Source organism: Chryseobacterium daeguense DSM 19388 (genome assembly GCF_000430825.1).
In the GTDB taxonomy this organism is placed as follows: domain Bacteria; phylum Bacteroidota; class Bacteroidia; order Flavobacteriales; family Weeksellaceae; genus Chryseobacterium; species Chryseobacterium daeguense.
In genome coordinates this window covers 1-50,564 of record NZ_AUMT01000020.1, presented here as the reverse complement: position 1 = coordinate 50,564, position 50,564 = coordinate 1, and the positions used below count along the sequence as shown (strand labels likewise).

Genomic DNA, 50,564 nt, shown 5'->3' with positions numbered 1-50,564 from the left:
GAGGGATACAGTATGCGTGCACAGAATTTACGTCAATAGTCGGGAAAAATATTACCCGAAGTATGAGTGGAAAGGGAAATTGCTATGATAATGCTGTAGCGGAGAGTTTTTTCAAAACTCTGAAAACCGAACTTGTCTATCAAAATAAATATGAAACTAGAGACCACGCCAAAAACTCTGTGTTTGAATATATAGAAACATTTTACAACACCCAGAGAAGGCATTCAGCTTTAGGAAATTTAACCATAAGAGAGTATCAAAATTTAATGTCTAATCAATCTAAAAATGTAGCATAAAGAGTATATAAATTTTGTCTCAAAAATAGTTGCAAGTTCAGCTCAATAAATTCGTATTGTCCATCCTTGATAATCATTGACTGAAAATCGTTAGGAGCTACAGAGAATCTTAGAAATTTTGACGGATCATCAATCCCTACTCCTACATAAGAACCCAGCTGATATCTATCTGCAAGGCTCTTTACAACAACAGGAAAGCTGTAAACTGAAAATTTTTCGATTTTGCCATCAATAGTTGGCAAAGAAATTTCTACCGGTCTAGCATTTGGCCCGGTTTCTTGTGCATTTTTAAGCTGAGACTTTATTTTTTCAAGATCAAGCTTATAGTAATTTCTTACGTTCGGTTTTCTTAATCCTGAGTCGGGAATTGTGGGGGTCCACTGCGCAGAGGCAAGGCCGCCAATTATTCCAAAAAATAAAGAGAAAATAATTTTCCGCATGTTTTTTTTGTTTTTAATTTGATAAAAATAACAATATTAAAAACACAAAACAATAATAATACGTCTAATTTATTAATAAATATTAAATACAATACCAGATTAAATACAAACTAAATAATTCAGTTTTTTATATTTTTCACTTAATTGAGACAAATATTTAATAATATTTCTACATGTAAATCTAAATTAGAAAATATTTAATATTAAATTAAATTTGTGCAAATTTTATTTAAAACTTATATGCGATATTCCATGCAAAACCAAGATTGAATTTAGAAGAGCTTTTTCCAAAGCCCGGAACAATCATCGGCTGGATATCATCCTGCTTTGTAGTGAAAATCATGTATCGTGGCTGAAGATTGACATCAATATAAAAATTGGATTCAAATAGCTGCACTCTCCCACCCAGCGTACCTTCCAGCCAATAAGATGATTGGGTGGAGGACGGAAAAGTCAAAGAAGAGCTGCTTCCTCCATAACCACGAACAGGAACTGCCATATATTCCTGAGTGTAAAATGATCCTGCGGCCTTACCTCCGGCATAAAAGCCATTGAATTCATTTTCAGGGTCTTTTGCAAGCATATAAAATGCACCCAGTTTCAGGAAGGGGCCGTTTGCTTTTGCATCATAGCTGTTTTTATTGTAAATATTAGATTCAAAACCGGCTTCTACAACAGCGTGAATATTATCCTTGATTTTAGATGAAATAAACCCCTGATACAGCTGCCTGTCCGAAAAAAATGAAACTCCAGTATTGAGAACATCAAAACCAACCATAAAGTTCGGTTCATATTTCCATTTTTCTTTTTTTGCTTCCTTTTCTTCCTGAGCAAAGCTCAAAAGGCTGATTAAACTAAAAAAGAAGGTAAAGATTAGTCTTGTCTTCATTCTCTATAAAGTTTTGCCCGGCTTCTATCTGCTTCACCGGATTAGTTGCTGACGGTTCTAACACCGAGTTTAAATTTTCATATGTTTTCTTCACCCCACATCCCGGCGAAACATAAGTAGCTGTAGTGGTATAGTTGATTCTAACCTTTGATTCCGGTCCTTTATCTGATAATCTGAAGTATACGTCCGTATAAGGAGAATCATCAACCCTCAAAGGAATTACCCTGGATTTTATTGCTGTCTGTTTCCCAAGCTCCACTTTTCCGGAGCCATAGTCCACCGCTACATAAAGTGAATCTACTGTCTTTTCTTTTCCTGTTTCAAAATTTTTAAAAGACACCTTCATTCTTGGGGTACCTTCGCCACTTTCACAGATGTCATCGTCTCCACCGCATGAAAACAGCAGTCCCAGAAAACATATGGTTATGATAAATTTAAAATATTTCATCTGTATATTTTAGATTTGATGGTCAAATTTAAATAATTTATTTTTTAATCAGCAATGCTATATTTTCCACATGATGAGTTTGCGGGAACATATCTACCGGTAAAATTTTCACTACATCATAATGCTCTTTCATTAAAGCAAGATCTCTCGCCTGTGTCGCAGAATTACAGCTTACATACACCACTTTTTCAGGTGAAAGCTTTAAAATCTGCTCCACCACTTTCTGGTGCATTCCGTCTCTTGGCGGATCGGTGATTAATACATCTGCTTTCGGATGATTTGCAAGAAATTCATCATTAAAAATATCCTTCATATCTCCGCAGTAGAATGTAGTATTCGTTAAGCCATTTAGTTCCGCATGTTCGATTGCTGCATCAATAGCTTCCTGAACAGATTCTATACCGATCACCTGCTTTGCATTTCGCGCTACATACTGGGCAATAGTTCCTGTTCCGGTGTACAGATCATACACCACTTCGTCACCTTTTAAATCGGCAAATTCAAGGGTTTTCCTGTACAATTCCAAAGCCTGCTTATAATTCGTCTGGAAGAAAGATTTAGGGCCTATTTTAAATTTCAAACCGTCCATTTCCTCCATTAAATATCCCTCTCCGAAATATACATTAATATTCAGATCATAAATAGAATCATTCTGCTTAGGATTAATGGCATAAACCAGCGTTTTAATCTGAGGGAAAGTTGCCAGCAGGAAATCAAAAAGCTTTTTTCTGTTTTCCTCTTCTTCCCTGTACAGCTGGAAAAGGACCATCCATTCGCCTTTTGAGTTTTGTCTCATCATTAAAGTTCTCAAGAAGCCTTCCTGATTTTTTACATCAAAAAATTCCAGGCCGTTTTCTACTGCATATTGCTTTACGGCCAGCCTGATTGCATTAGAAGGATCTTCCTGAAGGAAACATTCTTTAAGGTCTAGAATTTTGCTCCACATTCCCGGAATATGGAAACCTAAAGCGTCTCTATTCCCAAAGTTTTCTTCTGAGCTGATCTCATACTGAGTAAGCCAGCGTGCATTGGAAAAAGAAAATTCCATTTTATTTCTATAAAAATAATGTTCCTCGGAACCCAAAATAGGAACGGTTTCAAAGTTTTCGATACCACCGATTCTTTTAATATTATTATAAACTTCTTCCTGCTTGAAGGCCAATTGCTTTTCATAGCTCATATTCTGCCATTTGCAGCCTCCGCAAACACCGAAGTGAATACATTTCGGCTCTACTCTGTACGGTGATCTTTCGATAACTTCTATCGCTTCACCTTCATAGTACTTTGATTTTGCCTTTTTTACTCTTACGTTTACAACATCTCCCGGAATGGCACCCGAAACCATTACCGTCTTACCTTCTTCGGTTCTCCCTATTGCAACACCTTTAGCCCCTGCATTTAAGAGTTTTATATTTTCAAGAATTATATTTTTCTTATTTCTTTTCATTAAAAGATTTCTATTATTAATTTTAAAACTTGTCAAAGATTTTAAACTTTAACAAACTGCTGCATATTCAGTCTGCAAAAATACAATAAAAAAAACCTTATCCGAAGACAAGGTTTCTATCTAGAGTCAATTTAAATTATTTTGTCTGAGCCGGCTGAGGATTTGCGGGTTGTGGCGCTTGCTGAGCCGCTGCTGCAGGATCCATACCCATACCAGGCTGTAATTGAACATTCGGGTTTACTTTTGGAGCAGAAAGACCTGTCTGCTTATCCAAAACAGTAACCAATTCAGGGTCTCCAAGATTAAAGAACGGTTTACTTGCAATCTTACCATCTTTATCTATTACAATAAAGCAAGGCAATTTGAATCCATAAACTCCATATTTTTTAGCAATATCGGAATTTAATCCTCCGTCTCCGTAAACATTTACTCCTGTAATTCCTTTTAATAATGAATTGCTTGTTTTTACAAACTGATCTTTTGTGTCGTCTACATTTACATAAACGAAGTTCATTTTAGACTTGTAAAAATTCACAACCTCTTTTAGTACAGGAACTGTAGCCTCCCCGATGTACGGGTTCCAAGAAGCGTAGAAAGTTAACAAATAAGGCTTTCCTTTGTTTTCAGAAAGATTGTAAGATTTCCCATCCTGCTTCACCAATGATGCTCCAGGAGCAGGCTCACCCACTTTGAAACCGTTGATAGCGAACTGGATTTTCTTTAAATCTTCTTTAATGGTAGCATCTTTAATGTCTTCATCAATGATTTTCTTGATTTTCTCAACCGTTTTCTGAGGTGATCCCGGATGAATGTCAGACTGAGCCATTACAAAAGCCAATAGATAATCTTTAGCCGTCTGTGAAAGGTCTTTCTGGTTCTTTTTAAGATATTCCGTAAATAATTCTGAGGTAGTGATATCCGTTTTTCCTTTACTGTTTGCTTCCGCATATTTCTGGAAATCCGGGCTCATTTTACCCAAAAGATATTGTCTGTAGAATGGGTTTTCCTTCACCATCACATCTTTGTTTTCCTGAAGTTTGTTTTCAAAATCAGTGAAAGCCTTTGTTACTTTGAAAGATGGGTTCCCCATTTGCTTATGCGTGATGTCATACTGGTTCATGATGGTAAGCAAAGTGCTCGCCAGGTCATTTTTCTTCCAAGTGATGATTTCATTATCAGGATTGAATTTTTTTACATTTTCTTCAATATTTTTATTGATATCTGCCTGTACTTTTTCAATTCCTTTTAAGAATGTTTTCTCGTCTTTCATGATCAGCTCATTCATGTTAACCGTCTGAGCGTATGTTGAAAGATATTTTTGAGTTGCTGTGAAGAAATCGTTATTCTTTTTAGCATCACCCGTGATTACGTATTCTGAAGGGAAAGTCATTCCGTTTCCTGAAATCTCAAGTTTCTGACCTCCTTTTAAATAAATTAAATTTTGTTTTCCACCATAGGAAATCACATACATTCCGCTTTTAGGAGCTTCAAAACTTCCCGCGAAAGTTCCGTCTTTATTTACTCCGACATTAATTAATGGTAAAGTGGCCACACCTGAAGCCTCAATGAATTCGATTCTCTCTAATGGAGATCCACCTGTGATTTTTCCTTTTACTTCTACTTTTTTAGAGCAAGACATCGCAAAAACCGCGATGATAAACAATAAAAGATATTTTTTCATTTTGAATTTTATAATTACGCAAAAATAAGTTTTTAGATATACTAATTGCAATTAAATACTAGTTTTATGAAAGATTTAACTAAAAAAAATCGTCATCCATTCAGGAGACGATTTTTTGTGGTATATTAAATCAATTCTATCCTTTGTCAACGAAAGCTGCCATGTATTCTCTGTTCATTCTGGCGATGTTTTCAAGGGAAATTCCTTTAGGACATTCCACCTCGCAAGCACCTGTATTTGAACAGTTTCCGAATCCTTCCTCGTCCATAGCTTTCACCATGTTCAGAACTCTTCTTTTCGCTTCTACTCTACCCTGAGGAAGTAATGCGAACTGAGAAACTTTAGCACCTACGAACAGCATCGCAGATCCGTTTTTACATGAAGCCACACAAGCCCCACAAGCGATACAAGCAGCGGCATCCATTGCCTTGTCTGCATCATCTTTAGGAACCGGAATTGCATTGGCATCCAAAGTATTCCCTGAAGTGTTCACTGAAATGAAACCACCTGCAGCCATTACCCTGTCGAATGCGCTCCTGTCTACAATTAAATCTTTAATTACCGGGAAAGCAGCACTTCTCCAAGGTTCAATAACGATAGTTTCACCGTCTTTGAACATTCTCATGTGAAGCTGGCAGGTAGTGATCCCTGTATCCGGGCCGTGCGCTCTACCGTTGATGTAAAGAGAACACATCCCGCAGATCCCCTCACGACAGTCGTGATCGAAAGCTACCGGCTCTTTTCCTTCGTTAATAAGATTTTCGTTCAGGATGTCCAGCATCTCCAGAAATGAAGAATCTGTAGAAACATCCGATATTTTATAAGTCTCAAACTGACCTTTAGATTTATTATTTTTTTGTCTCCAAATTTTCAGCGTAAGATGTAAGCCTTTTTTTGCACTCATAATGTTATATTTATAGATTGGAGATTATTTGTAACTTCTTGTTTTTACTTCGATGTTATCGTAGATCAGCTCTTCTTTATGCAATACTTCCGCATTGATGTCGCTTCCCTGATATTCCCAAGCTCCGACGTATTTGTAATTAACATCATCTCTTTCCGCCTCTCCGTCCGGAGTAGAATGGTCTTCACGGAAATGTCCTCCACAAGATTCGTTTCTGTGTAATGCATCGATCGCCATCAGCTGCCCCAGCTCAAGGAAGTCTGCCACTCTGAATGCTTTTTCAAGCTCAGTATTCATCCCGTCATTATCTCCGGGAACTTTTACGTTTTTCCAGAAATCATTTCTTACTTCTTCGATTTCCTCAATTGCTTCTCTTAAGCCTTCAGGTGTTCTTCCCATACCTACTTTATTCCACATAATGTGTCCTAACTGCTTGTGGAAATGGTCTACTGAATGCGTTCCGTTATTATTTAAGAAGAAATCAATCTTTTCTTTAATTCCTTTCTCAGCCTCATCAAATGCACCTGTGTTGGTAGGAATTGCTCCCGTTCTGATATCTGCAGAAAGGTAATCAGCAATTGTATAAGGAAGCACGAAATATCCGTCTGCAAGACCCTGCATTAACGCAGAAGCACCCAGTCTGTTTGCTCCGTGGTCTGAGAAATTAGCCTCACCAATTACGAAACATCCAGGAATTGTAGACTGAAGATTATAATCTACCCAAACACCACCCATGGTGTAGTGAACTGCAGGATAAATCTTCATTGGAGTTTTGTAAGGATCATCAGCTGTAATTTTTTCATACATCTGGAAAAGGTTTCCATACTTTTCTTCCACCCATTTTTTTCCTAAATCATAGATCTGCTGATCTGTAGGGTTGTGAATATGCTTTTCAATAGCGGCTTCTTTACCTTTTTTCATGATTTCTGTAGAGAAATCCAGGTAAACACCTTCTTTTGTATCATTATTTTCGATTCCGAAACCGGCGTCACATCTTTCCTTAGCTGCTCTTGAAGCAACGTCTCTAGGTACAAGGTTACCGAACGCAGGATATCTTCTTTCAAGATAATAGTCCCTGTCTTCTTCTTTAATATTTTCAGGTCTTAATTTACCTTCTCTGATTGCGACTGAATCTTCAATTTTCTTAGGAACCCAGATTCTTCCTGAGTTTCTTAATGATTCAGACATCAGAGTAAGCTTAGACTGCTGAGTTCCGTGAACAGGAATACAAGTAGGGTGAATCTGTACGTAGCAAGGATTTGCGAAATACGCTCCTTTTTTGTGAATCTTCCAAGCCGCAGAAACGTTTGAACCCATTGCGTTGGTAGAAAGGAAATATACGTTTCCGTAACCTCCCGAAGCAATTACCACAGCGTGAGCAGAATGTCTTTCAACCTCGCCTGTTACAAGATTTCTTGCAATAATACCTCTTGCTTTTCCGTCTACAATGACAAGATCCATCATTTCATGACGGTTATACATTTTTATCCTGCCCTTACCGATCTGACGGCTCATTGCAGAATATGCACCTAATAATAACTGCTGACCTGTCTGTCCTTTAGCATAGAAAGTTCTTTTTACCTGAACCCCGCCAAATGAACGGTTATCCAGCTGACCTCCGTACTCACGTCCGAAAGGAACACCCTGAGCCACACACTGGTCAATAATATTTGCAGAAACTTCCGCTAATCTGTAAACGTTTGCCTCTCTTGCCCTATAATCACCACCTTTGATGGTATCATAGAATAATCTGTACGTAGAGTCACCGTCTCCCTGATAATTTTTAGCTGCGTTGATACCTCCCTGAGCCGCAATAGAGTGTGCTCTTCTTGGAGAATCCTGATAGCAGAATGCCTTTACATTATATCCCTGCTCTGCTAAAGTAGCCGCGGCAGAACCACCTGCCAAACCCGTACCAACAACAATAATATCAATTTTATCTCTGTTGTTTGGTGCAACAAGGTTCATATGGTCTTTATGATTTTTCCATTTATCCTTTAAAGGACCTGCTGGAATTTTTGAATCTAATTTACTCATAAGTATATTGATATTATGATTGAGTTACGAAGTGAAAAATTGCGATAAAAATAAACCCTGCAGGAATAAGGATAGAATACCATTTCCCGAAAGCCATAATTACCGGAGTATATTTTGGATGCCTGGCACCAATTGACTGAAAAGACGACTGGAAGCCGTGTCCTAAGTGAAGTCCTAACAAAATAAATGAAATAACATAAAGAACCACTCTCCAGATATCTGCAAATTTTGCATGAAGATCTCCCCAGAAACGTGTTTCTTCAATAGGCAGACCGTCTACATATTTGTAATTCATCTCATGAAGCCAGAAATCATACAAGTGCAGGAAGATAAAAGCAAGAATCACCGCCCCGGAAATAATCATATTTCTGGACATCCATGTAGAATTGTTCGAAGGATTGTTTGATTCGTATTTTATCGGACGTGCCTTTTGGTTTTTAATTTCCAGAACAAAGCCCATTACAAAGTGAAAAATAACAGCAAACATCAGAATCGGCTGCATTACAAATTGAATAAGAGGGTTGTACCCCATAAACTGCGAAGCATTGTTGTAAGCATCTTCACCGAAAACCGACAAAAGGTTTACAGAAAGGTGCATCACCAGAAATATCAGCAAAAAAATAGCCGACAATGCCATAGCATATTTTCTACCTATCGTAGAACTCGTTAAACCTGCCATATAAGTTTAAATTTGATTTTCCACAAAATTAAGAAATGTTAACAACATCAAAAAGTGAGAAATCTCACAATTAGCTAGTTTGTAATATTTCTAAATAAGAGTCTTAAACATTTTAAATAAAGGAAAAACGCAAAAATTTAACAATTAATTTATCGTATAAATTCTCCCGTTACAAATAACCTTGTGTGCAGAGACAGGTAAAACCCTGATTTCAATGTGGGAAATTCTCCTGGAAGAAGAATAAGGATTGATAATAAACCGTGTAATTTTATCTTTATCTGAATTTTCTTTAATCCAAAAACAAGCTTTATTACCTTTTTTCAATGATAATACTTTATCTTTATTAAAATCATGAACTAAAATTTCAGTTTTTTGCTCTTCAAATAAATCAAATCCTGTTCTTAAAATTAAAAAGCATAAAACAGCCATTACAGACCTTGCTATATTTCTAAAGCTTAATTTTAAAATGGTAAATCTTAACGTGTAAACAATCACAAAAACAGAAAAAACCTCAACCAGATTCATCGGAATCTTTTCAAAATATAATACTTCAACTTCAGCGAAATAATGAATAATTTTAAGTAATATCTTAATGACAACATCGTAGACAGAATTAGTCAGATCAATGTTAATATTAAATGCCAGCAAGCCTGTCATAACAAAAGAAAAAATGATAATAGCCTCTGATAGGGGAACAATAAAGAAATTAGCAAGAATTGAAATAAAAGAAAACTGATGAAAATAGTAGAATACCAGCGGCAGTGTAGCCAATTGTGCGGCAACAGAAATTGAGATGGTATTGAATATAATTTTTTTAAACCAATTATCCTGTTTTGGAAAATATTTTAAAATAGGATCATTGAGCCAGAAAATTCCTAAGACCGCGAGAAAACTCAGCTGAAAACCCACATCAAAAATCTGTTGTGTATCCCAAATCAAAATAATAAAAGCCGATAAAGCCAAAGAATGCAGCAGATCAGGTTTTCTTTGAAGAAGCCTGTACACATGAAAAACACTGAGCATAAGACACGACCGCACCACCGAATTCCCCAGCCCTATAAATACCGCAAAAAGCCAGATGAGGAGCAGACTCACAACAATAGCATATTTCCTGAATCGCAGTGGAGAAATTCTTATAAATAAAAGATAAAACAGTTCAAAAATAATCACAATATGCGTTCCCGAAATAGCCAGAAAATGGATCAGCCCGGAACGGCTGAAATCCTTAACTGTTTCAGCATCCATCTCAGTACGGTCGGCCAGTATGATACCTTTTAAAAATTCTTTCGACCTAGAAGACATTTTTGTGCTGTCAATATTTTGAAGCACTTCAAGTCTTTTTTGTGAAAATTTTTCACTAATACTTTCATCTTTTCTTGCTGCAGAAGAAACTTTATCATTGATATAGCACATGTATTCAATTTTCTTTCTATTTAAATATTTGGAATAATCAAACTGGAAATCATATTGTGGAGATTTTGGTTTCGCAATAAAAGCTTCTGCTTTATAATAATGCTTAAAATCCAGATCTTTTGAATCTTTGGGAACATAGACCACGGTATTGAAATTTTCTTTATCAACCTGTGCGACAGCTTCGTATTTTTTATTCTTTTCGGTGGAGTTTAACTTTTTAGAAATTTTAAAAAGAATGGTTTCATTTTTAGAAACAGAAATATTTTGGGAAGAAAAAGCATTCAAGAAATGCAGCGTAATTCCGATTCCGAAAAACATCCCACCTATTAAAAAAGATCTAACCCGGTGTAAATAATAAGACTTTAAAAATATTGAAATACAGATGATTAAACAGAATACAACCAGCAGATAAATATAACTTTTATCCAAACAAAAGTAATCTTGGAAAAATATGCCCATGATAAAACACAGGGCCAGAATGAGAATAGGCTGCTTATTCAATCGGAAAAATTTGTGTTGCTCAAAAATATTTATTCAAATAAAAATTTGCACAACAAAATTCCAGATTTTTAAATTCTGCCTTAAAATCATTATTTCAAAGCAAAATGCTAGAAAAAAATTCTAAAAAAATTTACGAAACTTCAATATTTTAAACTTTCAAAATCACATCAGCCGCATGATCACTTGCTCCTTTTCCGCCAAGTTTTTCCCGCAACAGTTCGTAATCATTCAGAAGCTGCGTTCTTTTTTGGCCTTCAAGAATCATTTTTAATTCTTCGACTAAATTTTTCGTGTTCAGATCATTCTGAATTAATTCCTTTACCACTTCCCGATCCATAATCAGATTCACCAAAGAAATGTAATTAATATTTTTCACCAGTCTTTTTGCAATGGCGTAAGAAATTTTACTGCCTCTGTAACAAACCACCTCAGGAACATTCAGTAAGGCCGTTTCCAAGGTTGCCGTTCCTGATGTCACCAAAGCCGCCTTTGAACACCTCAGAAGATCATACGTTTTATTTGAGACAAAATACACATTATCATCCACATACGACTCATAAAAATCTTTTGGAAGGCTTGGTGCACCGGCAATTACGAATTGGTATTCTTTAAAATAAGGCCTTACGGAAAGCATGATTTCAAGCATCTTTTCCACTTCCTGTTTTCTGGAGCCCGGCAGCAATGCAATAATTTCTTTTCCGTTTAAACCATTTTCCGTTTTAAAATTTTCAACAGTAATATCCTGAAGCGTAGAAATAGCATCCAGTAAAGGATGACCCACAAAATGGGAATGAACGCCATGTTTTCTGTAAAAATCTTCCTCAAAAGGAAGAATTACCATCATTTCGTCTACATATTTTTTAATAATCTCAACTCTTCCCTCTTTCCAGGCCCATAGCTGCGGTGAAATATAATAAATGACCTTTATTCCAAGTTCTTTCGCAAATTTTGCGATCCTTAAATTAAATCCCGGATAATCAACAAGAATCAAAACATCCGGTTTATTTTTTTTTATATCTTCTTTGCAAAACTTAATATTATTCAGAATAGTCCTGAGATTTTTTGCGACTTCCAAAAAGCCCATAAAAGCAAGATCTTTATAATGCTTTACTAAAGTTCCACCTTGTGAAGCCATTAAGTCTCCGCCCCAGAATCTGAATTCTGCGCCGGGATCTTTTTGCTTTAAAGCTTTCATTAAATTACTCCCGTGCAAATCTCCGGAAGCTTCTCCTGCAATAATGTAATACTTCATTTCTGCTGAAATCATTTATTTTTTTAAGTTACCTCTCAAATCTTCCATCATTGAGAAGATGAGTTATGGGAGGTTTCTATCATAGGAATAGAGAACAAATAAGATGTAGTACCATCTAAATTTGTAAATTTGTTCAAAGATAATGATAAAAATGTCAGAAGAATTTGAAATCCGGAATAAAGTTGCAGAAAGCGGCCTCATCAATTTTGATCTTACCGATCTACTTCCGAAAGGCAGGAGGATAGGTATTGACCTGAAAGATTTTCTATTCATGGAAATGATTTTAAAGGAAAAGGATTTCCGCGAAAAGGTAGCTGCAATTGACGTTGAAGAATACAGAGACGCTTATGTTTACATCTATAATTCAGCGGACGCTATTGTTCCGCTCTGGTCTTATTTTCTGTTGACCGCCAGACTTACGGATGTTACTAAAAAAATCGTTTTTGGAAGCCGTGAAGATCTTGAGGCTATCATCATGCATGATGCAGTGAAAAATTATGATTTTGAAGAAATGAGAGGAAAAAGAGTCTTAGTAAAAGGCTGCTCAGATAAGGAAATTCCTGAAAATGCATACATTGAGCTGGTGGAAGAATTAAGGCCTATCGTAAAGTCTTTAATGTTTGGTGAGGCTTGTTCAATGGTTTCTATTTTGAAAAATTAAGAATTAAAAATCAGCTACTTACAGCAAATCCTCAACTTTACTTTCAATTTTTGATTAAAAAAAATTTTAGGGGAATATTTTTTTGTAACTTTGGTTAATTAACAACTTAAACAAACACAAACTATGAGTTTAATCGACCTACTTACAGGAAATACCAGCAATCAGGTTGCTGACCAGGCAGAAAGCAAATTCGGGATAAGCAGAAATCAGGTTATTGCTTTATTGGCCGTAGCTGCGCCACTGATCATCTCTTATCTTAGAAATAAATCTCAGGATTCCAAAGAGGCTGAATCTTTAAACAACGCCTTGGACAAAGATCATGACGGAAGCATACTGGATGATACATCACAGCTGGATGCAAGACAGGCTGAAGGAGGCTCAATTCTAAATCATATTTTTGGTGGTGATAAGCAAAATGTAGAAAACCAGCTTTCTCAGAACACAGGAATTTCCATAGACAAGATCGGCCCAATTTTATCAATGCTTGCTCCGGTAATTATGGGATATATTGGTAAAGAAAAACAGCAGAATAATGTAGGAGCAGGAGGTCTGGGAGATCTTTTGGGAGGAATTCTCGGAAATGCATCCAACCAGGCTCAAAACCAGCAGTCCAACCCATTAAATGATATCTTAGGAAGCGTTCTTGGCGGAGGCGGACAGTCTCAATCTTCAGGAAATCCTTTGAGTGATATTCTGGGCAGCGTTCTCGGCGGTGGAAACAATCAGCAGAAACAGCAAGGCGGTGGCGGACTTGGAGATATTTTAGGAAGCTTTTTAGGCGGAAAATAATTTAATTTTGTAATAAAAAAAGACCGGAGAAAAATATTCTCCGGTCTTTTTATTTTTTGTTACTTTTTAGATTTGTCTTCGGATGTTACCAGAGATTTAGATGATTTTCTGGGTCTCCTTTTTCCGTAACTTCCATTGTTAATCTTACCTCTTTTAGATTTTTTGTCTCCTTTTCCCATAGTATAAAAATTTTGTTGATGTACCACGAATTTAAAAAAATCTGGCTTTAAAGACAAATATCCGGGTTGTTAAAATTTTATAATCTTTTTATTTTGGATGGAAGTTGGAGGTTGGGAGCTCGAAGTTTTAAACCTAAAAATTTACGTGCAATACTACTTACAGCCTCACGCTCCCATCTTCCACATTTTCTACACTTTGACCGTCTTCCATTTTCCTCTTTTAAACAAAATAAAAGCAACGATGGTAATTAAGGTTTCTGCCGCAGGAATAGATATGAAGACTCCTTTAGGCCCCATTCCGAAATGTTTGGAAAGAAAATAAGCTAAAGGAATCTGAAACAGCCAGAACCCGAAAACATTTACCCAGGTTGGTGTCCAGGTGTCTCCCGCCCCGTTGAAAGCATTGATCATTACCATCCCGATGCCATAGAAAATAAATCCTACGGCCATGATGTGCAGTGCATTGATTGCAATATTTTTAATCCCCTCTTCATTCGTGAAAAATCCCACTAAAAAATCACCCATAAAAAAGAAAATCACACTTACGGTTACCATAAAAATCACATTATATTTTACGGTTTTCATCACAGACTGCTCGGCTCTCAGCATTTCGTTGGCGCCCATATTTTGTCCCACGAGAGTAGATGCCGCATTACTCAATCCCCATGCGGGAAGCATGAAGAACATCATCAGCCGTAAAGCTGTCTGATAACCCGCTGATGCATTTTCACCACCGGTTGTAGCCACCAGCTGAGCAAGGAAGATCCAGCTGCAGGAAGCCACTACAAACTGAAAAATTCCGGGAGTTGCTATTTTAATGACTGATTTTATTAAATCAAATTTTGGCTTAAAATAATGCAGTTGGATTCTGATTTGTGTATCTGCAATCAGAAGATGGTACAATTGATACATCACCCCGATGCTCCTTCCGATCGTTGTTGCCAGGGCAGCTCCGGTCAAGCCCATCGCCGGAACAGGGCCTAAACCTTTGATTAAAACAGGACATAAAATAATATTGGCAATATTCGCAATCCAGAGAGATTTCATGGCAATTGCTGCGTTTCCGGCCCCTCTAAAGATTCCATTAATTAAAAACAAAAGCATAATGATCACGCTGCTTCCCATCATGATTCTTGTAAAATCTTTTCCATAAGCTGCTGCTTCAGGTTTTGACCCCATCAGAATCAAGATTTCTTCAGCATATATCACTCCGAATAAGCTTAAAATAAAAGTCACTAAAAATGAGACAAGCAGCACCTGCGCAGCACTTCTGGAAGCCTGCTCAGGATTTTTTTCACCAATTCTTCTTGCCACCATCGCTGTTGCCGCCATACTCATGCCGATCGCTATAGAATACATTACGGAAAGCACTGATTCAGTAAGGCCAACCGTCTGAATGGCATAGCCGCTCTCTTTTAAATGTCCTACAAAATACAGGTCTACCAATGCAAATACAGACTCCATCGCCATTTCCAGCATCATGGGAATGGCGAGAAGAAGCACGGCACTTCTTATGCTTGCTGTAGTATAATCTACCTCTTCACCACTTAAAGCTTTTTTGATAAAGGCAAAATACTTCGTCATAATCCTGTCATTTTAGTTTCCACAAAAATATAGATTCAAAAATGATTACCACTTGGCATATGGAAAGTTTTATAAAAATAAAATAGAATAAATTTTTATCATTATACGATAAAAGATGTGGTTTTGTATTAAATAGAAAAAGGATTATATTCTTTAAAAATACTCCAGCATTCATTAATATCAGTAAACTGATGTCCCTTTTCCTTATTAACCTGAGCTATCTGATACATGAAGTCCCAATGCTTCATAATTTGCTTTACTGCGGAAAAATAGCTTGTTTTAGGATCATAGATAAAAGTAGGTTCGGAAGCTGCACCGTTCAGTTCAATGATTTTAAAATTCTTCCCATTCTCCAAATCTTCCCATGAATTGAATTTTACATCAAATCTTCCGTAATAAAACCCATTAATTTGCGAACAAATTTCGTTGAATACATCATCCAGCTTAAACGAAATCTTAGATGAACTATCGTAAAAGGTGGATCCTCTTGCATGATTTCCAATACTGCTGAGAATCACTTTTTCATTTTTTGCAGGAACAAAATCTTTATGGAAAATATTATTTTGGAAAACCTCAGGATAAAATTTATGATATCTGAAATTATATTTCACCAGCTCAGCTAAAGATTGCCGGCCGTCACCAATAACTTCAATACCTTTCTTTTCTACAATTCCGCTGATAAAACCTTTTTCCTGATTAGGAATTCTGATATAAAAAACACCAATTTCATTAGGAAAATCGATATACTCTTCCAACAAGATATCTTCATTTCCATATTTTCTAAAATAATTTTCCACCTGATCTGCATCAGAAATAAGCTCTACGTTTCTTCCTCTGCAACCATTATTAGGTTTTAAAATAACAGGATATTCTAAATTATTAACATTTATACTATGTAAAGCTTCTTCAGCATCCTCCTTTTCATTAATAATAAAAGATTTTGCCCTATATTTTTGGGGGATAAGCTTGTTTACAAAATTCTTATCCTCAAGGGTCATTCCTCCATGAGGAATTGCCGGATTTACAGCCTTAAAAAAACCAAAAGACTGGGTTTTTATGCTGATCCAGACGTAATAAAAGATACATGGTAAATAAATTGCCCACATAGGCCAGAATTCCCAGTGGGAAAATCTGTACCACCTGTATCTAAGGCTAAACAAAAGCTTTGTTTCCAATTTTAATATTTTGTATTTTCTTTTGAACTAAATCATTGTAAGTGAAATCAATTTCATTCTCTCGAAGAACAAGTTGCGTGATGCTTACTGTAACAAAGGTTTCCTTTATAGATTCTTCTACATTCAATTCCTCTTCAATAAGGTGTTGTTTATGAAAAGCTAGAATTTCTTTCTGAGTAATTTGTTTTTCCTGAAATTCTTTAAATCTTTTTTCTCGTTCAGCAATAATTCCACCATTGTAAAGTGTTGCTGATGACAATAAATGATTTTTATTTTTTTTCAACAAAATCTGATGCTTTTTTTCTCCATCCCAAAGCAGTCTGAATAAGGTATTTTGAGAGTAAGTCAATAATTGAAACGGCTCTATCCCGAAAAGATCATAACTTTGAAAAGCGTGTAAAACATTTTCAATTTTCATCAGTTCCAAAAGAATAATTCCCCTGCTTTTCTTATAGGGCGGCTGACTTTTATGTTTTTGAAAAGCTCCATTTAAAAGTATTATTGCATTTCCATGATTATCTGCTACAAACCAAGTTCCCGAAGCTTTTGCATCTTTTGGAAAATATAAAGTTCTGTCTTCCAACCCTATCTCATTGGGAAAAACAGCTTTCTCCCGATCTCTTTTTTCATCTCTGTTTGAGGTAAAAAAAAGGGCGTTTTCTGTATAAAAAAAACTTACTGTGCACATTTAATGCGAAATTTTATGGTAGATGGCGCCACCCCGAAATTGTGAGGTATATTTTCATGCTCAAATTCTTTCAGAGCTACTTTTATTAAAGCCTGATGATGAATTCCATGCTCTAAACAGTACAAAAGCTCCCTGAAATATGTAGTGATGAGCTGCTCTTCATTGCCATTATTATCAGCTATAAGGCAAATGAGCGGTTTATCTTCTTTAGAAATTTCCAAAAGAATTTTATCAATTGTAATAAACATATTTTCTATGTTTTCTTCCAGAGCTTTATTTCTTTCTCTTTTGTCAAAAGAAAATCTGCCTTCGGAATAACCATTTAAGACAACATCATAAATTTCCAGAATATGACGGATATGCTGCCCGATTGTACTTCCAAATAAATACTTACTTTTTCTGGTATATAGCTTATTAGTAATCCCGCCTAAAGTACCCTTCAGATCTTCGAGATTCTGTTTTATATTTTCTATCATTTTCCGGAAGCAATAGATTTATTTTTTTGGAATAAAGACCCGATCTGTTTTCTGTTAATAACAAGAATCAACGCACAAAAAACAGCTGTAATTACCGCAAGATAAAACAATTTTCCTCCATCGTTCTGCACATCTATGCCGAGTTCTGTTACATGAAATTGAATAGCTCCCATCATTAACCCTAATCCTAAAACAGCTCCGTACCACGTGGTTTTTGGTATTAAAATTAAAATAGATGCAATAAGTTCTAAAACACCAATTCCTATTCTTCCATAGGGTTCCATACCGATTTTTGAAAAGATATAAACAGATTCTGGTGCGGCAGTAAATTTAAAGTAAAGAGTTTGCAGCATAATGACTACGGGAACAAGCTTTATAGCCCAATAAGTTAGTTTCATAAGTGTTTATTTTTGTATTATTTTTTTCCAATTTTTGTCTGCCTTTATTTTTAGATTTTTTTCATCTTTATTCCAGCTGGTCAATGTATTATTCAGGAAACTGTTATAAAACAAGTATAATTTTCCATTAATAATTTTGTATGTTTTAGGGTTTACAGAAACCTTCTCCCCGGAATCTCCCATTGCATAGGCGCAGTAACCGCCATATTGAGGCAAATATTTATCGGGATCCTGTTGAAATTTAGCCTTATTTTCTGCATTCTGAAAATAATAGCTCACTCCCTGATGCTTCATCGCAAATTTAGCAGAACCCTGTAAGGCTTTTCCTGAAAAATATCCCACTACATCGTATCCTGAATTGGCAATACCATTTTCCTGATTTACGTTACTGCTTTGAGCAAAAACCAAGCTTCCTAAAAATAAAAGAATAGGAAATAAAAATTTTGTTATCATACTTTTTTAGAGCTTAGTCGTAACCAATTTTTATTCCTTACAATTATTTTCTTATTTTTTTAAATTTAATTTGATTTTATCTTTAAGATCTTGCGGAGCTTTCTGAGAAACATCCACATTGTTAAAATGATTATATAAAACCTTATCTACAATTTTCGTCTGTTTTTTAAAATTCCTACAGCATTTGCAGAATGCGATATGAAACTGCATTTTCAGCCATGCAGAAGGAGAAAGAGAAGTTTCTTCTGACTTAACGATATTAAGAGAAGTTTCTTCACAATTATGCAAAAGTTCATTAAAAAATTTCATATCAAAGGCTTATTTCATTTTTTTCAAGACAGCTTCTTAACAATGTTTTTGAACGAAAGAGAAGTACCCAGTAGTTAGACGAGGTAATATTGAAATCCTTACAAATTTTTTGAGGATCTTCATCAAGCATATATTTAGCAATGAAAACAGGTTTTAATTTTGGAGGCAGTTTTTGAAGGCATAATTCTAAAATTCTATTAAATTCTTTACTCAAAATGTAATTATCCGTACTTTCTGAAATATAGTTTTTGTTGATATCCTGTTTCCACCTTCCATACTTATCCTGATTAAAAAATGATTCTTCAAAAGAAGCATCTGTATCCGAAAGGTACTCTTCATATCCCTGCGAGTTGCTTTTTTTCCGGTAATAATCTACAATTTTATTTTTCAGAATACTTGCAAGCCAAGTCTTCGGAGAAGCTTTTCCCTGAAACCGATCCATACCTTTATACGCAGCCAAAAAAGTTTCCTGTACCAGATCTTCCGCATCTTCTTTCGAGCTCACTCTAGTCACAGCGAAAGCATATAGAAAATCTGCAAACTCATCAACCCATTGCTCGGGATTGAGATGATTTTTTTCATTCATAAGTATTTATTTCACTGATATAAAAATACTAAAATTGTTAACAACGTCCTTCATAATCAAAATACCTCTATTATTCTCATAAAATTCTGAGCAGTCTGTTTCAAAAATATACAATTTCCTATCTTAATTTTTATATTAAAACCTTCAAAAACCTTATCTTTGCACACGGAAAATTCAATGTTCGGGAAACATTGTTTTAGGTTTGATACTCAAATCTTTAAACCCTAAACACAAAACCCTGAACTCTAAACTTTGAACTTTAAACAAATAATTATGTTTCGATCGCACACAAACGGAGAATTATCTCTTAAAAATCTTAATGAAGAAGTTACACTTTCAGGATGGGTACAAACCATTCGTGATAAAGGATTTATGATTTGGATAGATCTTCGAGATCGTTACGGAATTACCCAGCTTGTTTTTGACCAGGAGCGTTCTACAGGAGAACTGATGGAAAATGCAAAAAAACTGGGACGTGAGTTTGTAATTCAGGTTACCGGAAAAGTAATCGAAAGGGTAAGCAAAAACCCAAATATTCCTACGGGAGAAATTGAAATTTTAGTTGAAAAGCTAACAGTTCTTAATGAATCCCAGCTTCCGCCTTTCACCATTGAAGATGAAACAGACGGCGGTGAAGAGTTAAGAATGAAATACCGCTACCTTGATATCAGAAGAAATCCTGTTAAAGATAAGTTAGTTTTCCGTCACAAAATGGCACAAAAAGTAAGAAATTATCTTTCAGACAATGGATTTATTGAGGTTGAAACCCCGGTTTTAATTAAATCTACACCGGAAGGAGCAAGAGACTTTGTTGTACCGAGCAGAATGAACCCGGGACAATTTTATGCATTGCCACAATCTCCGCAGACCTTTAAACAATTGTTGATGGTGGGCGGAATGGATAAATATTTCCAGATTGTAAAATGCTTCCGTGATGAAGATTTGAGAGCCGACAGACAGCCGGAATTTACACAAATCGACTGTGAAATGGCTTTTGTAGAACAGGAAGATGTAATGAATGTTTTCGAAGGCATGACAAAAACTTTGTTAAAAGATATTACTGGTCAGGAATTCGGTGCTTTCCCTAGAATGACATTTGCTGATGCGATGCAAAAATATGGAAACGACAAACCGGATATCCGTTTCGGAATGGAATTCGTAGAACTAAACGATTTAGTAAAAGGAAAAGATTTCAAAATATTTGATGAAGCAGAATTGGTTGTTGGAATTAATGTAGAAGGATGTGCAGATTACACAAGAAAACAGATCGACGAGCTTGTTGACTGGGTAAAAAGACCACAAATCGGAGCTTCAGGAATGGTTTGGGTTAAATTCCAGAATGACGGCGTAAAAACTTCATCTGTGAATAAATTTTACAGTGAGGAAGATTTAACGAAAATTATTGAAAAATTCGGTGCAAAAGAAGGAGACTTAATGTTAATCCTTTCAGGAAATGAACATAAAGTAAGAACTCAGCTTTCAGCCTTGAGAATGGAGCTTGGAAACCGATTAGGATTAAGAAAAGGGGATGTTTTTGCACCACTTTGGGTGGTTGATTTCCCGTTATTGGAGTTTGATGAAGAAAGCGGACGTTACCATGCGATGCACCACCCTTTTACCTCTCCGAAGCCGGAAGATATTCATTTGCTGGAAACGGATCCCGGAAAAGCAAGAGCCAACGCTTACGATATGGTATTAAACGGAAACGAAATCGGTGGAGGTTCTATCAGAATTTTTGATAAGGATCTTCAATCTAAAATGTTTGATTTATTAGGATTCTCAAAAGAAGAAGCAGAAGCCCAATTCGGATTCTTAATGAACGCCTTCAAATACGGGGCTCCGCCTCATGGTGGTTTAGCTTTCGGGTTTGACCGTTTGGTAGCTATTCTTGACGGAAATGAAGTGATTCGAGATTATATTGCTTTCCCTAAAAATAATTCAGGGCGTGATGTGATGATTGATGCGCCGGCTGCCATTGCTGGTGAGCAGCTTGATGAACTGGAATTGAAATTAAATTTAAAAGCATAAAAATTTAAAGCGGAGATTTTTCTCCGCTTTTATTTTATAATGACAAGAATTTATTTTATTCAGTATTCATAAGGACTTTACAACAACAAGTAAAAATGGTTTTCCGTATGGAAAACCATTTTTGAAATATTACCAATTACTGAATTTCAATCTTTCGGGGAGCCTGCTTTTTAGCATTTTCCGTTTTAGGAATCGTCAGCCTCAAAACACCGTTTTCATATTTAGCTTCTATCCTTTCTTCATCCACAACATCCTTTGGAAGCTGAAAACTTCGTTGGAAAGACTGATAGCTGAATTCCCGACGTGTGTAGTTTTCATTTTCTTCTTCCATCTGACTTTTCTTTGAAGAAGAGATGGTAAGCAGGTTTCCTTCTAAGGTAATTTTGAAGTCTTGCTTTTCCATACCAGGCGCTGCTACTTCTACTTCAAAATTTTCCGCATTTTCCTTAATATTCACAGAAGGAATAGTGGTAAGTGTGGAAGAAAAATTATTATTGCCCCAATTTAAAAGTTCGCGGTTAAAAAAATCGTCGAACAACATACGTGGATTTGCAGGCAGCAAACTGCCATTCTTTCTTTTTACGATTGACATAATACGAATTTTTTAAAGTTAAACAATAAATTAATGAACACGCCTGAAAAACCACAAACAATATACCAATCCTAGAAATGGAAAAATTGTCATTATCGATGTGAAAAAATGACACATCCAACTCATTTTTAGCTTCTTAAAAATAATTATCTATGCCAACCAGGCCGTGATTCTTTATTACTTACAATAAATAATAAATGGTTAATCACTTATTCTTTATTTTTCCCTTACATCAAACATATTATTAATCTAAACTAAAAATACCATATTTAACAAATATTTTTCACGCGGCACAATCATTGTAGTTTCTTACAAAATGTAAGACAATGAAAGCAATTTGGAACGGTGCCATTGGCTTTGGATTAGTCAATATTCCTGTAAAAATTTATTCGGCGGTAGAAACCAGCAAGCTGGATCTGGATATGCTGGACAAATCAGATTTTTCGAATATCAAATTCAAAAGAGTAAACGAAAGTACGGGCAAGGAAGTAAAGTGGGAAAATATTGTGAAGGGTTATCTTATGGAAGACCGCTACATCATTCTCGAAGATGAAGATTACGAAGCCGCGAGCCCTGAAAAATCAAAAATACTTTCCATTGATCAGTTTGTAAAAGAAATTGAAGTAGATTCTGTTTATTTCGAAAATCCTTACTATCTGGAACCTCAGAAAAATGGGGAAAATGCCTACAGGCTCTTATTAAAAGCCCTATCCGAAACTGAGATGGTAGGTGTAGGAACTTTCGTTCTTCGTGAAAGCGAGGCAATTGGCATGATCCGGCCGTACAATGATGAGGTTTTGGTTCTCAACAGATTACGTTTTGCACAGGAAATCAGGGATTATAAAGATTTAAAAATCCCGGCAAAAAAAGCCCCGAAACCCGCCGAACTGAAAATGGCGGTCAGTCTTATAGAACAACTTTCGCAGGAGTTTGATCCATTCATGTATAAGGACACTTATTCTGAATCTTTAATGAAAATAATTAAGCAAAAAGCGAAAGGTAAGAATGTAAAAGCCAAGAAAGCAGAACCTGCAAAAGAAGGTAAAGTTATAGACCTGATGGCTCAGTTAAAAGCCAGCTTACAAAGTCCAAAATCTAAAAATGCATCGTAATGGCTCTCAAAGATTATAACGAAAAAAGAAAATTCGATGAAACCAGCGAACCGAAAGGAAAAACAAAAAAAAGCAAAGACAAACTGATTTTTGTAATTCAAAGGCATGCTGCATCACGGCTTCATTATGATTTCAGGCTTGAAATGGAAGGCGTTCTGAAGAGCTGGGCTGTTCCGAAAGGCCCTTCATTAGACCCAAAAGACAAACGTCTCGCCATGATGGTAGAAGATCACCCTTACGATTATAAAGATTTCGAAGGAAATATTCCCGAGGGAAATTACGGAGCCGGCCAGGTGGAAATCTGGGATAGCGGAACTTATGAGCCTTTGGATAATAATTCCAAGCTTTCTGACGAAAAAGAGCTCTTGAAAGAACTTCATGCCGGTTCTTTAAAATTTATTCTTCACGGGAAAAAGCTTAAGGGAGAATTTGCTTTAGTAAAAATGAAAAACACAGAAGACAACTCATGGCTTTTAATAAAACATAAAGATGAATTTGCAGAAAGTGGTTATGATGCAGAGGAAAACACTTCACCTAAATCATTAGTTACAAAATTTCTGGAGGAAAAAAAAAGCCTAAAAAGCGCCAAAAAGAAGCCATAACTTCAGAAACCAAACCCAGGTTTCAACGTTTTAATTCGTTGGTTGACGAAAAAAAATTAACAGATTTTATCCGGCCGATGCTTGCAAAATCTTATGCAAATGCATTTGATGATGAAGGCTGGATTTTTGAAATAAAATGGGACGGTTACCGTGCTATTGCTGATCTCAGTAAGGATGAGCCGCTCTTCTACTCCCGAAACGGCATCTCTTTTTTATCAAAATTCGATAAAGTGTCCCGGGATTTTGAAAATCAAAAACATAAAATGATTCTCGACGGCGAAATTGTAGCCTATGACGAAAACGGAAGACCGAGTTTCCAGCTGCTTCAGCAAATTGGAGATAATCCAAATTTAGCCCTTGTTTATCAGGTTTTTGATTTACTTTGGCTCAACGGTCATTCTACGGAAGAGCTCCCTTTAACACAGAGAAAAGAACTGTTGAAAGATGCATTGGTGGAAACTGATGTCATTAAATACTGCGATCATATTTCGGAAAAAGGCATTGATTTTTTTGAACAAATGAAAAAAATGAAGCTGGAAGGTATGATTGCAAAAAAAGCCGACAGCGAGTATGTGGAAAACCACAGAACAACTGACTGGCTTAAAATAAAATTCACAAATACCGAAGAAGTTATTATCTGCGGTTTTACTGAGCCTCGAGGTTCGAGGAAAGGTTTCGGCGCACTGATCCTGGGGAAATATATTGACGGAAAACTGATTTACTCCGGCCATACAGGAACAGGATTCAATCAGGAATCATTGAGTATAATGCATGAACGGCTTAAAAAGTTAGTGATTAAAAATTCACCGTTTGAAACCAAGCCCAAAACAAATATGCCTGTAACCTGGGTAAAACCAGAATTAGTATGTGAAATTAAGTTCTCCGAAATTACAAAAGACGGAATTTTCCGACATCCGGTTTTTGTGGCCGTCCGGGAAGATAAAAATCCAGAAGAAATAGGAGAATCAGCCAGTGAAACAAACTCATCCAACGCAAAATCTAAAAAAATGAAATCTAAAACTCCCGCAAAAAAAACAAAAGTTTCAGAAAAAGATAAAGAGGTTACCTTAAACAGGCATACGTTGAAGCTTACGAATCAGGACAAGATTTATTTCCCTAAAGACGGCATTACAAAGGGTGATGTGATAGAATATTATCAGTCTGTTGCTGACTATATTCTGCCTCATCTGAAGAACCGGCCCCTTTCTTTAAACCGTTTTCCAAACGGGATTGAAGAGCAGAGCTTTTATCAGAAAGATGCCAGTGACAACATTCCTGAATGGGTAAAAACGACTCCGGTTTATTCGGAATCCAACGATAAGTATATTGATTATATTTACTGTAACGATAAGGCAACGCTGGCTTATTTGAATAATTTAGGCTGTATAGATTTAAACCCGTGGAATTCCTCTCTCCCCGATCTTGAACATCCGGATTTTCTGGTCTTAGATCTTGACCCGTCCAAGAAAAACACTTTTGATCATGTTATAGAAACCGCTTTACAGGTGAATGAAGTATTGGAATCAATTAAAATTAAAGGCTACTGCAAAACTTCCGGAAGCACAGGAATTCATGTCTATATCCCGATGGGTGGAAAGTATGATTTTGATCAGGTGAAAGATTTTGCCCATATTCTAATGAAGCAGGTTCATGAAAAACTGCCTGAAATTACTACCCTTGAAAGAAGCTTACAGAAAAGAGACGACAAGAAAATCTATCTGGATTACCTTCAAAACAGAACCGGACAGACATTGGCAAGTGCATACAGCTTAAGGCCAAAAGAAGGAGCATCCGTTTCCATGCCGTTAGAATGGAATGAGGTAAAAACAGGAATGAAACCTACGGATTTTACAATTCATAATGCTTTGGAAAGAATTAAAGAAAAAGGCGATTTGTTTAAGCCGGTTTTGGGGAAAGGAATTGATATGATGAAGGCGTTGGAATTGTTGCAGAATTTTGAGTAACTTAGATTAATATTAAGGTAATTTCGCCACCAAACTTTCCGGCAATATTTTTAAAATCAAATAAATCATTTTCCATTTAAAATTCGGGACAATGGTAAAGGAATTTCCGGCGTTGACGATAAATTTTGCTACATATTCCGGTTCCATAATTAAAGACTCGTTTAGCCGTAAACCTTCATTTATTTTTGTCCGGATATAACCAATAACCAAGGCATTTACTTTAACGTTTTTTGAAGTTAATTCCTGTCTCAAACCCGCCAAATAGGTGGTAAAAGCAGCTTTTGTACTTCCATAAACAAAGTTACTTTTCCTTCCTCTCACTCCGGAAAGTGAAGACAATCCGATGATTCTTTCCAGGTTTTTGTTGCTTTTATCGGTTGCGATAATATTCAGTATGGAAACAGCTCCCATATAATTTACTAACATCATTTGCTGAGCACCTTTGAAATCGTTCAATGCACTTTCATTGTCCACTAAAAAGCCGGCTGCGTAAACAACAATATGGGGTTTAACAGGTAGTTCATCATAAAATTTTTGATGCGAATCAAAGTCGACAGAATCAAAACTTAGCACCGTCACTTTTGAATCAAGATTATTTTCCTGTACAAATTCTTCCAAGGATTTTGTATTTCTGGAAGCCGCTGTTACAGACAATCCTTTTTCAGTGTATTGTTTAATACATTGCTTGGCTACATCAGAATTTGCGCCTAAAATGAGAACGGTTTTGCTTGTGTTTTGATTCATGAAGCAAAGATATTTCTTTTGGATTTTAAACACTAATTTCACTAATGTTTTTGCATTAATCAACATGAAAAAAGGCTTCGACTTCGTTCAGCCCGACAATGCTAATACTATCTCTAATTGGTTTTTCACTGTCAGGCTGAGCGAAGTCGAAGCCCCTATTTTTATACTGTAGAATGCTAAAATTGAGTTGTTTACATTATAAAAAGTTTCGGCGGGGTGAGCTTTGCTCACCCCGCCGAAACGAAATATTTTAAAACTGGAAAAAATTATTTCTTCTCAGTTTCGATTTCTTTTTTCTCAGCTGTTTTTTCAGCAGCTTTTGCTTTATCTCCAAAACGCGCTTCTGTAAACTCTCTCGAAACAGCCGCTTTTTCGAATTTCAGCTTTCCAGACAATGTTTCAATTATAAAACCATCATCCTGAATCTGGGCAATTCTTCCATGAAGACCGGAAGTAAGGACCACTCTGGTTCCCACCTTCAAAGTTTCCTGGAAGTTTTTCTCCTGCTTCTGCTTTCTCATTTGTGGTCTTATCATCAGGAAATAAAAACCTACAAACATTACTCCCATCATGATCAGCATCATAGAAGAGTTTCCTCCCTGTGCAGGTGCTTGTAAAAAAATTGATAATTGATTCATTATATTATGGTTGAATATTCGCTGTAAATGTTAATTTAATAGGAGATTTTTCTACATTAGCATACACATCTGCAAATTTCTGAACGTTTCCGTCAAAGTTTGTAGAATCGAAATGTAATGTAATTTTTCCTTTTTTACCAGGAAGGATCGGTTCTTTTGTAAAATCAGGAGCCGTACATCCGCAACCTGGCTTTACTTCAGAAATCACCAATGGGTTATTTCCTGTATTTGTTACTTCATAAACGTGTTCTACTTTATCTCCTTTTTTGATTTTTCCGAAATCGAAATTGCTTTCAGAAAGTGCAACTGATGTTAGAGGCTGGTTAGAAGCCGGAGCTGCCGGAGTTTGTACTGAAGCCGGAGCTGCTGCAGAATCACCGGGCATTGCTGTAGTTGCAGCCGCTGTAGAATCTGTAGCTGCAGTTTCAGTACCTGTTACTTGTTTATTTTCTTTTTTACAAGAAACCACACCAAAGCCTATTATAGACAAAGCGATAATTGATAACGTCTTTTTCATGTTTATATTCTATTTAGATCTTTACAATATTTATCCAAAATCCCATTAATGAAGATATTTGATCTATCTGTTGCAAATACTTTTGCGATCTCAATATATTCATTGATAATAACTCTTGAAGGTGTAAAAGGAAAATTATCCAGTTCCGTAATTGCAGTTGTTAAAATTACTTTATCCATTAGAGAAACTCTTTCCAGATCCCAGTTTTCCAGTCTTTCTTCCAGTTTCTTTTCGTTATTTTCCCAGCTGTCTAAGGTATTTCTCAACAGTTTCATGGCGAAAGTTTTATCCTCATCATCTTTAATCATTTTAATTAAAGTTCGGCTTTCTTCATCCTCTTTCAGGAAACCAATTGTTTTCTGAACCATTGAATTGGCAATATGAATATCGTCATACCAGGAAAGTTCTTTATCTCCAAGATAATCATGGAAATCATCATTTTCAGCGATATAACGTAAAAATAATTTCCCGATGAATTTCTGGTCGTTTTCAAAAGAATATCCTTCTTCCTTCATGAAATCCTGATAACGCTTTCCTGCAGTGATTCTCTGGAAAGTTTTCACCAAAAGATCATCATGCATATCCCATTTCAACTCCTTATGCTGACCTGTGAAAAATAATCTCTCAGGATTTTCTTCCAGCTTAATTAAAACTTGATTATTGATGAATTTTTGGTTAGGATTAATATTAGCATCGGTTTTAATATACTTATTCTTCCCGATCTCAATCTGATTTTCTGCCAATTCCTTCAGAGCCACCAAAAAGTTAAGCTGATAAATATAGAGATGATAGATTTTCTCTATACCGGCAAACATATTTTTCTCTAATACATCAAACTTTACAGGATTCTGATAATAAGAATATACAGTCTGTACTACTTTTTCACGGATTTGTCGTCTTCCTAACATTCAAAGAGCTTTTTTATGCCTGCAAAGATACAAAAATTAAAATTGATGAAATTCGTAATATGATGACATTTTCGTAAATTTGTAAAACTTTATGAAAGCGCTAAAAACCTTAAATCCCTATTTTTGGAAACACAAAATATTATTGTTTTGGGGACTACTCTTTATCATTGCCAGTAATTTTTTTAATATATATAAAGTCCAGTTTGTAGGAAAATCTGTGGATGAGCTTACAAAGAATGGAAATTTGGGCTTTAACCGTCAGGTTTTAATCTATGTTGCCATCATTGTCGGCTGTTCACTCCTTACAGGATTCTTCACTTTTATGATGCGCCAGACCATTATTGTAGCTTCAAGAAGGATAGAATACGAGCTTAAGAACAAGATCTACAGACATTATCAGGATTTATCTTTAACGGATTACAAGCAGACCACCATCGGAGACCTGATGAACAGGCTAAGTGAAGATGTTGTAGCAGTAAGAATGTATCTGGGGCCAGGAGTAATGTACGTGGTAAATCTTATTGTCCTTGTTATTATCACAGCCATTTATATGGTGAAAACGGACGCTTCCATGACATTGTGGACGTTGCTTCCACTCCCTGTTTTATCTTATGCAATTTATAAGGTAAGTTCGATTATCAATAAAAAATCGAAGATCATGCAAAAAAGCCAATCCGGAATTTCCACTTTTGTTCAGGACAGCTTTTCGGGAATACGGGTGGTAAAATTTTTCGAGAGAGAGAATTATATCAAAAAAAATTACGGGGTTAAGGTAACCGATTATCAGGATAAAGCCTTAGACCTTGCTAAAACAGAAGCGTATTTTTTTACCATTATATTATTTGTAATCGGATTATTAAATGTTGCTATCATCTGGATCGGCGGTCAAAAATATATTGCCGGAGAATTAAGCATTGGTAAAATTGCAGATTTCTTTATGTATATCAATACTTTGATTTTCCCTTTTTCAATGGTAGGCTGGGTAACTTCTGTTAATCAGAGAGCCGAGGCTTCAATGCAGAGGATTAATGAATTCATGGATAAGAAATCTGAGATCGTTAATAAAAATTTTGAAAATTATCCTATTAAAGGAGATATTGAGTTCAGGAACGTTTCTTATGTCTATCCGAATACAGGAATCAAAGCTTTAGATAATTTAAGTTTCAAAATAAAAGCCGGAGAATCATTAGCCATTATGGGAAAAACCGGAAGTGGGAAATCTACCATTGCTTTACTGCTGTGTCGCCTGATTGATCCTACGGAAGGTGAAATCCTTATCGACGGGAAAAATCTTAAAGAGCATAATCTTGAAAATTACAGAAATTTCATAGGATATATTCCACAGGAAAGTTATTTGTTTTCTGATTCCATTGAAAATAATATTGGCTTTGCGATTGATAAACCTACTCATGAAAAAGTAGTAGAATATGCAAAAATAGCCGATGTAGACAAAAATATTGTTGAGTTCAAAGACCAGTATAAAACAATGGTTGGTGAACGCGGTGTAATGCTTTCCGGGGGACAAAAACAAAGGATATGCATCGCCAGAGCATTGATTAAAGACCCGAATATCATTATTTTTGACGATTCCCTATCTGCTCTCGACACAGAAACCGAACAGAATATCCTGGAAAATATTGATCGTAAAATTCATAACGCTACCTCCATAATAATCACACACAGAGAGTCTAGCGCCCAAAAAGCAGATAAAATTCTCAACCTCACAGAAATTACCAATTCCGTAACCGCTTAGCCGTTTCGTTCGCAATTGTTAAATAAATCATAAAAAAAATTTTGTGATTAAAAGAAAACTTTTATATTTGTTCTTAACAAGATTAAAAAATATCTAACAATGAGTGAATACAAGGAACGCCATGAAAATGAAATTTTCACGAAGGTGTTAAAAGCAGGGAGAAGAACTTATTTCTTTGATGTGCGCGAGACGAAAGCAGGAGATTATTATCTTACGATTACCGAAAGCAAAAAGAATTTCGGAGAGAATGGAGAAGCTACATTCGAGAAGCACAAAATCTATCTTTATAAAGAAGATTTTAAAAGTTTTCAGGAGATGTTTAATGAGTCCACAGATTTCATCATTAGCGAAAAGGGTGAGGATGTAATATCAGAAAAACATGACAAAGATTTCAAGAGCAGATCATACACGATAGATTCTGACGACGAAGTCTAAAAGAAAATAACTAAAAACACAAGCATCTGAAAAAGGGTGCTTTTTTTATGTCCGAACCCGGGCAATTCTCAATTTTCAAAATTAAATTTCACTCAATTTATTCATTTAAAGCTACTCACCTCAAGCATAAAATACTTTAAAATAAAAAAGTACACTTTCTGAAAAGTGTACTTTTATTGGGTGAATGATGGGTCTCGAACCCACGACCTTCGGAACCACAATCCGACGCTCTAACCAACTGAGCTACAATCACCGTTTTGTGAGTGCAAATATAGAAAAGATTTTTTAATTACCAAACAATTCCGTCAAAATTTTTCAAAGCAATTAGCTTCTCAGACGTAAATCCCTCAGCATAAGTCACTCCCGATAATCTCCCCAAATCTTGGGCACGGTAGGTAAGACTTTCATAAAAGTCTTTGGATGTAATCGGCGTTTCCGGTTCCTTGGAAGTCGGGTCATAAAACTGGGTTTTAAACGCCATACATGCTGCAATTTTTTTATCCAGATGCTCAGAAATATCAATAACGAATTCCGGCTCTATATTTTTCCATTGAATATAATGGAAAATATGCTTTGGTCTCCACACTTCCTGGTTCTCCCCATCCAAAACAGTTTCAATTTTTCTCAGTCCGGCCAAAAAGCACGCATCTGACACTAATTTCGCTCCTTTTGCATGATCAGGATGTCTGTCATCAATTGCATTGCCCAATACGATTTCCGGGCGGTATTTGCGAACCATTTTTACAATCCTCATCTGATATTCTTCAGAATTTTCCAAAAAACCGTCTTTCATCCCCAGATTTTCCCTTGCAGCAACCCCCAGAATCTTTGCAGAATCTGCAGCTTCCACTTTTCTGGTTTCATCAGTTCCTCTCGTACCGAGCTCTCCTTTTGTAAGGTCTACAATAACACATGTTTTACCTTCTGAAATCATTTTGGCTATCGTTCCGCCACATCCAAGTTCCACATCATCAGGATGTGCACCAAAAGCAAGTATATCTGTTTTCATATTTTCAAAGATAAGATTTAAAATAAAAACTTCCCAAACATTACGAATGGGAAGCTTTATATCTATAATTTAAATTATAAATTATTTATTGATCTCTGCATTTAATTTCACAGCATCCTGATAAGTAGGATCCAATTGTACAGATTTAGCAACATAATCTTTAGCTTTAGCCACATCACTGTCTTTAGACAGATAAGCCACTGCAAAGTAAGCGTATGCTAAAGTCTGTTTGTTTGCGTCAACTTCTGCAGGTTTTACTGTAGAAATATATTTTTCGTAAGCAATTTTTGCAGCGTCATTGTTACCGCTTTGCTGGTAAGAATATCCTAAGCTGTAGTAAGCCGGAGCCCAATCAGGAAGAAGAGTACTCATTTTCTCCCATGTGGCAATAGCACCATCCCAGTTTTTAGCTTCCTGATAAGCTGTTGCCAACTTAAATAAGGAATCTGTATCCTGAGCATTGGCCGCAACTTTTTGCTTTAATCCTTCAATAACAGGGTTGATAGGTCCTGCATCCGCATTAGCCTGAGAAGCACCTCCTCCTGCAATTTTAGCTAACTCCATATCCCACTTCATGGTCTCGTCTTTAGCCGCTTTTGCAATAGCAATTTTTTGCTGAGCTTCAGTTGTTAAAGCTGTTTTCTTAGCTGCATCCGTTTCTGTTTTAGCTAAACCAGCTGCGATTAAACCTTGTAATCCCTGGTCAGCAGGCTGTACTCTTGTTTTTTCCGCCTGAGAAACGAAGTTATCCATGTTTTGTTTTGCTTCAGCATATTTACCGTCTGCATACAACTGATAAGCTCTTAATTTAAACTTGATAGGATCATTAATTTTATCAAAAATCTTATCTAAAACCTGCTTAGAGTTTGTATAATCTTCATTGGTAAAATAAAGCTTAGCAATTTCTAACTGCGTATATGGGTCTTCATCAGCATATTTTGTATAGTTGATAAGGTCTTGAGTTGCCTTAGCATTTTGCTGATATCTGATATCATAAGCTGCCATTACCTTATACGCCGGAGCATAAGAAGGATCTGTAGCAATTGCTTTTTCTATATTGGTTTTAGCCTGCTGCCACTGCTGAGCTGCCATCCATAAAGACCCGATTCTTGTATAAACCGATGCTTTATTTTTTGCAAGAGGTAAAGCTTTTTCATAAGCAGTCATTGCATCACCAGGCATTCTTTTAAGTCTGTAAGCATCCCCTAAAGTATAGTAATAATGTGCAGGAACACCTTTTCTTTCGGCTCTTTCGATCGCTTTATTCAAAAACTGAATTGCCAGATCCGGAGAGTTATTTTTCTCAAATAATGTTAAAGCTTCAGCAGCTCTGAACAGAACTTCAGCATCTTTCTCTTTAGAATCCGTTACAGCTTTCTGAATTTCTGCAACAGCACTTTTATCACCTTTTCCAAGCTTTACCGCTGCCAGACCGATTTTATTTAAATAACTTTTGCTGTCTGCAGCAAGCCCTTTATTAAAATTTTCTGTAGCTGCTGCATAATCCGGCTCTACCTGCTTCAAAAATGTATTTCCTAAGTAGAAATAATTTTCAGCAGTAGGCTCTTTTGCAACCATGTTCGTAAAATTAGTTTTTGCTTGAGCAAATTTATCACTGTCAATACTGTTGATACCATCCTGTACTGTTTGCGCAAAGGCAAAATTGGTAAAAAATACCACTGCTGCTCCAAAAGCAATCTTCTTTACATTCATATTCATTATATCTTTCATTTTATAATTTCTAAACTGAGTTATTTTATACACAATTTTCAGACCAAAATAGTGTATTTAATTTGGTTAAAATGTTAATTTAATATTTTTTAACGCATTTGTACTTCTCTTTTATATAGATTATATTGTTGGAGTCCTTCCTTCTGAACGATCATCTGCCCCAGCTGGGTGCTTGAAAACCTGATAAAACCGTTTGCAATATTGAAATTTCCTTCATTGGTAAGGAAGTAAAGCACCCTTGTGAAAGGATATTTCATTTTACGCAGGTTTTCAAAATCAGGATTATAGGTAATTCCTTTATTTTCAACCGGTAAGATCTTTACCATGCCTCTTAGCTGCTCAGCTTCTTTATCATAAGGCCGGCTGAAAGTATTAAGACCCACCACTCCAATTTTATTGGGATACTTATTTAGTTCTTCGATAATATTCTTATTTCCTGAAATCACCGAAAATTTTAAATCTTTGGGCTGTTTTTTGAGTTTTTGGGCTACAAAATTCAGGTTGCTTGAATTGGTTCCGTCAAAAATAAATTCTTTGTTTTCAGACTGCATCCCACGTGAAATTTCTTCCATTGAAATTGATTCTTTCGGAGAATCTTTTGGAACAACGAAAACTACAGCATCTGCAGCAAACCTTGCCGGTAAAAACTTCAGATCTACCTGCTCTTCATAAGTTTTGATCTCCTCAGGCGACAAATCTCTGGACATTACAACGATTCTGGCTTTATCATGTAATAAATCCAGAAAGCCCAAATCTTCTTTTTTTGTAACTACTTTGATTTTTGTTTCCGGATAGTTGATCATATATCCATCCGCAAGAGCTTCCGTAACACTTTTAAATGACTCATCCGTAAGAATCGTCATTTCACCTTTATGGTAAGAAGGTGATTTATCTTCTTTTTTGCAGCTTACTGCTATAATACTAAGAAAAAATAGTACTATAATTTTAACACTATTTTTCATTGTTTGAATCTTTAATTCTTGTAATTGCTCTGTAAATCCGGAAAATACCATACAGAATAAGAAGCGAGCCCATTGCGTAGGCAACACCAGGCTCCAGAATCGTGAAAAAGAATTTGTAAAAAATTACCACAATTCCTAAAACGATATAAAACAATCCCGTGATAAGGGATAACCAATTGAACATCATATAACAAAAATACCAAAAAAAATAAAAAGAGAAGCATAAGCTTCTCTTTTTTAATTATTATTTAAAGATAAAATATTATCCTTCAAAGTTCATCTTAACCGGGAAACGGAAACGAGAACGAACCGGCTGGCCGTTAACTTTACCTGGAATCCACTTGGTTTTGATACTTTTTACAGTTCTTTCAGCTTCTCTGTTGAAATCTGAGTTTGAACCGTTAGCCTTAACCTGGCTTAATGATCCGTCTCTTTCAACAACGAAAGTAATCTCAGTACTTAAAGTACCTTCACCTTCTACTGAAGAGTTATCAAAGTTATCCATGAACTTGGATCTAAATCCATTGATACCTCCTGAACTAAAGTCAGCAGCCTGGTCTACAGATTCATAAACGTCATTCGTTACCTGAGGCTTCACTTCAACAGTTGAAGCTTTAGTACCAGTAGACGGTGGTGGCGGTGGCGGAGTATAAGCCGGAGCTTTTACACCTTCCTGAGCTACTAAACCTGTAGTAGTTTCTAATTGCTTAGAAATTGGCGGCGGTGGAGTTTCAATTTTTGGAGCTTTTACAGGCTCCGGAACCACGTTCTGAATAATTTCAATTTTCTCTTCCTCTTTTGGAGGTGGAGGTGGTGGAGGTGGTTCTTCTTCTTTTGGCTGCTCAATAATTTTATCCTCCTGAAGAATCTCTACTAAATCTGCCTTCACTTCTTGTTTTGGCGGTTCAGTAAGTCTCTTAATAGTAAGATATATAAATGGAGACAAAGCCGCAACCAGGAATAATGCCGTTCCTACGAGGAAAGATCTTGTCAGAAGTCTTGGATACTGATGTCTTAAATCGTATGCACCATATTCCTTGTTTCTATTTTCAAATACAATCTCGTCTAAGGTAAGACTTGGATCGTATGAATTTTCATTTGCCATAGATGTACAATTTTATGGTTTAAATTACTTTGTAGCCGGCGCTGCAGGAGCTGCTCCCGAGTTACCAACTTTTCTGTCATAAATAGCTTTTTCCCAAGGCTTAAGATCAGTAACACCGTACTGCTCACTCTTTGTAATTGCCATTTCGTCAAGAATATCAACAAAGTTTTTATATACAGCATCGTCAGTCGGTTTGATAATTACAGTGAATTTTGTTTTATCTGCCGCATTTGCCTTTGCCTGCTGGATGATCTTTCTGATTCCTTCTCTATCGAAAGTGGTTTCATTAAGATTCTGATCTGTTAGCGAGGTATTATCCTGCTGATGCCAGAAAATCTTATTGTCTTTTCCTAATAATAGAGATATAGAGTTCGAAAGTTTAATTTCTGTTGGAGGTGGTTTTTTTGTTTTATCTTTCGGTTTAGCCGGAAGACCCAAATCCATTACATTCGGTTTAGAGAATGTGGTTGTGAACATAAAGAAGGTAATCAATAGAAAACCCAAGTCCACCATCGGAGTCATATCGACTCTGGTACTCTGTTTCTTGGAACGTACCTTGCCGCCTTTGGCGCCTTTTTCCTGTACTTGTACTTCTGCCATTTCTAAATGATATTATTCATTAGGTTTACCTTCTTGTGATGTAATCAACCAAAATTTAAGAAAATCGATATCTCTTAAACCCTCAAATAGGCTTTTAACTTTAGGGTATTCTGTAGTAACGTCACCTTTAATGGCTAGTTTGTACTCAGGGTTCACTTTTAAACTCTGCTCTACCCAGTCAACTAATTGCTTATTTGTACTGTCCATAGGAATCCCTTTAGGACTCTTAAAATTCTTCTGCTCATCTTCTGGCAAATCCAGGAAGCTTTTCAGCTGGTTCATAGGAACCCCAATTGCTTGTACTTTTTGGAATGCAGCTTTCTCATTATTGTCAAAAGTAACACCGTACTTCTGTCCCATATTGTCTAAAAGCTGTAGTCTTTCAGATGCATTTTCTACCGGCTGGAAATAGAATTTTCCGTCCGGAGTAGCGTTGATAGTCATCAAACTTGCATCAGGAAGTAACTTCTCTGATATTGAAGATGGCGGTTTGATCTGCTCCACATCAGGTTTTTTAAACTGAGTGGTCAAGATAAAGAACGTAAGTAGTAGGAACGCAACGTCACACATTGCCGTCATATCCGTAATAACTCCGTGTCTTTTTGGTTTGACTCTCGCCATTATTATTAATGATTTTTAATTAAACTTCTTTTTACTTATGCAAATTCCTTGCTAGAATTCTTAGTTGAATTCAGCGAAAGATTGTTGGATACTCATTGCGATCTCGTCGATCTTATAAGTTAATCCGTCAATTTTAGAAGTAAAGAAGTTATAAAGGATGATAGCGATAGCTGAAGTACCAATACCTAATGCCGTGTTGATCAAGGCTTCAGAGATACCAGTAGAAAGTGCAGCTGCATCCGGAGTACCACCTCCTGAACCTAATGCGAAGAATGCCTTGATCATCCCGATTACCGTACCTAAAAGTGCTACTAACGTTGCAACAGTACCTAAAGTAGAAAGGATCATCATGTTTTTCTCAAGCATTGGCATTTCAAGAGTAGTAGCCTCTTCAATCGCTTTGTTAAGCGCTACCATTTTTTGCTCTTTGTTAAGAGTCGTATCGTGAGATAAAGCTTTGTAAGTCGTAAGACCTTCTTTCACTACATTTCCTACAGAACCTTGCTGTCTGTCGCACTCTTCTAAAGCTTCATCAATTTTGTTTTGGTTTAGCAAACTTCTTACCTGTACAACGAAGTTGTCTAAGTTTCCTTTTCCAGCAGCTTTGCTAAGAACGAAATATCTTTCGAAAGAGAAAACGATTACCGTAATCATGAAAGTAATCAAGATAGGTACGATTACCCCTCCTTTGTAGATAATTCCCAAAAATGACTCTGGGTGAATGTCCTTTCCTTCAACACTTGAAAAGGCTACAGATCCGCTTCCCAGTTTCTCTGCATCTTTGAAGTTTCCTGGATTACCAAGAACGAATAAATAAATACCAACTCCTATTAAGAATAGAATAGGAATAATTAAAGCTGGGTTTAAACCTCCCGCCTTTCTAGCAACTACTTGCTCATCATTTTTTGAAACATTCATTTCCATATTTAACTAAATTATATTGTTTTAAAAATTTTCGAAAGTGTAAATTAAAGGCAAAATTAATTAAAATGCAATAGTCTTAAATAAACATTTCAGTTTTTTTCGACAATGAAATTTTAATACGATTTCGATATTATAATTATCTTCTCATTTTTTGGCAATATTTCCCAATTTTAACAATTACGTTAAAAATTTAAAAAATATAAGCCTTCATTTTTTTTAATTTGCCAATGTTAATTTTTTTTAAATTACTATATTCACAATTCTGTGATGGACTACAATTATTTTTTTCGGTGTTTTACCCTCCAAAATTTGCTGTAATTTTTCATCCTCAAGCACCAAATCTTCTACTTCTTTCGCAGAAAGCTGCGCCGAAAGTGAAATTTTAAACTTCATTTTCCCGTTTACACTTACCGGATACTGAATTTCATCTTCCACCAGATATTCCTCGTTCAATACAGGGAATTTCTCAAATTCGATGGATTCATTATGACCTAATAAGCTCCAAAGCTCTTCACAGATGTGAGGTGCATACGGAGAGATGATAACGGCTAAAGGTTCTAAAATATTGCGTTTATTGCATTTTATTTTTTGTAATTCATTTACAGCAATCATAAATGATGATACAGACGTATTAAACGAGAAGTTTTCTATGTCATAAACAACCTTCTTTATTAATGTATGCAACACTTTGTATTCCGCTTTTGTAGGCTCCTCATCTGAAACTTCAAATTGATCTCCGTTAAAATACAGATTCCAGAATTTTTTCATGAAACCGTAAACTCCGCTCAGACCTTGAGTGTTCCAGGGTTTGGATTGTTCCAATGGTCCTAAGAACATTTCATACAATCTTAAACCGTCCGCGCCGTACTCTTCGCAGATATCATCCGGATTTACTACATTATATTTTGATTTGGACATTTTTTCTACTTCACGCTCTGTGATGTATTTCCCGTCTTCCAAAATAAATTCCGCATCGGAATAATCCGGTCTCCATGCTTTGAAAGCTTCAGTATCTAATTCATCTGATGTTCCTTTTAATAAGGATACATCAACGTGGATTTGCTGGGTTTTATAATCTTTTGCTAAATTTTTAGATACATATTGATCAGTTCCATCAATTCTATACACAAAAGCACTCATCCCCAAAATCATCCCCTGATTAATTAGTTTCTGGAAAGGCTCATTCTGATTAATATATCCCCTATCCTTTAAAAACATATTCCAGAAACGAGAATATAATAAGTGACCGGTTGCGTGCTCACTTCCCCCAATATACAAATCAACCTGTCCCCAATAATCTGCTAATTCTTTTTTAACAAAAACCTCATCATCATTCGGGTCCATATATCTCAGGAAGTACCATGAACTTCCGGCCCAGCCCGGCATTGTAGATAATTCTAACGGGAAAACAGTTTTTTCATCAATTAAATTGGTGTCTACAACTTTTTGATTGGCTTCATCCCAGGCAAAAGTTTTTGCATTTCCCAATGGCGGATCTCCATCTTCAGTCGGTAAATATTTTTCAACTTCAGGAAGCTCCAAAGGCAACGCAGAAGCTGGCAATGTGTAAGGCATTCCATCCTTATAATATATAGGAACCGGTTCTCCCCAATAACGCTGTCTGGAGAAAATGGCATCACGCTGTCTGTAATTGGTAGTTCCGTGGCCAATTCCTTTTTTTTCAATCGCTGCAATGATCGCTGCTTTTGCATCATTATAATGTAAACCGTTTAAGAAATCAGAATTCACACAAACCGAATCTTTAGAATCAAAAGAAGCTTCCTGAACATCTTCGTCCGTTTCTACGACTTTTTTAATTTCTAAATTAAATTTCTTTGCAAACCTGTGATCACGTTCATCATGAGCAGGAACTGCCATTACGGCACCCGTTCCGTAGCCCATCAATACATAATCTGAAATATAGATTGGCATTCTTTCATTACTGAAAGGGTTGGTTGCATAACTTCCTGTGAAAGCACCTGAAACGTTTTTCACGTCTGCCATACGGTCTCTTTCTGTTTTTTTGGAAGTTTCTTCAATATAATGATCTACCTCAGCTTTTTGTTCTGCAGTCGTAATGGTTTCCACCAAAGGATTTTCCGGAGCTAATACCATAAAAGTTGCTCCAAAGATGGTATCAGGTCTTGTAGTAAACACCTCTACGATTTCGTTTGGATGCCCTTCAATTTCAAAGTTCACCTGCGCTCCCTGAGATTTTCCGATCCAGTATTCCTGGGAATCTTTCAGAGGCTGTGGCCAGTCTAATGTTTTTAAACCTTGCAATAATCTTTCCGAATACGCAGAAATCCTCATGCTCCATTGCATCATTTTCTTTTGGAAAACAGGAAAGCCTCCTCTTTCGGATTTTCCGTCTTTCACCTCATCGTTCGCTAAAACAGTTCCCAATGCAGGACACCAGTTTACAGTCGTTTCCGCTCTGTAGGCCAAACGATAATTTAAAAGGATATCTTCTTTATCCATTTCAGAAGCATTATTCCATTCTTCTGCGGTGAAGATCAATTCATCATTTTGGTTGGCATTTAATCCTTCTGTACCTTTTTCCTCAAAATGTCTGATCAGCGTTTTAATAGATTCTGCCTTATCAGTAGCTTTATTGTACCAGGAATGGAATAATTCAATGAAAATCCATTGTGTCCATTTATAATAAGAAGGGTCGGAAGTTCTTACTTCCCTGCTCCAGTCGAATGAAAAGCCTATTTTTCTTAACTGCTCTTCATATCTTGTAATGTTTTGCTCAGTAGTAATCGCAGGGTGCTGCCCTGTCTGGATAGCGTACTGCTCAGCAGGAAGTCCGAAGCTGTCATAACCAACCGGGTGGAGAACATTGAAACCCTGATGTCTTTTATATCTCGCATAAATATCTGATGCAATATATCCCAGTGGATGGCCCACGTGAAGGCCCGCTCCTGATGGGTACGGAAACATATCGAGAACATAAAATTTGGGTTTGTCTGTGTTATCGGAAGTCTTGTAAGTTTGATTTTCTTCCCAGTATTTCTGCCACTTTTTTTCTATCTGCTGATGATCGTAAAACACTTTATTATTGATATTAGATGTTAGATAATAGATATTAGAATTATGAGTTCCAAATCTAGTTTTCACAAAAATAATGAATTTAAAAGAAATGGAATTTAATTTTGAATTAAATAATACACCAAAAAAAATCCCATCCGAAGATGAGATCTTTATATTTTGAAAAAATTCTGATTATTATTGAGGAATTCTTTTCATTGTATAAGTTACAGAAGTATATTCTGTAGGATCTGAAGTATCTTCGATGGTAAGGTTCAGGGTTGTTTCATTGAGGGTCGTTACCTTTCCTTTGTCCGGCTCTACGATTCCCTGGTATTTGATCTGAATTGCCTTACTGTCTTTATCATAAGTATAGGTAAAGTTTCTGTCAAAAGTAACATCGCACTGTCCCGGAGTTGTAGGGCTGTCGCCTTTTTCCATTCTTTTCCCGTTAGATGAAGTAAAAACCCATCTGCCTTCCTTCTCACAATCTGTATAGGTAATCTCGTCTGAAATAGGTGTTTCCCCCACAGCCACAAGCGTATGAACTTCTTTTATAGGCTGCCAGGTCCCTACAAGCGGGTATTCCATAGGATTATTGTCATTATCATCACTACATCCAGTAGCTACAAATAATGATAAACCTGCAAATAGTAATGCTAATTTCTTCATGTATCAAAATTTAAAGCGCTAAAATTATAATTTTTTTGATATAATTAATAATTTTTTGTGAAAAATTATTGAAAACTTATCTTTTCTCAAAATTATACGTGCCATTTTATTCAATATTACCTGTATTTAACAAATATTGATTTTAAATTAAGCCATCTATTCTTTGAAAAAAACTATTTTTGCACAAAACAATGCAAATGCAGATGCAAAACATTACGAAAAATAATTTTGATTTCTTACGTGTTCTCCTCGCTTTTATCGTTTTCGTCGGACATTTGGGAACCTTAAGTGCTTCCAAAGAACTTAAATTCCTTGAGAACAGCCCCATAGAAATTGCCGTTTTCGGTTTTTTTATCGTGAGTGGATTCCTTATTGCAAGAAGCTATGAGAGATCTTCCAGCCTTAAAAGCTATTTGAAAAAGAGAATCAAAAGAATTGTTCCCGCCTATCTGCTTGTTGTTTTTTTGTGTGCTATCCTGCTGAGCCTCGTGAGCACACTTTCTTTTTCGGAATATTTCGGAAATCCGCAGGTTTATAAATATCTTTTCTGGAATTCTTTGTTTCTGAATTTTAAAGCACCCTGGCTTCCGGGGGTTTTCGGCAATCAGGCCGTGAATGGAGCTCTATGGACCCTTAAAGTAGAAATGTGCTATTATTTTGCGGTTCCGCTGATGTTTTTACTGTTCGGGAAAAATAATAAATACAGAACGATAAGCCTTGTCATTTTATATTTCCTGTCTCTTATTTATCTTAATTATTTTGAAGGTTTAAATAAAATGTCCCTGGCCAAACAACTTCCCGGCGTACTGTGTTATTTCATTGCAGGGATGCTGATTTACTTTAATTTTGACAAGTTTATTCAGTATAAACATAAGCTTTTCATTGTTGCTATTGCTACCGTGTGGATTGATCTGATTTTTGACATCAAACTATTTTCCCCGATGATGATTGGTATTATTGTACTTTATATCGCTTATTCCTTCAAGTTTTTAAATAATTTTGGGAAGTATGGAGATTTCACTTACGGAATTTACATTTTCCATTTTCCTATTATCCGGACTTTTACGACTTTAGGCCTTTTCGAAGATTATAATCCTTTTGTAATGGCCGTTGTCTGTATGCTTCTGGTAATTGCTGTGGGAGTAAGCTCATGGCATTTTTATGAGAAAAGATTTTTGTAATTTTAATGAATATTTAAAACGCGAATGAAAGACCTCGTTTCCATCATCACACCATCCTACAATTCTGCAGAATTTATTGAGGAAACTATACAGTCTGTACTTCATCAGACATACGAAAACTGGGAATGGCTGATTTCTGATGATCAGTCCAAAGACAATACTGTAGAAATCATTAAAAAATACAATGATCCGAGAATAAAACTGCAGGTTCTGGAACAAAACGGAGGCGCAGGAAATGCCCGCAACAAAAGCCTGGAAAGAGCCCAGGGAAGGTACATCGCTTTTTTGGACTCTGATGATTACTGGTATCCGGAATATCTTGAAACAATGACGGATTACATGCAGGAAAACAATGCAGAGCTGGTATACTGCAACTATTCCAGATGTGATGAGCATACCATGGAACCTGTTTTGAAGGATTTTGAGGCAGATAAAATCGTTACATTTTCCAATTTGCTTAAAACCTGCAGACTGGCTCCGGTATCAACGATTTATGATACAAAAAGAGTCGGAAAATTTTTCTTTCCTGTAAAAAGCAAGCGCGAAGACCATGTAATGTGGCTCAATTTGTTGAAAGAAATACCAAAAGGATATCCCGTAAAAAAGACCCTTGCAAAGTACAGAATGCGCGAAAACAGTGTTTCCCGGAAGAAGAAAAACATCATCAAAGATCAATACCTGGTTTATAAAGATTTCATGGGGTTTTCAACGGTGAAGTCATTGTACTATACCGCAAACTGGGCATTGAACGGGTTTTTAAAATATTCTAAAATTTTTAATTAATGGAATATTCAAAAGAATTCAAAGCTGCATTGAGCGCATTCTCCAGCATAGAAAAAGACCGCCTTATTTTCAGGCTGTTAAAAAAAGATAAGCTTTTATCCAAAAAATTGTATTTCGAGCTCATAGATCCGGAAACTACTGACAATAAGAGGGATGCAATGGAAGAGATTGTTCAGGAAAAAGTTTTACTGGCTTCAAAATACATCAGCAACCAGAAATATTTTTTGGGAATTATCAGAAAGATCAGCGCGGAAATTACCGAGCATGTAAAAATTACTACAGACAAGTATGGTGAGGTTTCGCTTAATTTACTATTGATCAATAAGATACTGGAATACAACAGAGACCTTAGCAGACAAAGGTTCGACAATGTGTATAAGCTCTATATTTATATTATTAACAAAACCGTTAAAGCACTAAGCCTAATCAAAAAGCTGGACGCAGATTACTGGATAGAATTTGATGAGCAGTTAGAAAGCCTGGAAGAAAAAATTCATCAAAACAATTATTTATCCAAGCTTTTTATCAATAACGGGATAGATTTTAATTGGTTAACAAGCGATAAAATTCCTGAAAACTTTGATTTGATTATTAAAGAAATAAAAAGCCAGGGGTTTTTAAGATAAAATTTTCTTCATGATCAATTCTGTGGAATTCGGTTTTTCCTGAACAAACTTTTCGGCATTTTCAGACATCATTTGAAGCGCATCTTCATTATTGATCAGAAAAAGTACAAAATCAGCAGCCAAACCGGCATTTTCAAAAGATTTTCCTCCATCCGCAGCTATCAGTCCGTCTGCCTCAGGATTTTTTCTGTAATGATTTCCAAAAACCACCGGAACCCCGAACGTTGCAGCTTCCAGAATATTGTGCAGTCCCGAATCATGGAAACCTCCACCCACAACAGCTATATCTGCATAAGAATATAATTTTGAAAGCAAACCGATGCTGTCAATGATCAAAACATTGGATTTGAATTTTTCAACCGAATTGTCAATTTCACTGTATAAAATTGAATCAGGGAAAATATTTTTAAGATGAGAAACTCTTTTCAGGTCATGAGGTGCGATGATAAGCTTGGCATAAGGACTTCCCTGCAAAACTTCTTCCGCGATTTTTTCCTCAGCCTGCCAGGAGCTACCAAACACAACCGCCTTATCACCGGCTATAAAATCTTTAATAAAATCTACGTGATTATCGCGATTTTTCAACTGCTTTACCCTGTCGAATCTTGTATCTCCCGTCACAGAAGATTTTGTAAGGCCTACACTTTTAGCCAATGCAAATGAAAAATCTGTCTGATGAAAAAACCAGTCGACATTTCTTTGCAGCTGGTTGACGAACCATTTTCCGTAAGATGTAAAAAATGATTGTCTTTCATAAAACAAAGCAGAAATGACATACGTTTTTGCTCCCTGATTTTTTAATTCCTGTAAAAGGTTATACCAGTAATCATACTTCACCGTAAAATATAGTTCAACTGAAAACTGTGAGATAAATTCCTTTACAAAAGCTTTTTTATCGAAGGGCAAATAACAGATCACATCTGCAATATGTTTCTTTTTAACAACGTTCTCATAACCCGATGGTGAAAAGAACGTCACCAGGATTTTGTGTGTAGGGAAATGTTTTTTCAACTGCTCTAAAACCGGCAGTCCCTGTTCATATTCTCCCAGGCTTGCAGCGTGCATCCAAATGACTTTATCAGATTTTTTAAAAGCAGATTGCACTTTCTGCAGCGATTCTCTTCTTCCTACAATGCCTTTTTTAGTTTTATCATTAAACAACGAAAAAACTTTCATCCCAAAGATGAGTAAGCTGATAAATATGTTGTAAAAAAAAGACATTTTAATCAATTTTTATTTGAATGCTCCTACAAAAATAAAGACTACAATCAAACTGCCAATCAGTCCAAAAATAACACTCGAAAGAGGTACTCTTGGCTTAGCAGTTTCGTCAACGGAATATCTGAACATATAATCCTGACTATTTAGAAAAACCAGAGAAACCAGTGTAAAAAGCCATCTCATGAAAATTTCCATGATTAAAAACTGCGCGTCCTGATTGTTCTCTGTGATTTCTACAGGGTAATTGGCTATTTCCGGCATTCTTACTATAAAAGCAAAAGCTACATAAAAAACAGTAAGCAAAGCAGGAGTCAAAAAAGAATATTTTTTAGTCCCGAAATTATCCGGTTTCCCATCAAAATCAAAATGAATGGGAATAGTCTGTGGTAAACTTTTATAATGCTTTACCGTAAACCACCACGAAAAAACAAGCAATCCAAAATTAACAACATCAAAAACGGTGAGGAAAATATTTTGCATTTCAGATTGGTTTTAATGGTTATAGAATGTTTTTAATAACTCTTAATTTATGAGTATGCTTATTCATTTCTTTGTTAAAAATCCCTGTAGAATCCAGGGTATCAATTCTTACTTTTCCTGAAGCATGAATAATTTTCTGATTATCCAGCATAATTCCCACATGAATAATTTTCCCTTCTGCATTTTCAAAAAATGCAAGGTCTCCGGGCTGGCTTTCTTCAACAAAAGTAAGTGACTCTCCCACTTCTACCTGTTGGGAAGCATCTCTGGGCAGCTTTATGTTATGAATTTTATAAACCAGCTGTGTAAAACCGGAACAATCCACCGCAAAAAAGCTTTTCCCTCCCCATAAATAAGGAACATTCAAAAATTCTCTGGCTGTAAGGGCAATACTTTCCCGCACATCATGACTTCTTCTGGATGCCACTACAGGAAATTCCACTTCAGAACCCATAGAAAGTAACGTTTTTCCGTCATTCATTAAAACAGAAGAAAAATCTTCCGTTACCACCGTAACTTTTCGTTTTGCCAGTTCCTCGTCTGTTACAGTTTTCAGCTGTTTTGTATCCATCCAACCTTCATAGCCATCATAATGCATTTTTATTTTGGTCCAGTTTTTATTAACCTCCAAAATATCTGCACTTTCGCCGAACAATATTTCTGTAACAATTTCTGCCTTATCAGAACCTTCCGCACGAACGGGCGCCACTGTAACAATACAAATTCCTTTATCCATCTTATTAATTTAGAGATTAAGAGATTTAGGCATTAAGAAATTATTTATCCGTTTTTCTAATTTCTAAATCTCTGAATTCTTTAATATTTTAATTACTTTCTGCGAAGAAAGTTTATACCGTCCCGCAAAGGTAAAATAAGATTTTCAAAATCATCATCTTTTGCGATCAAATCATTTAATTCCTTAATGATCTGTGTAGATTTCTGCTTCGGGTTTTCTTCCAAAACTTTACCATACCACAGAACATTGTCAAATAATACCACCGATCCGGACTTTGTTCTTGGTTTGATTAATCTGAAATATTCTGCATAATTTTCTTTGTCTGCATCAATAAAAACCAGGTCAAAAACTTCATCAGTCTCTTTTAAAAACTCTTTTGCATCCTGAATTTTAAAGTCAATCTGCCGCGAATATTCACTTGCTGCAAAATATTTTTTGGGTAGATAAGCTAAATCCTCATTTACATCCAGTGTTGTTATTTTACCGTCTTTTGCTAAACCCGCTGTAAGGCAAAGTGTAGCATATCCCGTAAAAGTCCCGATTTCCAGAATATTTTTAGGATTCATCATTTGAGAGATAATAGTTAATAATCTTCCCTGCTGATAACCGGAAATCATATGTGGCTGCGTAGTTTTCTGGTATGTTTCCCTTCTTAATTTTCTCAGAATTTCAGGCTCGGAGGAAGCGTGTTTTTCCAGATACCTGTCCATTTCAGGATTTGTTTCTTCAAAAAAGCTCATTCTACAAATTTTTGTTATTCAAATTTACTTAAATATTAAGAAAAAAAGAAAAGAAGCCCCAAGTTTCGGTCTCAATTGGGAAAACCCCATATCAATTACCGTAAAAATACGGATCGTTTGAATACAGGATAATCCTACATTTGCAAAAGCAGGGTAAAAACACCAGAGAAATGAATGCAGGTGAAAAACAAATTATCAATGAGAATCAAAAAGCCGCATTATCAAAAGGTAAGGCGGACTTTTCTTTGAAAAAAAAGAAACCAGAAATATCCAATTCATTTTTGCAACGAATTATTTCCTTATTGAAAAAAGAAGAATTAATTTGATTAAAAAATAAATCCCGAATTGCTTCGGGATTTATTTTATTGACTGAATGTTGTTCTTATGAATTATTTCTTTGGCGCAATGTCCATTAATTTCATGAACTCATCAAGCTTTGGCATGATGATGATTTCCGTTCTTCTGTTTTCAGCTCTTCCGGAAACACTCATATTGGTGGCTTTTGGATTGTATTCCGAACGCCCTCCCGCTGTAATTCTTGCAGGATCTACACCGAACTGAGTCTGTAAGATTTTAGCCACGGCTGTACCTCTCAATGCAGAAAGATCCCAGTTGTCTCTCGGTACGTTCGGAGAATTCAATGGTGCGTTATCCGTGTTACCTTCGATCAGCACTGAATATTTATCATAATCATTGATCACTTTAGCTACTTTACCCAAAACTTCCTGAGCTGCAGGAAGGATGTTGTAATCACCTGTTTTGTAAAGCATTTTATCCGAAAGTGAAATCATTACAACGCCTTTCAGAACTTTTACCTGTACGTCGTCATCCGCTACATTATCCAAAGATCTTTTCAGTTTGTTTGATAATGCAAGATTCAAACTGTCATTTTTAGCATTGCTTGAAATTAATTGTTTGATATAAGAGTTTGAAGCATTAATCTCTCCTACTAACTTATCAATATTTGCAGAACTTTTTCCTGTATTAGAAAGACAGGCATCAAGTGAAGATTTTAAAGCATCATGCTGACTTTTTAGTAAATTATTTTCACTTGCCAACGCAGAATTCTGAGACTTCAGATCCTGGATTTCTCTTTGTCTTTCTCCCACGTTTTCAATACATTGCTTGTAGTTTGAGCTCAGTGCATCATACTGCTTTTTACTGATACAAGATGTCATTCCCAGCGCCATTGCAGAAACTGCTACAATTTTAAAAATTTTCATAAATAATCATTTTTAGACGAACCAAAGGTAGAAAATTCATTTTAATTATATAAATTATCTTTGCACAAAAGAAATTCTCAGCACAGATGTTGAAAAAATTAAGCTTAAAAAATCAATTAGAAAAACTTATTCATTTTCCGGAAAATCACCGCTATCTTTTGGCTGTGAGCGGAGGTGCAGATTCTATGGTTTTGCTTTTTGGAATGCTGGCTGCGGGCCTTCAATTTCAGGTGGCTCATGTAAATTACAAGCTTCGTGGGAAAGATTCTGATCTGGATCAAAAGACTGTACAGGATTTCTGTGAGAAAAATCAAATTAAGCTTCACATTTACGAAGTTTCGGAAAAAGATCACCGACCTTCCAATTCTATACAGCTTTGGGCCAGAGAATTAAGATACCGGTTTTTTAAACAAATTCAGAAAGAAGAAAACCTTGATTATCTTGTTACTGCACATCATTTGAACGACCAGCTGGAAACTTTTATCATCAATTTATCAAAAGCTTCCGGAATTAACGGACTGAGTGGAATTCCCGCCAAAGACAATAACATTCTGAGACCATTACTGGACTTTACAAAAGATGAGATTTACCAGTTTGCAGAAGAAAATAATATTGAATACCGTGAAGATCTTTCCAACCAGAAAAGCGATTATTTAAGAAATAAAATCCGCTTGGAAATTGTTCCGAAATTATTGGAAACTAATGAAAATTTTTTAAACAATTTTAAAAGGAGTAATTCTTACCTGAACCAGACTAAAGATTTTGTCCAGAACCGGCTTCAGGAAATAGAAAACCGCATCACGATATTTAACCAATACCACAAAATCCTATCAAAGGAAAAGCTGGCGCAGGAAAGTGATTTTGTAAAGTTTGAGATTTTAAAAAAGTACGGCTTTAATCAAACTGAGGAAATTTCAAAAATTTTTACAGCAGAAAACGGAAGCTCTTTTTTTTCAAAAGATTATCAATTGATCATTAATTATGATGAATTGATCTTGAAAAGAAAGATGGAAGATGGAAGTCCAAAGGCAGAAGATGAAATTCTTCTCATCGAAAAATTTGACTTTACAGAAAACCTAATCAGCATCAATCTCGAAAATGTTATTGGAGGAATTGAAGAAATCAATAAGGTATTTGAGTGGAATTTTGATGCCGGAAAACTTCAGTTTCCACTACACTTGAGACGTCAAAAGGACGGAGACGAATTTTATCCCGCCGGATTTTCAGGGAAAAAGAAAGTTTCTAAGTTTTTTAGGGACGAAAAATTATCTATTTTAGCGAGGCAAAAAATCTGGATCCTGACAGACGGTAATAATTCGGTATTAGGAGTTATTCCCCTCAGGCAGGACAAAAGATATATTAGGGATGAGAAAACAATACATATTCTCAAAATTTTAATTAAAGTAAAATGAAATTTAAAAGCTGGTTTTTATTAGTTCTGTTGTTTTTAGGAGCAGGAATTAATGCACAAATCAAAAATCCTGTAAAATTTAAATTTACAATCAATGATTTAGGAAATAATCAGTACGAAGCGGTGCTGAATGCCACTATGGAAAACGGATGGCATGTTTACTCCAAAGACCTTCCTGAAGATACCGGAATTCCTACAGAATATAAAGTTTCCGGGAAAAATATCGAACTGATTGGGAAATTCACCGAAGTTGGTAAAAAACATGAAGAATTCTCTGAAGCTTTCGGGGGTAAGATTATTTATTACTCCAATTCGGCAGGATTTAAGCAGAAATTTAAGCTGAAGGACGCAGCAAAACCAGGAGATGTGGTTGCTGAAATCACTTACCAGACCTGCGACGACAGGGTTTGTCTGGCTCCAAACACCCTGGAATTTAACAAGCAGGTAACTCCAAAAGGCGCAGAAGAAACTCCAGCCGATGAAAAAACAGAACCTGCAGAAGATTCCGCAGCCAGTCCTGCAGCAGCTGAAACAACAGCTGTAAATCAGGTAAAAACAGAAAATACAGCTACGGCAGCCTCAAAGCTTGACCCAAAACAATTAAAAATAGAATCCATCAATTTCCAGAAACCACTGACTGACTGCGGAACTGCAGCAGCCAAAGTGGATGAAAATTATTGGACTTATTTATTCCTTGGATTCATCGGAGGATTAATTGCACTGCTTACCCCGTGCGTTTTCCCGATGATTCCCCTTACCGTTTCCTTCTTTACAAAAGGGAATAAAAACAAGGCAAAAGGAAAAAGAGATGCGCTCATTTATGGATTTTTTATCCTTTTAATTTTTGTGCTGCTGAGTATTCCTTTCCATATTATTGATGGAATTGCAGGGAATATTTTTAATGAAATTTCCACCAGCGTATGGCTGA

The 50,564-nt window shown here is 36.0% G+C and carries 54 protein-coding genes and 1 tRNA gene; 15 read left to right on the top strand and 40 right to left on the bottom strand.

Features of this window, described 5'->3' with window-relative positions; all coding sequences use genetic code 11:
- Positions 1-296, top strand: a 296-nt coding sequence (locus H560_RS0118605; protein WP_027379296.1) for an IS3 family transposase, incomplete at its 5' end; no start/stop codon positions are given.
- Here the strand turns inward: H560_RS0118605 and H560_RS0118600 are convergent.
- The 10 genes from H560_RS0118600 to lpxB all read right to left on the bottom strand — a co-directional run bounded on the left by H560_RS0118600 (position 275) and on the right by lpxB (position 11,987).
- Positions 275-736: a hypothetical protein gene (locus H560_RS0118600; RefSeq protein ID WP_027381380.1), complete on the bottom strand. Its 462-nt coding sequence runs from the start codon at positions 734-736 to the stop codon at positions 275-277. The genes H560_RS0118605 and H560_RS0118600 overlap by 22 nt on opposite strands.
- A 229-nt stretch (positions 737-965) precedes the next feature.
- Positions 966-1,625 (bottom strand): DUF6048 family protein, encoded by a 660-nt coding sequence (locus tag H560_RS0118595; RefSeq protein ID WP_027381379.1) that lies wholly within the window; start codon positions 1,623-1,625, stop codon positions 966-968.
- On the bottom strand, positions 1,591-2,073 hold the full coding sequence (locus tag H560_RS0118590) for a DUF6452 family protein (RefSeq protein ID WP_027381378.1): 483 nt from the start codon (positions 2,071-2,073) through the stop codon (positions 1,591-1,593). The genes H560_RS0118595 and H560_RS0118590 overlap by 35 nt, the downstream gene beginning before the upstream one ends.
- A gap of 37 nt (positions 2,074-2,110) precedes the next feature.
- Positions 2,111-3,520, bottom strand: a complete 1,410-nt coding sequence (rlmD, locus tag H560_RS0118585; protein WP_027381377.1) for a 23S rRNA (uracil(1939)-C(5))-methyltransferase RlmD — start codon at positions 3,518-3,520, stop codon at positions 2,111-2,113.
- Between the two features lie 136 nt (positions 3,521-3,656).
- Entirely contained in the window at positions 3,657-5,201 is a 1,545-nt protein-coding gene (locus H560_RS0118580) for a TlpA family protein disulfide reductase (RefSeq protein WP_034753229.1), read from the bottom strand.
- A 136-nt stretch (positions 5,202-5,337) separates the two neighbouring features.
- A complete protein-coding gene (locus tag H560_RS0118575; RefSeq protein WP_027381375.1) occupies positions 5,338-6,105 on the bottom strand; it encodes a succinate dehydrogenase/fumarate reductase iron-sulfur subunit in 768 nt (255 codons plus the stop codon).
- Positions 6,106-6,129: 24 nt separating this feature from the next.
- Positions 6,130-8,142, bottom strand: coding sequence for a fumarate reductase/succinate dehydrogenase flavoprotein subunit (locus H560_RS0118570; RefSeq protein ID WP_027381374.1), 2,013 nt, complete (start codon positions 8,140-8,142; stop codon positions 6,130-6,132).
- Positions 8,143-8,155: 13 nt separating this feature from the next.
- On the bottom strand, positions 8,156-8,821 hold the full coding sequence (locus H560_RS0118565) for a succinate dehydrogenase cytochrome b subunit (protein WP_027381373.1): 666 nt from the start codon (positions 8,819-8,821) through the stop codon (positions 8,156-8,158).
- A gap of 144 nt (positions 8,822-8,965) precedes the next feature.
- Positions 8,966-10,693, bottom strand: a complete 1,728-nt coding sequence (locus H560_RS0118560; RefSeq protein WP_394330271.1) for a ComEC/Rec2 family competence protein — start codon at positions 10,691-10,693, stop codon at positions 8,966-8,968.
- A gap of 190 nt (positions 10,694-10,883) precedes the next feature.
- The gene (lpxB, locus tag H560_RS0118555) at positions 10,884-11,987 is read right to left on the bottom strand and encodes a lipid-A-disaccharide synthase (RefSeq protein WP_027381371.1); all 1,104 of its coding nucleotides are present in this window, start codon (positions 11,985-11,987) and stop codon (positions 10,884-10,886) included.
- A 151-nt stretch (positions 11,988-12,138) separates the two neighbouring features.
- Here lpxB and H560_RS0118550 point away from each other — a divergent pair, with 151 nt between their 5' ends.
- Positions 12,139-12,648, top strand: a complete 510-nt coding sequence (locus H560_RS0118550; protein ID WP_027381370.1) for a DUF2480 family protein — start codon at positions 12,139-12,141, stop codon at positions 12,646-12,648.
- A 123-nt stretch (positions 12,649-12,771) separates the two neighbouring features.
- Positions 12,772-13,437, top strand: coding sequence for a DUF937 domain-containing protein (locus H560_RS0118545; RefSeq protein WP_027381369.1), 666 nt, complete (start codon positions 12,772-12,774; stop codon positions 13,435-13,437).
- Positions 13,438-13,496: 59 nt separating this feature from the next.
- On the opposite strand, the gene H560_RS22805 is transcribed toward H560_RS0118545, so the two are convergent.
- The 9 genes from H560_RS22805 to H560_RS0118500 all read right to left on the bottom strand — a co-directional run bounded on the left by H560_RS22805 (position 13,497) and on the right by H560_RS0118500 (position 19,285).
- Positions 13,497-13,616 (bottom strand): 30S ribosomal protein THX, encoded by a 120-nt coding sequence (locus H560_RS22805; RefSeq protein ID WP_081414006.1) that lies wholly within the window; start codon positions 13,614-13,616, stop codon positions 13,497-13,499.
- A gap of 189 nt (positions 13,617-13,805) precedes the next feature.
- Positions 13,806-15,200, bottom strand: a complete 1,395-nt coding sequence (locus tag H560_RS0118535; RefSeq protein WP_027381368.1) for an MATE family efflux transporter — start codon at positions 15,198-15,200, stop codon at positions 13,806-13,808.
- 128 nt (positions 15,201-15,328) lie between these two features.
- Positions 15,329-16,375: an ATP-grasp domain-containing protein gene (locus tag H560_RS21990; protein ID WP_034753218.1), complete on the bottom strand. Its 1,047-nt coding sequence runs from the start codon at positions 16,373-16,375 to the stop codon at positions 15,329-15,331.
- Positions 16,353-17,063, bottom strand: a complete 711-nt coding sequence (locus H560_RS0118525; protein ID WP_027381367.1) for an NRDE family protein — start codon at positions 17,061-17,063, stop codon at positions 16,353-16,355. The genes H560_RS21990 and H560_RS0118525 overlap by 23 nt, the downstream gene beginning before the upstream one ends.
- Positions 17,051-17,539 (bottom strand): hypothetical protein, encoded by a 489-nt coding sequence (locus H560_RS0118520; protein WP_034753216.1) that lies wholly within the window; start codon positions 17,537-17,539, stop codon positions 17,051-17,053. The genes H560_RS0118525 and H560_RS0118520 overlap by 13 nt, the downstream gene beginning before the upstream one ends.
- Positions 17,536-17,937 carry a DoxX family protein gene (locus H560_RS21985; protein WP_034753213.1) on the bottom strand — a complete coding sequence of 134 codons (402 nt, stop codon included), beginning with the start codon at positions 17,935-17,937 and terminating at the stop codon, positions 17,536-17,538. The genes H560_RS0118520 and H560_RS21985 overlap by 4 nt, the downstream gene beginning before the upstream one ends.
- 6 nt (positions 17,938-17,943) lie before the next feature.
- Entirely contained in the window at positions 17,944-18,390 is a 447-nt protein-coding gene (locus H560_RS0118510; RefSeq protein ID WP_027381365.1) for a YHS domain-containing (seleno)protein, read from the bottom strand.
- Between the two features lie 51 nt (positions 18,391-18,441).
- Positions 18,442-18,699 (bottom strand): hypothetical protein, encoded by a 258-nt coding sequence (locus H560_RS0118505; RefSeq protein ID WP_027381364.1) that lies wholly within the window; start codon positions 18,697-18,699, stop codon positions 18,442-18,444.
- Position 18,700: 1 nt separating this feature from the next.
- The gene (locus tag H560_RS0118500; RefSeq protein WP_027381363.1) at positions 18,701-19,285 is read right to left on the bottom strand and encodes a sigma-70 family RNA polymerase sigma factor; all 585 of its coding nucleotides are present in this window, start codon (positions 19,283-19,285) and stop codon (positions 18,701-18,703) included.
- A 273-nt stretch (positions 19,286-19,558) separates the two neighbouring features.
- On the opposite strand from H560_RS0118500, the gene aspS reads away from it, so the two are divergent.
- Positions 19,559-21,313 (top strand): aspartate--tRNA ligase, encoded by a 1,755-nt coding sequence (gene aspS, locus H560_RS0118495; RefSeq protein WP_027381362.1) that lies wholly within the window; start codon positions 19,559-19,561, stop codon positions 21,311-21,313.
- A gap of 136 nt (positions 21,314-21,449) precedes the next feature.
- Here the strand turns inward: aspS and H560_RS0118490 are convergent, their stop codons facing one another.
- Complete coding sequence (locus tag H560_RS0118490) at positions 21,450-21,905, bottom strand: Hsp20/alpha crystallin family protein (protein ID WP_027381361.1); 456 nt, start codon at positions 21,903-21,905, stop codon at positions 21,450-21,452.
- Positions 21,906-22,231: 326 nt separating this feature from the next.
- Here H560_RS0118490 and ku point away from each other — a divergent pair, with 326 nt between their 5' ends.
- From ku to ligD, 3 genes are read left to right on the top strand one after another with little or no spacing between them, the layout of a single operon-like run.
- Positions 22,232-23,017, top strand: a complete 786-nt coding sequence (ku, locus tag H560_RS0118485) for a non-homologous end joining protein Ku (protein WP_027381360.1) — start codon at positions 22,232-22,234, stop codon at positions 23,015-23,017.
- Positions 23,017-23,619 carry a DNA polymerase ligase N-terminal domain-containing protein gene (locus H560_RS0118480; protein ID WP_027381359.1) on the top strand — a complete coding sequence of 201 codons (603 nt, stop codon included), beginning with the start codon at positions 23,017-23,019 and terminating at the stop codon, positions 23,617-23,619. The genes ku and H560_RS0118480 overlap by 1 nt, the downstream gene beginning before the upstream one ends.
- A gap of 38 nt (positions 23,620-23,657) precedes the next feature.
- Positions 23,658-25,583, top strand: a complete 1,926-nt coding sequence (gene ligD / locus H560_RS0118475; protein WP_228372505.1) for a DNA ligase D — start codon at positions 23,658-23,660, stop codon at positions 25,581-25,583.
- 12 nt (positions 25,584-25,595) lie between these two features.
- On the opposite strand, the gene H560_RS0118470 is transcribed toward ligD, so the two are convergent.
- The 4 genes from H560_RS0118470 to H560_RS0118450 all read right to left on the bottom strand — a co-directional run bounded on the left by H560_RS0118470 (position 25,596) and on the right by H560_RS0118450 (position 28,390).
- Positions 25,596-26,327, bottom strand: a complete 732-nt coding sequence (locus H560_RS0118470; protein WP_027381357.1) for an SDR family NAD(P)-dependent oxidoreductase — start codon at positions 26,325-26,327, stop codon at positions 25,596-25,598.
- 266 nt (positions 26,328-26,593) lie between these two features.
- On the bottom strand, positions 26,594-26,965 hold the full coding sequence (yajC, locus tag H560_RS0118460) for a preprotein translocase subunit YajC (RefSeq protein WP_027381356.1): 372 nt from the start codon (positions 26,963-26,965) through the stop codon (positions 26,594-26,596).
- Between the two features lie 4 nt (positions 26,966-26,969).
- Positions 26,970-27,482, bottom strand: coding sequence for a DUF1573 domain-containing protein (locus tag H560_RS0118455; RefSeq protein WP_027381355.1), 513 nt, complete (start codon positions 27,480-27,482; stop codon positions 26,970-26,972).
- A 2-nt stretch (positions 27,483-27,484) separates the two neighbouring features.
- Entirely contained in the window at positions 27,485-28,390 is a 906-nt protein-coding gene (locus H560_RS0118450; RefSeq protein ID WP_027381354.1) for a transcription antitermination protein NusB, read from the bottom strand.
- 91 nt (positions 28,391-28,481) lie between these two features.
- Here H560_RS0118450 and H560_RS0118445 point away from each other — a divergent pair, with 91 nt between their 5' ends.
- Both H560_RS0118445 and H560_RS0118440 read left to right on the top strand, forming a co-directional pair.
- Positions 28,482-30,143: an ABC transporter ATP-binding protein gene (locus H560_RS0118445; RefSeq protein WP_027381353.1), complete on the top strand. Its 1,662-nt coding sequence runs from the start codon at positions 28,482-28,484 to the stop codon at positions 30,141-30,143.
- Between the two features lie 99 nt (positions 30,144-30,242).
- A complete protein-coding gene (locus H560_RS0118440) occupies positions 30,243-30,578 on the top strand; it encodes a DUF3276 family protein (RefSeq protein WP_027381352.1) in 336 nt (111 codons plus the stop codon).
- Between the two features lie 178 nt (positions 30,579-30,756).
- Here the strand turns inward: H560_RS0118440 and H560_RS0118435 are convergent.
- The 11 genes from H560_RS0118435 to H560_RS0118380 all read right to left on the bottom strand — a co-directional run bounded on the left by H560_RS0118435 (position 30,757) and on the right by H560_RS0118380 (position 41,235).
- Positions 30,757-30,832 (bottom strand) — tRNA-His (locus tag H560_RS0118435).
- A 35-nt stretch (positions 30,833-30,867) separates the two neighbouring features.
- Positions 30,868-31,587: a bacillithiol biosynthesis deacetylase BshB1 gene (gene bshB1 / locus H560_RS0118430; protein WP_027381351.1), complete on the bottom strand. Its 720-nt coding sequence runs from the start codon at positions 31,585-31,587 to the stop codon at positions 30,868-30,870.
- An 81-nt stretch (positions 31,588-31,668) separates the two neighbouring features.
- Entirely contained in the window at positions 31,669-33,318 is a 1,650-nt protein-coding gene (locus H560_RS0118425) for a tetratricopeptide repeat protein (RefSeq protein WP_027381350.1), read from the bottom strand.
- A gap of 89 nt (positions 33,319-33,407) precedes the next feature.
- Positions 33,408-34,280 carry a PstS family phosphate ABC transporter substrate-binding protein gene (locus H560_RS0118420; RefSeq protein WP_027381349.1) on the bottom strand — a complete coding sequence of 291 codons (873 nt, stop codon included), beginning with the start codon at positions 34,278-34,280 and terminating at the stop codon, positions 33,408-33,410.
- Complete coding sequence (locus tag H560_RS0118415) at positions 34,270-34,467, bottom strand: DUF308 domain-containing protein (RefSeq protein ID WP_185095860.1); 198 nt, start codon at positions 34,465-34,467, stop codon at positions 34,270-34,272. Before H560_RS0118415 ends, H560_RS0118420 begins: the two co-directional genes overlap by 11 nt.
- A gap of 75 nt (positions 34,468-34,542) precedes the next feature.
- The gene (locus H560_RS0118410) at positions 34,543-35,385 is read right to left on the bottom strand and encodes an energy transducer TonB (RefSeq protein ID WP_027381347.1); all 843 of its coding nucleotides are present in this window, start codon (positions 35,383-35,385) and stop codon (positions 34,543-34,545) included.
- Positions 35,386-35,409: 24 nt separating this feature from the next.
- The gene (locus tag H560_RS0118405; RefSeq protein ID WP_027381346.1) at positions 35,410-35,985 is read right to left on the bottom strand and encodes an ExbD/TolR family protein; all 576 of its coding nucleotides are present in this window, start codon (positions 35,983-35,985) and stop codon (positions 35,410-35,412) included.
- A gap of 12 nt (positions 35,986-35,997) precedes the next feature.
- A complete protein-coding gene (locus tag H560_RS0118400; RefSeq protein ID WP_027381345.1) occupies positions 35,998-36,606 on the bottom strand; it encodes an ExbD/TolR family protein in 609 nt (202 codons plus the stop codon).
- 60 nt (positions 36,607-36,666) lie between these two features.
- Positions 36,667-37,530 (bottom strand): MotA/TolQ/ExbB proton channel family protein, encoded by an 864-nt coding sequence (locus H560_RS0118395; protein WP_027381344.1) that lies wholly within the window; start codon positions 37,528-37,530, stop codon positions 36,667-36,669.
- A 240-nt stretch (positions 37,531-37,770) separates the two neighbouring features.
- The gene (gene leuS, locus H560_RS0118390) at positions 37,771-40,587 is read right to left on the bottom strand and encodes a leucine--tRNA ligase (RefSeq protein WP_027381343.1); all 2,817 of its coding nucleotides are present in this window, start codon (positions 40,585-40,587) and stop codon (positions 37,771-37,773) included.
- A 174-nt stretch (positions 40,588-40,761) separates the two neighbouring features.
- On the bottom strand, positions 40,762-41,235 hold the full coding sequence (locus H560_RS0118380) for a lipocalin-like domain-containing protein (RefSeq protein WP_027381342.1): 474 nt from the start codon (positions 41,233-41,235) through the stop codon (positions 40,762-40,764).
- Between the two features lie 197 nt (positions 41,236-41,432).
- Here H560_RS0118380 and H560_RS21980 point away from each other — a divergent pair, with 197 nt between their 5' ends.
- The 3 genes from H560_RS21980 to H560_RS0118365 are packed head-to-tail and all read left to right on the top strand — an operon-like array spanning position 41,433 to position 43,825.
- Entirely contained in the window at positions 41,433-42,416 is a 984-nt protein-coding gene (locus H560_RS21980; protein WP_051289383.1) for an acyltransferase family protein, read from the top strand.
- Positions 42,417-42,440: 24 nt separating this feature from the next.
- Positions 42,441-43,199 (top strand): glycosyltransferase family 2 protein, encoded by a 759-nt coding sequence (locus tag H560_RS0118370; RefSeq protein ID WP_027381341.1) that lies wholly within the window; start codon positions 42,441-42,443, stop codon positions 43,197-43,199.
- Positions 43,199-43,825 (top strand): hypothetical protein, encoded by a 627-nt coding sequence (locus tag H560_RS0118365; RefSeq protein WP_027381340.1) that lies wholly within the window; start codon positions 43,199-43,201, stop codon positions 43,823-43,825. The genes H560_RS0118370 and H560_RS0118365 overlap by 1 nt, the downstream gene beginning before the upstream one ends.
- On the opposite strand, the gene H560_RS0118360 is transcribed toward H560_RS0118365, so the two are convergent.
- From H560_RS0118360 to H560_RS0118345, 4 genes are all read right to left on the bottom strand, one after another.
- Complete coding sequence (locus H560_RS0118360; protein ID WP_027381339.1) at positions 43,817-45,046, bottom strand: 3-deoxy-D-manno-octulosonic acid transferase; 1,230 nt, start codon at positions 45,044-45,046, stop codon at positions 43,817-43,819. The two genes, H560_RS0118365 and H560_RS0118360, sit on opposite strands and share 9 nt — an antisense overlap.
- A 12-nt stretch (positions 45,047-45,058) precedes the next feature.
- Complete coding sequence (locus H560_RS0118355; protein WP_027381338.1) at positions 45,059-45,526, bottom strand: DUF1648 domain-containing protein; 468 nt, start codon at positions 45,524-45,526, stop codon at positions 45,059-45,061.
- Positions 45,527-45,545: 19 nt separating this feature from the next.
- A complete protein-coding gene (locus H560_RS0118350) occupies positions 45,546-46,262 on the bottom strand; it encodes a C40 family peptidase (protein ID WP_027381337.1) in 717 nt (238 codons plus the stop codon).
- A gap of 92 nt (positions 46,263-46,354) precedes the next feature.
- Positions 46,355-47,002 carry an O-methyltransferase gene (locus H560_RS0118345; RefSeq protein ID WP_027381336.1) on the bottom strand — a complete coding sequence of 216 codons (648 nt, stop codon included), beginning with the start codon at positions 47,000-47,002 and terminating at the stop codon, positions 46,355-46,357.
- 170 nt (positions 47,003-47,172) lie between these two features.
- Between H560_RS0118345 and H560_RS0118340 the strand changes: the two genes are divergently transcribed.
- Positions 47,173-47,328, top strand: a complete 156-nt coding sequence (locus H560_RS0118340) for a hypothetical protein (RefSeq protein ID WP_155845043.1) — start codon at positions 47,173-47,175, stop codon at positions 47,326-47,328.
- Positions 47,329-47,391: 63 nt separating this feature from the next.
- Here the strand turns inward: H560_RS0118340 and H560_RS0118335 are convergent, their stop codons facing one another.
- On the bottom strand, positions 47,392-48,225 hold the full coding sequence (locus H560_RS0118335; protein WP_027381334.1) for an OmpA family protein: 834 nt from the start codon (positions 48,223-48,225) through the stop codon (positions 47,392-47,394).
- Between the two features lie 86 nt (positions 48,226-48,311).
- On the opposite strand from H560_RS0118335, the gene tilS reads away from it, so the two are divergent.
- Entirely contained in the window at positions 48,312-49,637 is a 1,326-nt protein-coding gene (gene tilS, locus H560_RS0118330; RefSeq protein WP_027381333.1) for a tRNA lysidine(34) synthetase TilS, read from the top strand.
- The coding region (locus H560_RS0118325) for a protein-disulfide reductase DsbD domain-containing protein (protein WP_034753212.1) at positions 49,634-50,564 on the top strand (931 nt) is incomplete at its 3' end. The genes tilS and H560_RS0118325, both read left to right, overlap by 4 nt.

What these genes read in the sequence shown, in the direction of transcription:
- H560_RS0118520 (WP_034753216.1), bottom strand. Translation starts at nt 17,539, where the DNA reads ATGATAGAAAATATAAAACAGAATCTCGAAGATCTGAAGGGTACTTTA.
- H560_RS0118345 (WP_027381336.1), bottom strand. Translation starts at nt 47,002, where the DNA reads ATGAGCTTTTTTGAAGAAACAAATCCTGAAATGGACAGGTATCTGGAA.
- H560_RS0118410 (WP_027381347.1), bottom strand. Translation starts at nt 35,385, where the DNA reads ATGGCAAATGAAAATTCATACGATCCAAGTCTTACCTTAGACGAGATT.
- H560_RS0118505 (WP_027381364.1), bottom strand. Translation starts at nt 18,699, where the DNA reads ATGAAATTTTTTAATGAACTTTTGCATAATTGTGAAGAAACTTCTCTT.
- H560_RS21980 (WP_051289383.1), top strand. Translation starts at nt 41,433, where the DNA reads ATGCAGATGCAAAACATTACGAAAAATAATTTTGATTTCTTACGTGTT.
- H560_RS0118450 (WP_027381354.1), bottom strand. Translation starts at nt 28,390, where the DNA reads ATGTTAGGAAGACGACAAATCCGTGAAAAAGTAGTACAGACTGTATAT.
- H560_RS0118590 (WP_027381378.1), bottom strand. Translation starts at nt 2,073, where the DNA reads ATGAAATATTTTAAATTTATCATAACCATATGTTTTCTGGGACTGCTG.
- H560_RS0118365 (WP_027381340.1), top strand. Translation starts at nt 43,199, where the DNA reads ATGGAATATTCAAAAGAATTCAAAGCTGCATTGAGCGCATTCTCCAGC.
- tilS (WP_027381333.1), top strand. Translation starts at nt 48,312, where the DNA reads ATGTTGAAAAAATTAAGCTTAAAAAATCAATTAGAAAAACTTATTCAT.
- H560_RS0118370 (WP_027381341.1), top strand. Translation starts at nt 42,441, where the DNA reads ATGAAAGACCTCGTTTCCATCATCACACCATCCTACAATTCTGCAGAA.
- H560_RS0118380 (WP_027381342.1), bottom strand. Translation starts at nt 41,235, where the DNA reads ATGAAGAAATTAGCATTACTATTTGCAGGTTTATCATTATTTGTAGCT.
- aspS (WP_027381362.1), top strand. Translation starts at nt 19,559, where the DNA reads ATGTTTCGATCGCACACAAACGGAGAATTATCTCTTAAAAATCTTAAT.
- H560_RS0118405 (WP_027381346.1), bottom strand. Translation starts at nt 35,985, where the DNA reads ATGGCAGAAGTACAAGTACAGGAAAAAGGCGCCAAAGGCGGCAAGGTA.
- H560_RS0118420 (WP_027381349.1), bottom strand. Translation starts at nt 34,280, where the DNA reads ATGAAAAATAGTGTTAAAATTATAGTACTATTTTTTCTTAGTATTATA.
- bshB1 (WP_027381351.1), bottom strand. Translation starts at nt 31,587, where the DNA reads ATGAAAACAGATATACTTGCTTTTGGTGCACATCCTGATGATGTGGAA.
- H560_RS21985 (WP_034753213.1), bottom strand. Translation starts at nt 17,937, where the DNA reads ATGAAACTAACTTATTGGGCTATAAAGCTTGTTCCCGTAGTCATTATG.
- H560_RS0118535 (WP_027381368.1), bottom strand. Translation starts at nt 15,200, where the DNA reads ATGACGAAGTATTTTGCCTTTATCAAAAAAGCTTTAAGTGGTGAAGAG.
- H560_RS22805 (WP_081414006.1), bottom strand. Translation starts at nt 13,616, where the DNA reads ATGGGAAAAGGAGACAAAAAATCTAAAAGAGGTAAGATTAACAATGGA.
- H560_RS0118455 (WP_027381355.1), bottom strand. Translation starts at nt 27,482, where the DNA reads ATGAAAAAGACGTTATCAATTATCGCTTTGTCTATAATAGGCTTTGGT.
- H560_RS0118395 (WP_027381344.1), bottom strand. Translation starts at nt 37,530, where the DNA reads ATGGAAATGAATGTTTCAAAAAATGATGAGCAAGTAGTTGCTAGAAAG.
- H560_RS0118510 (WP_027381365.1), bottom strand. Translation starts at nt 18,390, where the DNA reads ATGATAACAAAATTTTTATTTCCTATTCTTTTATTTTTAGGAAGCTTG.
- H560_RS0118545 (WP_027381369.1), top strand. Translation starts at nt 12,772, where the DNA reads ATGAGTTTAATCGACCTACTTACAGGAAATACCAGCAATCAGGTTGCT.
- H560_RS0118500 (WP_027381363.1), bottom strand. Translation starts at nt 19,285, where the DNA reads ATGAATGAAAAAAATCATCTCAATCCCGAGCAATGGGTTGATGAGTTT.
- H560_RS0118425 (WP_027381350.1), bottom strand. Translation starts at nt 33,318, where the DNA reads ATGAAAGATATAATGAATATGAATGTAAAGAAGATTGCTTTTGGAGCA.
- H560_RS0118440 (WP_027381352.1), top strand. Translation starts at nt 30,243, where the DNA reads ATGAGTGAATACAAGGAACGCCATGAAAATGAAATTTTCACGAAGGTG.
- H560_RS0118580 (WP_034753229.1), bottom strand. Translation starts at nt 5,201, where the DNA reads ATGAAAAAATATCTTTTATTGTTTATCATCGCGGTTTTTGCGATGTCT.
- H560_RS0118550 (WP_027381370.1), top strand. Translation starts at nt 12,139, where the DNA reads ATGTCAGAAGAATTTGAAATCCGGAATAAAGTTGCAGAAAGCGGCCTC.
- H560_RS0118400 (WP_027381345.1), bottom strand. Translation starts at nt 36,606, where the DNA reads ATGGCGAGAGTCAAACCAAAAAGACACGGAGTTATTACGGATATGACG.
- yajC (WP_027381356.1), bottom strand. Translation starts at nt 26,965, where the DNA reads ATGAATCAATTATCAATTTTTTTACAAGCACCTGCACAGGGAGGAAAC.
- H560_RS0118340 (WP_155845043.1), top strand. Translation starts at nt 47,173, where the DNA reads ATGAATGCAGGTGAAAAACAAATTATCAATGAGAATCAAAAAGCCGCA.
- H560_RS0118525 (WP_027381367.1), bottom strand. Translation starts at nt 17,063, where the DNA reads ATGTGCACAGTAAGTTTTTTTTATACAGAAAACGCCCTTTTTTTTACC.
- rlmD (WP_027381377.1), bottom strand. Translation starts at nt 3,520, where the DNA reads ATGAAAAGAAATAAGAAAAATATAATTCTTGAAAATATAAAACTCTTA.
- H560_RS0118470 (WP_027381357.1), bottom strand. Translation starts at nt 26,327, where the DNA reads ATGAATCAAAACACAAGCAAAACCGTTCTCATTTTAGGCGCAAATTCT.
- H560_RS0118575 (WP_027381375.1), bottom strand. Translation starts at nt 6,105, where the DNA reads ATGAGTGCAAAAAAAGGCTTACATCTTACGCTGAAAATTTGGAGACAA.
- H560_RS0118335 (WP_027381334.1), bottom strand. Translation starts at nt 48,225, where the DNA reads ATGAAAATTTTTAAAATTGTAGCAGTTTCTGCAATGGCGCTGGGAATG.
- lpxB (WP_027381371.1), bottom strand. Translation starts at nt 11,987, where the DNA reads ATGAAGTATTACATTATTGCAGGAGAAGCTTCCGGAGATTTGCACGGG.
- H560_RS0118360 (WP_027381339.1), bottom strand. Translation starts at nt 45,046, where the DNA reads ATGTCTTTTTTTTACAACATATTTATCAGCTTACTCATCTTTGGGATG.
- H560_RS0118355 (WP_027381338.1), bottom strand. Translation starts at nt 45,526, where the DNA reads ATGCAAAATATTTTCCTCACCGTTTTTGATGTTGTTAATTTTGGATTG.
- H560_RS0118415 (WP_185095860.1), bottom strand. Translation starts at nt 34,467, where the DNA reads ATGATGTTCAATTGGTTATCCCTTATCACGGGATTGTTTTATATCGTT.
- H560_RS0118560 (WP_394330271.1), bottom strand. Translation starts at nt 10,693, where the DNA reads ATGGGCATATTTTTCCAAGATTACTTTTGTTTGGATAAAAGTTATATT.
- H560_RS0118595 (WP_027381379.1), bottom strand. Translation starts at nt 1,625, where the DNA reads ATGAAGACAAGACTAATCTTTACCTTCTTTTTTAGTTTAATCAGCCTT.
- H560_RS0118600 (WP_027381380.1), bottom strand. Translation starts at nt 736, where the DNA reads ATGCGGAAAATTATTTTCTCTTTATTTTTTGGAATAATTGGCGGCCTT.
- H560_RS0118350 (WP_027381337.1), bottom strand. Translation starts at nt 46,262, where the DNA reads ATGGATAAAGGAATTTGTATTGTTACAGTGGCGCCCGTTCGTGCGGAA.
- H560_RS0118570 (WP_027381374.1), bottom strand. Translation starts at nt 8,142, where the DNA reads ATGAGTAAATTAGATTCAAAAATTCCAGCAGGTCCTTTAAAGGATAAA.
- H560_RS0118565 (WP_027381373.1), bottom strand. Translation starts at nt 8,821, where the DNA reads ATGGCAGGTTTAACGAGTTCTACGATAGGTAGAAAATATGCTATGGCA.
- H560_RS0118490 (WP_027381361.1), bottom strand. Translation starts at nt 21,905, where the DNA reads ATGTCAATCGTAAAAAGAAAGAATGGCAGTTTGCTGCCTGCAAATCCA.
- H560_RS0118445 (WP_027381353.1), top strand. Translation starts at nt 28,482, where the DNA reads ATGAAAGCGCTAAAAACCTTAAATCCCTATTTTTGGAAACACAAAATA.
- ku (WP_027381360.1), top strand. Translation starts at nt 22,232, where the DNA reads ATGAAAGCAATTTGGAACGGTGCCATTGGCTTTGGATTAGTCAATATT.
- H560_RS0118480 (WP_027381359.1), top strand. Translation starts at nt 23,017, where the DNA reads ATGGCTCTCAAAGATTATAACGAAAAAAGAAAATTCGATGAAACCAGC.